The 57,402-nt window shown below is 69.3% G+C and carries 44 protein-coding genes and 2 pseudogenes (1 of these 46 only partly in view); 16 read left to right on the forward strand and 30 right to left on the reverse strand.

All coding sequences use genetic code 11. From position 1 onward, the window contains the following. The 18 genes and pseudogenes from LT948_RS24930 to LT948_RS25015 all read right to left on the reverse strand — a co-directional run. A pseudogene (locus tag LT948_RS24930) lies at positions 1-174 on the reverse strand (porin); the annotation flags it as partial. A 340-nt stretch (positions 175-514) separates the two neighbouring features. Further along, positions 515-796: a DUF971 domain-containing protein gene (locus LT948_RS24935; RefSeq protein WP_003139394.1), complete on the reverse strand. Its 282-nt coding sequence runs from the start codon at positions 794-796 to the stop codon at positions 515-517. Continuing rightward, a complete protein-coding gene (locus LT948_RS24940; protein WP_034028902.1) occupies positions 793-1,758 on the reverse strand; it encodes a HEAT repeat domain-containing protein in 966 nt (321 codons plus the stop codon). Before LT948_RS24940 ends, LT948_RS24935 begins: the two co-directional genes overlap by 4 nt. Further along, positions 1,755-1,946: pseudogene (locus tag LT948_RS24945) on the reverse strand (ABC transporter ATP-binding protein); the annotation flags it as partial. The pseudogene LT948_RS24945 and the gene LT948_RS24940, both read right to left, overlap by 4 nt. 149 nt (positions 1,947-2,095) lie before the next feature. Further along, on the reverse strand, positions 2,096-2,341 hold the full coding sequence (locus tag LT948_RS24950; protein WP_003089354.1) for a 4Fe-4S dicluster domain-containing protein: 246 nt from the start codon (positions 2,339-2,341) through the stop codon (positions 2,096-2,098). A gap of 85 nt (positions 2,342-2,426) precedes the next feature. Further along, complete coding sequence (locus LT948_RS24955; protein ID WP_003139390.1) at positions 2,427-4,151, reverse strand: fumarate reductase/succinate dehydrogenase flavoprotein subunit; 1,725 nt, start codon at positions 4,149-4,151, stop codon at positions 2,427-2,429. Further along, the gene (locus tag LT948_RS24960) at positions 4,148-4,897 is read right to left on the reverse strand and encodes a GntR family transcriptional regulator (protein WP_003089358.1); all 750 of its coding nucleotides are present in this window, start codon (positions 4,895-4,897) and stop codon (positions 4,148-4,150) included. The genes LT948_RS24955 and LT948_RS24960 overlap by 4 nt, the downstream gene beginning before the upstream one ends. 176 nt (positions 4,898-5,073) lie before the next feature. Next, on the reverse strand, positions 5,074-6,525 hold the full coding sequence (locus LT948_RS24965; protein ID WP_003089363.1) for a carbohydrate-binding protein: 1,452 nt from the start codon (positions 6,523-6,525) through the stop codon (positions 5,074-5,076). A 219-nt stretch (positions 6,526-6,744) separates the two neighbouring features. Continuing rightward, complete coding sequence (locus LT948_RS24970) at positions 6,745-7,287, reverse strand: YbaK/EbsC family protein (RefSeq protein WP_003089366.1); 543 nt, start codon at positions 7,285-7,287, stop codon at positions 6,745-6,747. A gap of 67 nt (positions 7,288-7,354) precedes the next feature. Next, positions 7,355-13,732: a non-ribosomal peptide synthetase gene (locus LT948_RS24975; protein WP_218816345.1), complete on the reverse strand. Its 6,378-nt coding sequence runs from the start codon at positions 13,730-13,732 to the stop codon at positions 7,355-7,357. 19 nt (positions 13,733-13,751) lie between these two features. Continuing rightward, a complete protein-coding gene (locus LT948_RS24980; RefSeq protein WP_023091780.1) occupies positions 13,752-14,771 on the reverse strand; it encodes a TauD/TfdA family dioxygenase in 1,020 nt (339 codons plus the stop codon). After that, positions 14,768-15,856: a TauD/TfdA family dioxygenase gene (locus LT948_RS24985; protein WP_003139384.1), complete on the reverse strand. Its 1,089-nt coding sequence runs from the start codon at positions 15,854-15,856 to the stop codon at positions 14,768-14,770. The genes LT948_RS24980 and LT948_RS24985 overlap by 4 nt, the downstream gene beginning before the upstream one ends. 28 nt (positions 15,857-15,884) lie before the next feature. After that, positions 15,885-19,634 (reverse strand): non-ribosomal peptide synthetase, encoded by a 3,750-nt coding sequence (locus LT948_RS24990; protein ID WP_073660117.1) that lies wholly within the window; start codon positions 19,632-19,634, stop codon positions 15,885-15,887. Positions 19,635-19,729: 95 nt separating this feature from the next. Then, positions 19,730-20,347 carry a LysE family translocator gene (locus tag LT948_RS24995; RefSeq protein ID WP_003089383.1) on the reverse strand — a complete coding sequence of 206 codons (618 nt, stop codon included), beginning with the start codon at positions 20,345-20,347 and terminating at the stop codon, positions 19,730-19,732. A 109-nt stretch (positions 20,348-20,456) separates the two neighbouring features. After that, positions 20,457-21,323: an ABC transporter permease gene (locus LT948_RS25000; protein ID WP_021264794.1), complete on the reverse strand. Its 867-nt coding sequence runs from the start codon at positions 21,321-21,323 to the stop codon at positions 20,457-20,459. Between the two features lie 16 nt (positions 21,324-21,339). Next, positions 21,340-22,188, reverse strand: coding sequence for an ABC transporter ATP-binding protein (locus tag LT948_RS25005; protein ID WP_019486423.1), 849 nt, complete (start codon positions 22,186-22,188; stop codon positions 21,340-21,342). A gap of 7 nt (positions 22,189-22,195) precedes the next feature. Then, complete coding sequence (locus LT948_RS25010) at positions 22,196-23,218, reverse strand: ABC transporter substrate-binding protein (protein WP_003089389.1); 1,023 nt, start codon at positions 23,216-23,218, stop codon at positions 22,196-22,198. Positions 23,219-23,258: 40 nt separating this feature from the next. Continuing rightward, the gene (locus LT948_RS25015; protein ID WP_003144063.1) at positions 23,259-24,146 is read right to left on the reverse strand and encodes a TauD/TfdA dioxygenase family protein; all 888 of its coding nucleotides are present in this window, start codon (positions 24,144-24,146) and stop codon (positions 23,259-23,261) included. A 289-nt stretch (positions 24,147-24,435) separates the two neighbouring features. Here LT948_RS25015 and LT948_RS25020 point away from each other — a divergent pair, with 289 nt between their 5' ends. Together LT948_RS25020 and LT948_RS25025 are read left to right on the forward strand one after the other, a co-directional pair. Further along, positions 24,436-24,594 carry a hypothetical protein gene (locus LT948_RS25020; RefSeq protein WP_003089396.1) on the forward strand — a complete coding sequence of 53 codons (159 nt, stop codon included), beginning with the start codon at positions 24,436-24,438 and terminating at the stop codon, positions 24,592-24,594. Between the two features lie 54 nt (positions 24,595-24,648). After that, on the forward strand, positions 24,649-25,230 hold the full coding sequence (locus LT948_RS25025; protein ID WP_003122724.1) for a helix-turn-helix domain-containing protein: 582 nt from the start codon (positions 24,649-24,651) through the stop codon (positions 25,228-25,230). A gap of 76 nt (positions 25,231-25,306) precedes the next feature. Here the strand turns inward: LT948_RS25025 and LT948_RS25030 are convergent, their stop codons facing one another. The 3 genes from LT948_RS25030 to LT948_RS25040 form a co-directional block, all read right to left on the reverse strand. Continuing rightward, positions 25,307-25,810: a hypothetical protein gene (locus LT948_RS25030; RefSeq protein ID WP_016254185.1), complete on the reverse strand. Its 504-nt coding sequence runs from the start codon at positions 25,808-25,810 to the stop codon at positions 25,307-25,309. 298 nt (positions 25,811-26,108) lie between these two features. Then, complete coding sequence (locus LT948_RS25035; protein WP_015502905.1) at positions 26,109-27,362, reverse strand: MFS transporter; 1,254 nt, start codon at positions 27,360-27,362, stop codon at positions 26,109-26,111. Continuing rightward, complete coding sequence (locus LT948_RS25040) at positions 27,362-28,537, reverse strand: serine hydrolase domain-containing protein (protein WP_033996244.1); 1,176 nt, start codon at positions 28,535-28,537, stop codon at positions 27,362-27,364. The genes LT948_RS25035 and LT948_RS25040 overlap by 1 nt, the downstream gene beginning before the upstream one ends. A gap of 117 nt (positions 28,538-28,654) precedes the next feature. Between LT948_RS25040 and LT948_RS25045 the strand changes: the two genes are divergently transcribed. From LT948_RS25045 to LT948_RS25055, 3 genes are all read left to right on the forward strand, one after another. After that, a complete protein-coding gene (locus LT948_RS25045) occupies positions 28,655-29,548 on the forward strand; it encodes a LysR family transcriptional regulator (RefSeq protein WP_003111387.1) in 894 nt (297 codons plus the stop codon). A 103-nt stretch (positions 29,549-29,651) separates the two neighbouring features. Continuing rightward, a complete protein-coding gene (locus LT948_RS25050; protein WP_003089406.1) occupies positions 29,652-30,950 on the forward strand; it encodes an NAD(P)/FAD-dependent oxidoreductase in 1,299 nt (432 codons plus the stop codon). A gap of 32 nt (positions 30,951-30,982) precedes the next feature. Next, entirely contained in the window at positions 30,983-31,348 is a 366-nt protein-coding gene (locus LT948_RS25055; protein WP_003089408.1) for a cupin domain-containing protein, read from the forward strand. Positions 31,349-33,272: 1,924 nt separating this feature from the next. On the opposite strand, the gene gntR is transcribed toward LT948_RS25055, so the two are convergent. Next, positions 33,273-34,304: a LacI family DNA-binding transcriptional regulator GntR gene (gene gntR / locus LT948_RS25060; RefSeq protein ID WP_003111384.1), complete on the reverse strand. Its 1,032-nt coding sequence runs from the start codon at positions 34,302-34,304 to the stop codon at positions 33,273-33,275. A 194-nt stretch (positions 34,305-34,498) separates the two neighbouring features. Between gntR and LT948_RS25065 the strand changes: the two genes are divergently transcribed. The 6 genes from LT948_RS25065 to LT948_RS25090 all read left to right on the forward strand — a co-directional run bounded on the left by LT948_RS25065 (position 34,499) and on the right by LT948_RS25090 (position 41,170). Next, the gene (locus LT948_RS25065; protein ID WP_015502904.1) at positions 34,499-35,020 is read left to right on the forward strand and encodes a gluconokinase, GntK/IdnK-type; all 522 of its coding nucleotides are present in this window, start codon (positions 34,499-34,501) and stop codon (positions 35,018-35,020) included. 96 nt (positions 35,021-35,116) lie between these two features. Beyond that, positions 35,117-36,469: a GntP family permease gene (locus LT948_RS25070; RefSeq protein WP_003107128.1), complete on the forward strand. Its 1,353-nt coding sequence runs from the start codon at positions 35,117-35,119 to the stop codon at positions 36,467-36,469. 25 nt (positions 36,470-36,494) lie between these two features. Then, positions 36,495-36,638 carry a hypothetical protein gene (locus LT948_RS25075; protein ID WP_003089416.1) on the forward strand — a complete coding sequence of 48 codons (144 nt, stop codon included), beginning with the start codon at positions 36,495-36,497 and terminating at the stop codon, positions 36,636-36,638. A 163-nt stretch (positions 36,639-36,801) separates the two neighbouring features. Next, positions 36,802-38,427 carry an NADP-dependent glyceraldehyde-3-phosphate dehydrogenase gene (locus tag LT948_RS25080; RefSeq protein WP_003089420.1) on the forward strand — a complete coding sequence of 542 codons (1,626 nt, stop codon included), beginning with the start codon at positions 36,802-36,804 and terminating at the stop codon, positions 38,425-38,427. A gap of 217 nt (positions 38,428-38,644) precedes the next feature. Further along, positions 38,645-39,904: an acyl-CoA dehydrogenase family protein gene (locus LT948_RS25085; protein WP_003117845.1), complete on the forward strand. Its 1,260-nt coding sequence runs from the start codon at positions 38,645-38,647 to the stop codon at positions 39,902-39,904. 30 nt (positions 39,905-39,934) lie between these two features. Continuing rightward, complete coding sequence (locus LT948_RS25090; protein ID WP_003111381.1) at positions 39,935-41,170, forward strand: SfnB family sulfur acquisition oxidoreductase; 1,236 nt, start codon at positions 39,935-39,937, stop codon at positions 41,168-41,170. 60 nt (positions 41,171-41,230) lie between these two features. On the opposite strand, the gene LT948_RS25095 is transcribed toward LT948_RS25090, so the two are convergent. The 6 genes from LT948_RS25095 to LT948_RS25120 form a co-directional block, all read right to left on the reverse strand. After that, the gene (locus tag LT948_RS25095) at positions 41,231-42,640 is read right to left on the reverse strand and encodes an LLM class flavin-dependent oxidoreductase (RefSeq protein WP_003107490.1); all 1,410 of its coding nucleotides are present in this window, start codon (positions 42,638-42,640) and stop codon (positions 41,231-41,233) included. An 850-nt stretch (positions 42,641-43,490) separates the two neighbouring features. Next, positions 43,491-44,255: an ABC transporter permease gene (locus LT948_RS25100; protein ID WP_003107734.1), complete on the reverse strand. Its 765-nt coding sequence runs from the start codon at positions 44,253-44,255 to the stop codon at positions 43,491-43,493. Next, the gene (locus tag LT948_RS25105; protein WP_003107732.1) at positions 44,252-45,451 is read right to left on the reverse strand and encodes an ABC transporter substrate-binding protein; all 1,200 of its coding nucleotides are present in this window, start codon (positions 45,449-45,451) and stop codon (positions 44,252-44,254) included. Before LT948_RS25105 ends, LT948_RS25100 begins: the two co-directional genes overlap by 4 nt. Next, entirely contained in the window at positions 45,417-46,253 is an 837-nt protein-coding gene (locus LT948_RS25110) for an ABC transporter ATP-binding protein (protein WP_003115101.1), read from the reverse strand. The genes LT948_RS25105 and LT948_RS25110 overlap by 35 nt, the downstream gene beginning before the upstream one ends. After that, complete coding sequence (locus LT948_RS25115; RefSeq protein WP_003117847.1) at positions 46,250-47,317, reverse strand: acyl-CoA dehydrogenase family protein; 1,068 nt, start codon at positions 47,315-47,317, stop codon at positions 46,250-46,252. The genes LT948_RS25110 and LT948_RS25115 overlap by 4 nt, the downstream gene beginning before the upstream one ends. A 49-nt stretch (positions 47,318-47,366) precedes the next feature. Continuing rightward, positions 47,367-47,927, reverse strand: coding sequence for a carboxymuconolactone decarboxylase family protein (locus LT948_RS25120; protein ID WP_003089433.1), 561 nt, complete (start codon positions 47,925-47,927; stop codon positions 47,367-47,369). A gap of 104 nt (positions 47,928-48,031) precedes the next feature. Between LT948_RS25120 and LT948_RS25125 the strand changes: the two genes are divergently transcribed. Further along, positions 48,032-48,937 carry an AraC family transcriptional regulator gene (locus LT948_RS25125; protein WP_003089436.1) on the forward strand — a complete coding sequence of 302 codons (906 nt, stop codon included), beginning with the start codon at positions 48,032-48,034 and terminating at the stop codon, positions 48,935-48,937. On the opposite strand, the gene LT948_RS25130 is transcribed toward LT948_RS25125, so the two are convergent. Together LT948_RS25130 and LT948_RS25135 are read right to left on the reverse strand one after the other, a co-directional pair. Next, positions 48,938-50,554 (reverse strand): alkaline phosphatase family protein, encoded by a 1,617-nt coding sequence (locus LT948_RS25130; protein ID WP_058150667.1) that lies wholly within the window; start codon positions 50,552-50,554, stop codon positions 48,938-48,940. 96 nt (positions 50,555-50,650) lie between these two features. Then, positions 50,651-51,562 carry a LysR family transcriptional regulator gene (locus tag LT948_RS25135; protein ID WP_003105356.1) on the reverse strand — a complete coding sequence of 304 codons (912 nt, stop codon included), beginning with the start codon at positions 51,560-51,562 and terminating at the stop codon, positions 50,651-50,653. A 149-nt stretch (positions 51,563-51,711) separates the two neighbouring features. Between LT948_RS25135 and LT948_RS25140 the strand changes: the two genes are divergently transcribed. The 4 genes from LT948_RS25140 to LT948_RS25155 all read left to right on the forward strand — a co-directional run. Further along, a complete protein-coding gene (locus LT948_RS25140) occupies positions 51,712-54,081 on the forward strand; it encodes a TonB-dependent receptor (protein ID WP_003117849.1) in 2,370 nt (789 codons plus the stop codon). A gap of 22 nt (positions 54,082-54,103) precedes the next feature. Beyond that, the gene (locus tag LT948_RS25145) at positions 54,104-55,444 is read left to right on the forward strand and encodes an aryl-sulfate sulfotransferase (protein WP_023091771.1); all 1,341 of its coding nucleotides are present in this window, start codon (positions 54,104-54,106) and stop codon (positions 55,442-55,444) included. 151 nt (positions 55,445-55,595) lie between these two features. Then, the gene (locus LT948_RS25150) at positions 55,596-56,501 is read left to right on the forward strand and encodes an AraC family transcriptional regulator (protein ID WP_023091770.1); all 906 of its coding nucleotides are present in this window, start codon (positions 55,596-55,598) and stop codon (positions 56,499-56,501) included. 157 nt (positions 56,502-56,658) lie between these two features. Next, positions 56,659-57,402, forward strand: the 5' portion of a protein-coding gene (locus LT948_RS25155) for an ABC transporter substrate-binding protein (RefSeq protein ID WP_003105362.1). The gene runs 567 nt beyond the window's last position; the window shows 744 of its 1,311 coding nt (coding positions 1-744); it begins with the start codon at positions 56,659-56,661; its stop codon lies off the right edge, out of view.

The following is a 57,402-nucleotide window of genomic DNA, read 5'->3' on the forward strand; positions in this document are numbered from 1 at the left end:
GAAGTCGTAGCCCTTCTCCAGCAGCTCGGTGCGCTTGCCGCCCCAGTCGCCGAGCATCCATTTCGAGTTCGGCGAGAACGCCTCGGCGGCGTGCGCCGCGTTGCACAGCAGGGAGGCGGACAGCAGGCTGCCCGCCACGGGGCGCAGGGCCGGACGGAGAAGATGGGATTTCACGCGAACGCTTCCTCGTTGCGAATGGTCGACTGGTCGCATGCAGCGACCGCTCTACTCCCTCGATACCCTTGCCAGGAACAAGGGTATATGAAGAGGGCTCATGATCTGAGCCAAGCAGAACAATGGTTAATTTGCGAATGATAAGGACTTTGCGGGCAAAGCTGAAACGTTTCAGGCTGGAAAACACTGTTACATAAACGACAACGAAGCCAAGCCCTGGCGCTCTCGCTCAGGACGACCGAGGCGCAGAGCGGCTACGGTGAAGATCGCGGAGCGCGGAAACAACCTGATACCCATGAGCGCGCTTCACGTTGTTTCCGATAGCGAAACAATCCTCCGCTCAGAGTTCGTCGCGCAGATAGGACCAGGGGTAGATACCGCGCTCGTGACCATCGTCGAACAGCAACTGCACGCCGTAGCCCTGCAGGCGGATATCGCGCAGGCGCACGCCCTGCTCCGCCGCGTCGATCCGTCCGCGCAGGCGCTGCGCCCGGCATTGCGCACAGGGACAGGCGGCGCGCAAGCGGGCATGGTCGATCCGGCTGACCGCGCCGTCCGCCCATTCGAGCATCAGCCAGCCGTCCCTGGCGGCATTGCGCAGGCGCAGCGGCGGCTGGGTCATGCCGGCACCCGCAGTTGCGCCAGGGCGATGCGCACCGCCTTGCGCACCTCGGGATCGCCGTCGCCTTCGGCGACCCGCAAGGCCTGGGCCGAGGCCGGGTCCGCCAGTTCGCCGAGGGCCAGGGCGGCCTCCTTGCGCAGGTTGCCGATGGGATGGCCGAGCAACGCTTCCAGCGCCTCCCGCGCCGGGCGGTGGCGCAAGCGCCCGAGCGCCCGCGCGGCGCGCAGGCGGACCTGCCAGTAGTCGTCCGCCAGTGCTTTCAGCAGCGGCTCGCCGGCCTCCTCCCGGCCCAGCTTGCCAAGGGTCGTCGCCGCCTCTTCGCGAACCTGCCATTGGGCGTCCGCCAGCGCCGCGCAGAGCGCCGGCAGCACCGCCGCCTCGCGGCTCAGGCCGAGGGCGCCGGTGGCCGCCCGGCGTACCTCTGGGTCGACATCGGCGCTAGCCAGCCTGGCCAGTTCGGCCAGGGCCGGCTGGTGGCGGAGCCAGCCGAGTACCGCCACCGCCTCGCGGCGCACCGCCGCCTGCGGATCGCCGAGGGCGGCCAGGGCCGGCGCGGCGCTCTCCTCCAGGCGCAGTTCGCGCAACGCACGCAATACGCTGGCGCGGACGAAGGCATCGGCATGCCCGAGCCACGGCAGCAGGCGCCGCCCGGCGGCCGGTTCCTTGAGTTCGCCAAGGCTCTGCGCGGCGGCCTCGGCCACCGCCGGCAGCGGATCGGCCAGGGCCGCACAGAGCGCATCGACCACCGCGTCTTCCTCCCAGGCCTCCAGCAGGCGCGCGGCCTCGCCGCGCACGCCGGGGTCGGGATCGCCGCGCAGGGCCGCAACCAGCAACGGCAGCGCCTCCGGCAGCTCCAGGTCGGCCAGTTCGATCAGCGCCAGGCGGCGCACACCGGGATCGGCGTCCTCCAGGCGCGGCGACAGTTCGAGGATTTCGGGCAGTGTGGCGTTTTCACAGGTCATATGGCGATCCGCAGTCGGTCCGGGGTAATGCCCGGCGGCAGGCCGAGCGGGGTCAGGCGCGGCCACTGGCGGCCGTCGTCGTGGTCGAGCAGTTCCAGGCAGTGGCGTTTCAGGCGCACGAAGTCGGCGCTGGTCACCAGCCGGCTGTCGCGAGGGCGCGGGAAATCCAGCGTCAGGCTGGCCAGGATTGCACGCAGTCGCATGGGGATTCCCCTCGAATCAGGGTCATGGGAATCGTCTCCGCCACCCGGACGGTGGTGGGAAACGAGGGGTGTTTCAGGGTGGCGTCCGGGAGTGGCCGGATGGCAGGTTGTGCCTCGCTTGCCGGAAGCGGGCGTCAGCGCAGCAGGTAGGGAATCTCCACCTTCACCGCGCCGGTCGGGCAGTCCTTTTCGCAAGGCATGCAGTACCAGCACTCGTCGTAGGCCATGTAGGCCTTGCGGGTCGTCGGATCGATGGCCAGCAGGTCCATCGGGCAGACCTCGACGCAGACGGTGCAGCCCTTGTCGGCGATGCAACGGTCTTCGTCGATGGTCACCGGGGCGCTGCTGCGGAAGAAGATGTCCTGGGGTCGGTAGGCCATGGCACGCGGTCCTCGTGGTTCGATCTGGCCCGCTTTCGTGGCGGCGGGCTCGGTGTCTAGCGGTACTACGCCGGGGCGCGGGGCCCTAGGCGGCGTCGTTCCTCAGCCGCAGGCGCTGGTAGGCCTGCTGTTCGCCCTCGTCGATGGCGAACAGGTAGGGTTCGACCGGTTTCCTGAAGCTGGCCATGCGCCCCTGTTCGTCCTTCTTCAGGTGCGCGTGGCAGAACCAGGCCTCGTCGTCGCGCCGCGGATAGTCCACCCGATGGTGGTACAGGCCCCAGCGGCTCTCGGTGCGGAACAGCGAGGCGCGCGCGGCCATCTCCGCGCAGTCGCGGATCGCGCTGACCTCCAGGGCGCGCATCAGCTCGTGGGGGTTGTCCGCCTTGATCCGCTCCAGGTCCTCGGCGATGGCCTGGATGCGTTGCAGGCCCAATTCCATCTTGCGGGTCACCTTGGGCGGTTGCAGGTAGTCGTTGACCAGCCGGCGCAGCTTGTACTCCACCTGCGCCGCCGGCAGGCCGTGCTCGCGCAGCAGCGGCGCCTCGATCCGCGCACGCTCGCGCTCGACCTGGGCGCGGTCAACCGCGCTGAAGGCGCGCCCGGCGACGTATTCGGCGGCGTTGCGCCCGGCGAACCAGCCATAGGTGAAGGCGCCGAGCATGTAGTTGTGCGGCACCGCGGCCATGTCGCCGGCGGCGTAGAGGCCCTTCACGCTGGTCTCGGCCTTCTCGTTGACCCACACGCCGGAGGCCGAGTGGCCGGAGCAGAAGCCGATCTCGGAAATGTGCATCTCGACCATCTGCTGGCGGTAGTCGGTGCCGCGCCCGGCGTGGAACTGCCCGCGACTGGGGCGTTCGTTGCCATGGAGGATGTCCTCGATGGTCTGGATGGTTTCCTCCGCCAGGTGGTCGAGCTTGAGGAACACCGGGCCGTTGCCGCCTTCGAGTTCCTGGTGGAACTCCCACATCATCTGCCCGCTCCAGTAGTCGCATTCGATGAAGCGTTCACCCCTGGCGTTGGCGGTATAGCCGCCCAGCGGGCCGGTGACGTAGGCACAGGCCGGGCCGTTGTAGTCCTTGATCAGCGGGTTGATCTGGAAGCATTCCAGGTTGGCCAGCTCGGCGCCGGCATGATAGGCCATGGCGTAGCCGTCGCCGGCGTTGGTCGGGTTCTCGTAGGTACCCATCAGGTAGCCCGAGGACGGCAGGCCCAGGCGGCCCGCCGCGCCGCAGCAAAGGATCACCGCCTTGGCGCGGATCACATGGAAGTCGCCGCTGCGGCAGTCGAAACCGAGTACGCCGTTCACCGCGCCCTCGGCATCGGTGAGCAGGCGGGTGCAGACCAGGCGGTTGGCGATGGGGATCCGCGCACGCTTGAGCTGGCGGTAGAGCACCTTCTTGATGTCGTGCCCTTCCGGCATCGGCAGCACATAGGCGCCCATGTGGTGGACCTTCTTCACCGCATAGTCGCCGGTCTCGTCCTTTTCAAACCTGACGCCCCAGCGATCCAGTTGCCGCAGGGTCTCGAAGCTGTGGCTGGCATAGGCGTAGACCGCCGCCTGGTTGACGATGCCGTCGTTGGCCACGGTGATTTCCCGGGTGTACTGCTCGGCCGTGGCGTGGCCGGGGACGATGGCGTTGTTCAGCCCGTCCATGCCCATGCTGATGGCGCCGCTGCGCTTGACGTTGGCCTTGTCCACCAGCAGCACGCGCAGTTCGCGGTCGTGTTCCTTGGCCTTGATCGCCGCCATCGGCCCGGCGGTGCCGCCGCCGATCACCACGATGTCGTATTCCTGCTCCAGGGTGTTCATGCCCGCTCTCCCTTCTGCCGATCGATGCGCAGGCGATACTGGAAAGCGTCGCCGCGGTAGTAGAGGTATTCGAAGTCCAGCGGCGCGCCGTCGGCGGCATGGGTCAGGCGCTCGATGCGCATGATCGGCGCGCCCTCCTCGACCGCCAGGGCGCGGGTCAGGTCGGCGTCGGCGAGCACCGCGTCGATGGCCAGGTCGGCATGGCCGAGGGGAATGCCGCAATCGTTCTCGAGGATCAGGAAGATGTCGCGGGTCACCAGGTCGGCCTTCTCCAGGCGCTCGCCGAGCGCCTGCGGCAGGTAGGTGACTTCCAGCGAAACCGGCTCGCGGTTGACCAGGCGCACCCGCTTGATCTCGCACACAGGGCTGCCCTCTTCCACCCGCAGGCGCTCGGCCACCTGCGCGCCGGCCGGCACGTAGCGCAGGCCGTGCAGGCGGTTGATGACCTCGTAGCCCATCTGCGTCATGGACTCGCCCAGGCCTTGCAGGGTGCTGACGTTCTGGAAGGCCTTCGGCCGAGCGACGAAGGTGCCCTTGCCGTGGATCTTGAAGATCAGCCCTTCCTTCTGCAGGTCGCCGAGCGCCTGGCGCACGGTGATGCGGCTGACGTCGAAGGCCTTGCCCAGCTCGTTCTCCGAAGGCATGCGGCTGAGCGGCGGGTAGACGCCGTCGAGGATGCGCCCGCGCAGCAGCTCCTTGAGCTGGCTGTACAGCGGCACGGGAGAAAGCGGGAGCAGTTTGCCCATGGTCGGATTCGCTCGTCGGAGTGGCTCGGACACTTGTTATAACAAGTTATGCTGTGATGGTAAACGCCATGAACGATCAAGCGGAAATACCGAAAACGCATATGGATAGGCCACCGCCCCGTGCGTGGTTCTCGCCGGCCAAAGGGCCGGCCCGCGGCGCGGACCGGCCCGCCCCCTCAGCGCAGCGGCCGCCAGAGGGTGAAGGCTACCGGCGGCGTCCAGCCGCTGTTGGAGGTGTGCGCCTGCAGGCAGAGATAGCGCAGCCCCTCGTAGGTCACCCCATCGTCGACCCGGTAGGCCTGGTTCTCCCGCCACTGCGGGAATTGCGGATCCACCGCCCCGCCGCTGGTGCTGACCTCCAGGCCTTCGCTGGGCAGCGACTGGTTGCCCTGGGTATCGGTGGCGGTGACGAAATAGCTGTAGCGGGTGTCCGCCGTCAGGCCGCTGTCGGTGGAACCCAGCGCGGCGCTCTGGCCAACCATGGCGCCGTCGCGATAGAGGCTGTAGTAATCGATCGGACGCTGCCCGCTGGAGGCGTTCCAGGCCAGCACCAGGCTGGTCTCGCCGCGCTCCAGCAGACGCAGGCCCTGCGGCGCCGCCGGGCGCTGGTCGCCGCCCTCGCCGTCATGGATCAGGCTGGCGTAGCGCTTGCGGAACTCCCAGTTGTAGCGCTCGCCGCGCTTGTTCAGGCCATCGTCCCAGTTCACCGACCAGGTCATCAGGCCCTTGATCGCATGACCGGCGGCTTCCAGGCGGCGAAACGCGTTGCTCACCGCGGCGGGATCGATCACGTAGCCGGTGGCCGCCGCATCGACGTTGCTCGGCAGGCCGATGGCCAGGCGCTGCGCCGGGATCCGCACGAAGTCGCGGCTGCCGGTGGCCAGGCTCTCGGTGAGGTAGTAGAGGAAGTCTTCTTTCATCGCGTCGTTGTTCTGCGCGATCCAGGCGCCCTTGCCGCCGTTCGCCTCCTGGACCCACAGGCCGTCGCCGCCCTGGTTGTAGTACTGCGGCGCGATGAAGTCGTAGACGCCTTCCAGGGCCTGCAGATAAGGCACGTACTTGCCGTTCTTGTGCAGATAGGGGAACTCCGGGGCCATGCTGACGATGAAGTGCTTGCCCTGCCCGGCGTAGTGCTCGCGCACCAGCTTGAGGGCCGCCGGCAGCACCCGCTGGTTGTCGGCCAGGTCGATGGCGCTCTGCTCGAGGTCGATGTCCAGGCCGTCGAAACCGTAGGTTTCCACCAGGCGGACGATCTCGGCGGCCAGCGCCTGCTCCTGCCCGGCGTGCAGCTCGATGTGCGCGTCGGCGCCCCCCAGCGAGATCAGCACCGCGCGGCCCTGGGCGTTGAGCACGCCGACCTGGCGGCGAAACTCCGCGTCGGACAGGTTGTATGGCTGGAAGGTCGGGATGCCGCGCCCTTTCATGAAGGCCACGGCGACCACGTTGTACTCGCTCGGCACGTCTTCCAGCGCGATGTTGGCGAACGAGCCCTGCTGGTAGCCGTCGGCGGCGCCGGCCGGCCAGTTGTGCCAGAAGCCCATGAGAATCTTCTTGCCGGCGATGCTCGGCATGGCCGCCGCGGCATCTTCGCGGGCCTGGTGCAACTGGGAAAAGTCGATCCTGATCATTTACCGCTCCTCGGATGAAGGTAGGAAATGCATCCGGAGGGGCTGTCCGACGAACCGCCGCCTTGGCCGCCGCGAACGCCTCGAAACACAGGCGCGAACGTCTACCGCAGGGCATTCCGGCGTTTGTCGCGATCAGGGCGGGGGCATGGTTGCAGAGACGGCGGAAGGCTTCACCTACCACAATTGGCAGAGTCGCGGCGGCGATGCTCCGCGCCGGGTTCAACCGGCTTCGCTGAGTTCGGCGACCACCACTCCGGGAAGGTCTTTCAGCAGTGCCGGGGACAGCAGCAGCTTGGTCTCGCGGACCCCTGCGCCCATCACCACCAACGGCCGTTCGAAGACCGCCGCGTCGACCAGCAGCGGCATGCCTTCGGGCAAGCCGAACGCGGTGATGCCGCCGAACTGCATGCCGGTCAGCTCGGTGGCGACCTCGCGGGCGGCGAAGGACAGCCGGCGGGCCCCGAGCAGCGCCTTGACCGCGCCGTTCACGTCGAGCCGCCGCGAGCCCAGGTTGACCACCGCGGCATAGCCTTCGGCGCCGTCGCGCTTGTAACGCAGGACCAGGGTATTGGCGCAGTCCTCCAGGCCAAAGCCGTAGCGTGCGCTGAACGCCGCGGTGTCGGAATGCTCGTCGGCGACGCGGAACACCACCAGCTCGGCGGAAGGCAGGCCGCGCGCGACCTGCTCCGGCAGATGGCGGTGGTAGTCGGCCGGGGCGACGGCGTCGAGCCGGTGGCGTTGGGTGTATTCGCGCAGAACCATGGGCAACCTCGAATGAAGACGGACGGCACCGGCCCCTGCCGCCAGGCGGGCGGCAGGGGCCGGCGGTTCAGGTTGCCAGGTTCGCCGGCACGCCGCCAGGCACATCGGGCGCCAGGCGCTGCCGCAGGATCGCGCAGACCTCCTCCGCCGCCGTCACCACCAGGCCGTGGCCGCCGGCCAGGGTCTCCAGCTCGTAGCGGCTGGCGTGCCGCCGCCAGCCGTCGATGGCCGCCCTGGAGACGCCCGGGTCCTGCTCGCCGAGGATCGCGGTGATCGGTATGGCCAACGGCTCGCGCGGCCGGTAGCGATAGTCGGCGGCCAGGCGCGAATCGGCGCGCAGGGTGGCCAGGCTGATCTCGCGCAGCTCCGGGTCGTCGAGCACTTCCAGCGGCAGCACGTCGTACTCGCGCAGGGTTCGCAGCAACTCGGCGTCGCCCATCGCATGGAAGCGCGGGTATTCCAAGTCCGGCCCCGGAGCGCGGCTGCTGATCACGAACAACTGCCTGGCGCGCAGGCCGTGCAGGCTTTCCAGGCGTGCCGCCAGTTCGTAGGCGAGCATGCCACCGAGGCTGGCGCCGACCAGGGCGAACGGACGGTCGAGCAATGGCAGGAGCGCGTCGTCGATGGCACAGAGCATGGCCTCTACATCGGTGACGAATGGCTCGTCCTGGCGTTCCTGGCGCCCCGGATACTGGATCGCCAGCAGCTCCACGTCCGCCGGCAGGCGCGCGTCCCAACCACGGAAAGTGCCGGCGTTGCCGCCCGCGGGCGGCAGCGCGATCAGGCGCAGGCGCGGCTGCGCGCTCCCGCTGCGCTGCAACCACAGGGCCCGGGCGCGCTCGGTGGCAGGCGGCAACGGCGGCGCGTCGGCGGCATGGCAGCGGCGCACCACTTCGCGGGCATCCGGATCGCCCTGCAACAGCCCCAGGCTCAGTTGCCTGCCGGTCAGCCGGCGCAATTCGGCGATCGCCTGCACGCCCAGCAGCGAATGCCCGCCGGCGCTGGCGAAGCCCTGGTCGGCCGCCAGCGGCCGGCCGAGCACGCGGGACAACACCTTGAGCACCCGCCGCAGCTCCACGCTGTCCTCGGCCTGGGCCGCCGCGGGCGGCTGCACCGGGTCTCCGAGCAGCGCCAGCAACGCCTCGCGGTAGGCGTCGGCCAATGCCTCGGCGCGCTCGGCGGGGAAACGTCCGGCGGCGTACTGGAAGCCCACCTCGAGGCGTTCGCCGGCCACCTCGAAGTCCACCGCCAGCGGCACGTCGACGTCCACCACCACCTGGTCGAGGATGCTGCCGTGCCTTACTCCCGCCGCCGGCGCGGCGTCGTCCTGGTGGAAATCGACGAAGTTGAACAGGCTGTCCAGGCGCAACTCGCGGTTGCGCCTGCGAATCGCCGCCAGCGGATGGCGCCGATGCTCCAGGCTCGCGCGCTCGTAGTCGAATGCGCGACGGGCACTGTCGAGCAGATCGACGGAAGCCGACAGCCGGCACGGCAGGGTATTCAGGAACAGGCCGAGCAGGCGGTCCGCGCCCGGCTCCTCGGGGCGCCCGTGGCTGACGAAGCCGGTGACCACTTCGTCGGCATCGCTGAAGCGGCACAACGCCCGGCCATGCGCCGCCAGCAGCAACGAACGCAAGGGCAAGCCGCTGCGTTCGGCCAGGGCGCGCAAGCGCGGCAGGCTGTCGGCCGGCACGTCCACGCGGACCGCCGCCATCCGCCGGGGCCCCTCCTCCGCCAGGCCGGGCAACGGCCGGTAACGGGCGCCGGCCAGGTAGTCGAGCCAGAACAGCGCCGAGCCGGTGTTGGCCTCGGCCTCGCGCTCCAGCGCCACGTAGTCGCGGAAACCTACCGCGGGCGCTTCCGCTTCCCGCGCGACGACACCGGCGAGGAGGTCGGCGTAGACCGCCAGCAGCTCGTCCACCAGGCTTTGCAGGCTCCAGCCGTCCAGCACGCTATGGTGTTCGGCGACGCCCAGGGCGAAGCGCCGCTCGTCCAGCGCCAGCGCGGCGAGGCGCACCAGCGGAGGGCGGCTCCAGTCGAACGGGGTGGCCTGCTCTTCCTCGATCCAGGCACGCAGGCGCAGGCGCCGGGCTTCCTCATCGAGGCCACGCAGGTCGTGCACCGGCACTTCGGCGGCGACCGCCGTGGCCGGGTGGACCCATTGCAAGGGCGCCTGGCCGCCGTGCAGGTCGAAGCCGGTACGCAGGATCGCGTGGCGGCCGATCAGGATCGCCCAGGCGCGCGCCAGCAACTCGCCGTCCAGGCGTCCATGCACCTCGTGCAGGACGACGTTGTGCAACAGCCGTGGATCGCCGCTGGCCTCGCTTTGCAGGAGCATGCCCTGTTGCAGGCTGGTCATCGGATAGGCGTCGTCGAGCCCCTCCGGCAGGCGCTTGCGTTCCGCCGCCGACAACAGGGCGAACGGCTCCAGCGTCTGCGGCGCCGAGGTCCCGAGCGCATCCGCCGGGCTCGCCGGAGCGGCCAGCAGGCGCGCCAGTTCGCGGATGCTCTGGTGGTTGAACACGTCGCGCAGGGTAAAGGCAAGCCCGGCCTGGCGCGCCATGACCTGCATCTGGATCAGGCGGATGGAGTCGCCGCCGACCTGGAAGAAGTTGTCGCTGACGCCGATCGCCGGGCGTTTCAGCACGCTCTTCCAGATATCCAGGAGGGCCGCCTCGGTGGCATTGGCCGGCGCTTCCAGGGGCTGCGCGGCCGCCTCGGCGGCCAGCGCCGCCAACAGCGCGCGACGGTCGAGCTTGCCTTCGGCGGTCAGCGGCAGGCGTTCGACCCGGGCGATCCGGCTCGGCAGCATGTAGGCCGGCAGGCGCGCCTCGAGGAAGCCACGCAGGGCCTGCTCGCTCAGCTCGCCGCCAAGGGCCGCGGCGGGGCGCGGCGCGAGCGCACGCCAGTCGATGCGCTCGGCCAGCGACTCGGCATAGCCCGGGCGCACCGCGTAGCAGTTGTAACGGTCGGTACCCTCCAGCAGCGCGTCCTGATGGATGCTCACCTCGAAGCCATGGCGGCGCAACAGGTCGCTCAAGGCATCGGCGCGGCCGGCGGTGGCACCGTCGCGCTTGTCATGGACCTCCAGGATGATCTGCCGGACCTTGGCCAGCGCCGCATCGTCGAGACCGAGCAGCACATCCATTTCCGCGCGCTGCACGTCGATCTTCAGCAGGTCGATACGCTCCAGGCCCAGTTCGCCGATCACCTGGTCGAGGCGGCGCAGGCGGCAGCGGTGGGCTTCGGCGCGCAGGCGGTCGTCGAGGATTTCGTCGATGTTGTCCAGCAGCAGGTTGGCCCCGCCCTCCTCGCCCTGGTTGCTCAGGTAGCGTCGGATGACGTCGCGTTCGCCGCTGGCGTCGGCGTACTCGGCGATCCCGGAGAAGGTCGAGTAGCCCGGATAGTAGGTGAAGGTTTCCTCGCGCTCGGCGTCGGACAGGCCGATGCCGAATACCTCGACCTGCGGTGCGTAGCGTCCGAGGTTGGCCTCCAGGCGCCGGCGGATCGGTGCCAGCGGCTCGAAGGCGACCACTCGCGCGCGCGGCGCGCGGCTGGCGATGTACAGCGAGAACAGGCCGATGTTGGCACCGACGTCGAGTACCACCGCGTCCGGCGGCAGGACGATGCCGTCGCGGCTGTAGACCTCGTCGACGAAGATTTCCTGGTAGACGTACTCGGTTTCGTTGAGGTTCAGTCCGGCGACCCGGTGCCCGCTGGGCAGGTCGACTTCCAGCCAGGACTCGTCCGCGGTCTCCCCGGCGGCGGTGACGAAGGCGACGATCCGGCGATCCGCGCCCGGCTCGGCCGCATCGGCCTCGTCGGTGAGTACCGCCGCCTCGCCCACTGCCGGGTGTTCCAGCAACGCGCTGCGGATCTCGCCCAGTTCGATGCGGTAGCCGTTGATCTTCACCTGTTCGTCGATCCGCCCGAGGAACTCCAGGCAACCGTCGGCGCGCCAGCGCACCAGGTCGCCGCTGCGGTACAGGCGGCCGCTGCCCGGCCAGCCCTCCTCGAGGAAGCGCCCGGCCGCCTCGCCGGCGTCGCCGGCATAGCCGCGCGCCACCCCGGCGCCGCCGATCCACAGTTCGCCGCTGGCGCCACGGGTCTTGCGACGACCGAGGCCATCGACCACATGCAGATCGACGTTGGCCAGGGCGCGGCCGATGGTCGGCCGCGCATGCTCGGCGACCCGCGCCAGGCTGGCGTTCACCGTGGCTTCGGTAGGACCGTAGAGATTGAACACCTGGCAGCGGCGCCAGCCGGCGGCGACCTCCCAGGACGCTTCGTCGAAGCGCTCGCCCCCTACCAGGATGCGCCCGGGCAGCGCCGTGTGGGCATCGTCGAGGCCGGCCTGGAGCAGCAGGCGGAACAGCGACGGGGTGCAGTCGAGCACGTCGATGCGCCGTTCTTCGAGGAACCCCAGCATCCGCTGCGGATCGCTGCGCACCTCCTGCGGCACCAGGGCCAGGCAATGGCCGGAGAGCAACTGGAGAATCTGCTTGATCGAGGAGTCGAAGGAGAACGGCGCGTTGACCGTCACCCGCAGGCCCTCGCCCACCACGTTCGCGTATACCGTGCGCGCCAGGGCCTGGGACAGGTTGAGCGCGCTGGCGTGCTCGACCACCACGCCTTTGGGCTGGCCGCTGGTGCCCGAGGTGAAGATCATGTAGGCCGCATCGCGCCCGCCCGGCGCCGGCAGGCTCATGCCGCTGCCGGCAAGCGGCAGCGTCGACAGGTCCAGGCAGGCCCCGGCGAAGGCCTCGCGGGCGCGCCCGGCGCACTCGGCATCGGCAAGGGCGAAGACGATCCCGCCCGCTTCGCGCATCCGCTCCACCCGCGCCGCCGGAAACTCCGGATTGACCGGGGTGTACACCGCCGCCGCGCGCATCACCCCGAGCAGGGCGACGATCGCCTCGCGGTTGCGCCCGGTCATCACCGCCACCGCCTGGCCGGGCCGCACGCCGGCAGCCAGCAGCGCTTCGGCGACCGCTTCGCTGCGCGCGCACAGCGTGGCGAAATCCAGGCTGCCGTGGGCATCCAGCAACGCCGGCGCCTGCGGCTGCAGGGCGGCGCGCAGATCGAACGCGGCCACCAGGGATTCCACCGGCGCGGGCTCCACGCGCTCGCCCTGCCAGGCCTGGTAGCGCTCGCGCTCGGCCGCGCCGATCAACGGCAGCCCGGCCAGTGGCAGTTGCCTGTCGGCGGCGATGCTTTCCAGGCATTCGACCCAGGCGTCGAGCAAGCGCCCGGCCAGCGTTCCGTCATGGTCGCGGCGGACCCGCAGGCTGGCCAGCCGGCCTTCGCCGTGGGGCAGCACCTGCAACTCGAGGAACCCGCCCAGCGGCGGCTGCCGGCAATCCAGCTCGGCCACCCCGGCGCCATCCAGTTCGCCCGCCAGCCAGGCGAAGCCCAACTCGGCGAGCGGCCAGTCGGGGGCAAAGGGATCGCGCAGGGCCGCTGCCTCCTCCTGGGCGAGAATCGCCGCCTGGAGGGCGTCGAGCCGCTCGCCGACGCTGCCCGCGCGGACATTCTCCAGGCACAGCGGCACGACCCCGGCGAACGGTCCGGCCAGCTCGGCGAACTCGTTGAACAGGCGCCCCGAGACCAGTCGCGCCATTTCCAGCGGCAGTCCCTCGTCGCCCTGGAACTGCCCGGCGACCTGGGTCCAGGCCAGCAGGGCGGCCGCCTCCGGCAAGCCGTTGGCGGCCAGGCGTTCGAGCAGCGCGCGCGGCAGCAGGCGCCGCGCCGTCCACTCGCCTTCGCCCAGGTCGTCCGCCAGCGCCAGCGGATTCTCCGCCGCAGCGGCCGCCTGCTCGCGCCAGTAGCCGCTGGCGCTTTCGCCGTCTTCGCCGGCCAGCGCCTCGTTGGCCCATTCGGAGAAATGCTGGAACAGCAGCGCCTCGGCCCCCTCGTCCGCGCTCGCCGGGCCGGCCTGCCCCAGGCCGCGGCGCAGCAGCGCCGCCAGGCTGGCCGCATCGACGACGAACGCCGGCGCCGCCAGCAACAGCCCCTGGAGCGTCTCTCCGGCGGCGTCCAGCAGCAGGCCGAGCGCCAGCACCGGCTGGCCTTCCCCGCCCAGGGGGGCAGCGGCGAGACGTGCGCTTTCGCGCGCGAAGCGCCCGGCCCAGTCGCCGTCTCCCGGCAGGCGCTCGACCAGCAGATCGGCCGCGCGTCCATCCAGTACCTGCACCGGCAGGCTCATGCCCGGCATCGTCCGGTAAGCCACGCGCAGTTGCGCCTCGCCGTCCAGCGCCCGGCGCAGCCGCTCCAGCGTCGCCGCGGGATCGGCCGGGGCGTGCAGGCGCACGCCGACAACGGTATTTTCCGGCCGCTCGGCATGACGGCGCCAGGCGCGGGTCTGCAAGGGGGACAGCGGGAATCCTTCGAGCGCTTCGCTCGCGGCCGGTTGCACAGCGGATTGCAGGTCTTCTGACGCACTCATGGCTATCCCTCGCACGGGTTCAGGGTTGGTGGACATGCAGGTCGGTCATCGCCACCAGCACCTTGCGCTCGCCGGTGTACGGCTCGCGGCCGTGGACGCTGATGAAGTTGTCGAGCATCAGGACATCGCCGCGCTCCCAGGCAAACGCGCGGGTTTCCTCGCGGTAGGCGGCGCGGATGGTGTCCAGCACCTCCGCCTCGATCGGGCTGCCGTCGCCGTAGTAGGCGTTGCGCGGCAGGCCCTGTTCGCCGACCTCGTCGAGCAAGGCCCGGGCCAGGGCCGGCGGCATGTTGGAGACATGGAACATGTGCGCGTGGTTGAACCACAGCGTCTCGCCGCTGAGCGGGTGGCGCACCATCGCCTGGCGTACCTGGCGGGTATTCAGGCGCTGGTCGTCGAGCCAGGTCCATTGGGTACCGGTCTGCCGGCAGTAGGCCTCGACCTCGGCGCGACTGTCGGTCTGGAAGCCTTCCTGCCAGGTCAGGTCGATCTCCGGCCCGTAGTTGCGCACGTAGCACACCCCATGGCGGAGGAAGCGCTGCCTGATCGCCTCGGGTATCCGGGCGCTGACCCGGCGCTCGTCGGCCAGGGGCGTGCGGCCCTGGGTGGCGGGCGGCGTCTGGCAGTAGAAGTGGATGTAGCTCGGCCAGTTGTGCGAGTAGGACATTTCGTGGTGCGGCGGAATCCAGCCATCCGGCGAGAACTCGGTGGAAGTGAACACCCGGTGCGCCACTTCCTGGCGCGCCGCCGCGCGCTCCAGGTAGTCGAGCATGTTCGGCGAAAAGCCTTGCACGGCCTGGGAGAAGCCCTCCGCGCCGTCCACCGCGAAGCCACGGAACAGGATGCCGCCATGCCGCAGCAGGCTGTCGCGTAGCCCTGCGCCGGCGGCGGCGATCCATTGCCGCAGGTCCATGCCCGGCTGGCGCGCGCGGACGATGCGCAGGTAGTCGTTGGCCGGGTCGAGCAGGCTCTCCTCCACCAGGTCGCCGGCCGAGAGCTGCCGGGGGCGCAGGCGCGGCGCGCTGAACGAGGCGCTCATGCGGCACCTCCGAGCGCCAGGCGCGAAGGTGTCGGCGGGACGTCGGCGGAGGCCAGGCTGGAATACGGCGTGGACATGATGGTGAGGATCCGGCGCGGCCCGCGGAACGGCTCGCGGCCGTGCTGGGCGAGCATGTTGTCGAGGATCAGCACGTCGCCCACGCGCCAGTCGAAGCGCCGCGTCTCGCGGTCTATGGCGCTGCGGATGGTCGCCAGGGTCTGCGCCTCGATCGGGCTGCCATCGCCGTAGTAGGTCTGGTACGGCAGGTCTTCCTCGGCGACGCTGCGCAACAGCGCATCGCGCAGGCCCGGCTCGAGACTGCTGGCATGGAAGAACATGCCGTGGTTGAACCACAGGCGCTCGCCGGTATGCGGGTGGCGCTGGAAGGCCGCGCGCCTCTGCCAGGTGCGCAGGTGCTCGTCGCCGATCCAGGCATGGGCGATCCGGTGCTCAGCGCAGAACGCCTCGACCTCGGCGCGGCTGTCGGTCTGGAACGCTTCGCGCCAGGACAGGCCGAGGCCGGCGCGGTAGTTGCGCACGTAGAGGATGCCCAGGCGCTCGAAACGCTCCAGCAATTCGTCCGGCAGGTGGCGGAGCACCAACCGGTTGGCCGCCACCGGGGTGGCGCCGCCTTCGAGCGGCGCCACCTGGCAATGGAACATGATGTACAGCGGCCAGTCGGCGGTATAGGACTGCTCGTTATGCAGGAAGATCGGCTGGTCCAGCGGATGCTCGGTGGAGGTGTAGACCTCGCCGCTGACCTGGCTGCGCGGCGAGGAACGCTCCTTGTAGTCGAGCAGTTGCGGAGCGAAGGCGGCGGCGGCTGCGCGGAAGCGCTCTGCCGAGTCGACCTCGAAGCCTCTCAGCAACAGGCCGCCAGCCAGATTCAGGTCGTCGTGCAGGGACTGGCCCTGCTCGCGAATCCAGTCGGCCAGGGACAGGCCGGGAGCCTGTGCCTCGATCAGCAGCGGCAGGCCGTCGCGCTCCGCCGCCGGGCGCCGCACCAGCGCCTCGCTGCTGCGCGGGGTGAGATTGCGCGGCCGGGCGAAGCCGCGACCGGTGAGACTGGGAGCTGTTCGTTCCATCGCTGTTCTCCGTGGGGGACTCGAGTCGTCAGGAAGCGTTGCAGCCCTCCGGCGACATGCGTTTCGAGGTAGGTTCGCCGGCGTTCGCCAGCAGGCGCCGCTCCCAGGCCTGGTGCAGGCGCTCGATGCGGTGCAGGTCGAAGATCGCGCTGGCCCCGGTCCAGACCGCCAGCCAGCCCTGCGGCTGGTCTTCCAGCCAGAGCGTCAGGTCCAGGCGCGCGCCGGGCACCGGGATGAAGTCGGCTTCGACGCGCACCCCGGCATCCACCGCCGGGGCCGCCCGACCGTTGTGCGCGCCGCAGGCGATGCGGATCGGCAGGCCGCTGGCGCCGCGCTGGCGCAGGGCCTGGGTCACGCATTCGAGGGGCACGTCCTGGTGTTCGAGCAGTTCCAGCAGGTCATGGCCGACCTGGCGCAGGCGCCACTCCGCGGACTGCCCCGGACGCAGGCCGACCGCCAGCGGCAGGAGGTTGACGAAGCAGCCGACCAGCCCCTGCATTTCCAGGCGCGAACGCCCGGCCAGGGCCACGCCGACGAGCAGGTCGTCGACGCCCAGTTCGGCGCCGAGCACTTCGGCGAAGGCTTGCAGCGCAGCGCTGAACGGGCTTACCGAGGCGCGTTCGGCCAGCGTCCGGCAGGCGGCATGGGCGGCGGCGGAAACTGGCAGGGCAAGGCGCTGGCCGGCGCGCCCGCCGCGCTCCTCCCGGCGCGCCGCCGCGGCGCCGGGAGCCTTCGCCAGCGGCAACAGACGCTCCGCCCAGCGCTCGGCGACGCGCTCCAGGCGGCCCGAGGCCAACGCCGCGCGCTCGCGGGCGGCGACCTGTTCCGGCGTGCTGGCGAGCGCGGCCAGGCGGCCGCCATCGAGCAGCGTCTTCAGCTCCGCGGCGAAGACCGCCAGCGACACATCGTCGAAGGCGTAGTGATGGACGCTGAGCAGGAGGTCGGCGCGCGCGCTGTCGCGGGTGACGACCAGCAGCAGGCGCGCCGGCGCCTCATGGGCGAGGTCGAAGACTCGCGCGCCCTCACGGCGCACGCCATCCTCCAGCAGCCGCTCGGCGTGGGCGGCGTCGCTCGCCAGCAGGCGTTGCAGCGGCACCGCATGCGCCGCCAGCGCATGCGGCTGCGGCCCGTCGACGCCCGTTTCGACACGCCGGCGCAGCGCCACATGCCGCTCCAGCAACTGGCGCAAGGCCTGTTCGATGGCGTCGGCCGTGGCGCCGACTATGCGCAGGTGGGCCAGCAGGTTGTAGGAGGTGTCCTCCGGCGCCAGTTGCTGGGCCACCCACAGGCGCCGTTCGGCGAGGCTCAGCCCGGCGGCGCCGGCGCTCGGCTCCGGCTCGTCGCCCTCGGGCGCGGCCTGGCGCAGCAGTTCCAGCAGGGCCTCGGGGGTCGCCGGGCCGCCGGCGAACGCCTGCAACGGTACGCGGCGGGACAGTCGCTGGCGCAGCGTCGCGAGCAGGTGCACCGCCCGCAGGGAATCGCCGCCGGCGGCGTAGAAACCCTGCCCGGCGCGCGGCGGCGCGCCAAGCTGCGCCTGCCAGGCCTGGTGCAGCGCCTGTTCCAGCGGATCGCCGGGCAGCGCCTGCGGCTCGGCGTCGGTCGCCTGGGGACGCGGCAGGGCCTTGCGGTCGATCTTGCCGTTGAGCGTCTTGGGCAGCTCCGCCAGGACCACGAACGCCGACGGCAACATGTAGTGCGGCAGGCTTTGCCCAAGGTGCTCGTTCAGCGCCTGGAGCTGCGGGGCGAACGGCGCCGCCAGGTAGCCGACCAGCCGACGCAGGCCGGCGCTGTCCTCGGTGAGCATGGCGCAGGCTTCGCTCACCCCGGGAAAACTCGCCAGGCACGAGGCGATCTCGCCCAGCTCGATGCGGAAGCCGTTGAACTTGACCTGGTCGTCGAGCCGGCCGAGGTGTTCCAGCACGCCGTCCTCGCGCATGCGTACGCGGTCGCCGGTGCGATAGCGGCGCTCGCCGCTGCCCGGATCGACGCGGAAACGCTCGGCGGTCTGCTCCGGCTTGCCGAAATAGCCACGCGCCAGGCCGATGCCGCCGAGGTACAGCTCCCCGGCCACGCCCAGCGGCAGCGGCGCCTCGAAGCCGTCGAGCACCTCCACCGTGGTGCCGGGCAGCGGTCGGCCGATGGGCGGCTCGTCGAGCGCTTCGGCGTGCAGGTCCAGTTCGTGCACCGTCGAATAGGTGGTGTCCTCGGTCGGCCCGTAGAGATTGACCAGGCGCCGTACCTGGGGTTGGCCACGAATCTGTCGCACCAGGTGGCCGCGCAGCGGTTCGCCGGCCAGGTTCAGCGTGCGCACCCCACCCGGCAGGTCGCCGAGGGCGAGCAGCGCGGCGCACACCGAGGGCACGGTATTGAGCAGACTGATCTCGTCGCGGCGCGGGTAGTCCGGCAGGCTGAACAGGTTCTCCACCAGGTGCAGCGTACCGCCTTCGGCCAGGGTGCCGAACAGCTCGTAGACCGACAGGTCGAAACACACCGAGGTCGCCGCCAGTACCCCGCTCCATTCTTCGGCGGCATAGTGCTGGCCGGCCCAGCGCAGGAAGGCATGGGCACTGCCGTGCTCGATGGCGACGCCCTTGGGGCGTCCGGTGGATCCGGAGGTATAGATGATGTAGGCGAGGTGCTCGGCGCCGACCTCGCTCGCGGGCAGCGCCAGGTCGTTCGCCTGGTCGCCGCCCTCCTCCAGCGCCAGGCATGGCCGGCCCAGCGCGGCGACCCGCTCGCGGGTGCTCGCGTCGACCAGCACCAGCAGGCAGTCGGCGTCGTCGAGCATGTAGGCCACCCGTTCCTCCGGGTAGGCCGGGTCCAGCGGGACGTAGCAACCGCCGGCGCGGAGCACGCCGAGCAGGCCGACCAGCAGGCCGCTGTCGCGCCGCAGGCAGACCCCGACCCGCTGCTCCGGAGCCACCCCGGCGGCGCGCAGGCGCGCGGCGAGCGCGGCGCTTTCGCGCTCCAGCTCGGCATAGCTGAGGCTGCGGTCGGCGGCGTGCACGGCGATGCGCTGCGGCGTGCGCCGCGCCTGGGCCTCGAACAGATGGTGGAGTACGCCGCGCGGCGGCGCGGCCTGGGGCTCGCTGCGCAGGGCCTGCAAACGGCGCTCCTCGTCGGCGTCCAGCCAGGGCAGCCGGCCGACGCAGGCCTGGGCGTCGACCAGGCCGCGCGCCAGGCGCGCGAGATGGCCGGCGATGCGCCGCAATCCGTCGTACTGGGGATCGCGCAGAGCCAGCCCGACGCTGCCGTCCGCCGCCAGCACCAGGGCCAGCCAGCCGGGGCTGCTCGCCGTCGGCCGCGCCGCCAGCACCTGGACCGCGCAGCGCCCGGCCAGGGCGGCGCGCTCCTGGCCCTCGGCGGAGAGCTGCCGCCGGGCATCGTCGAGTTCTTCCGCCAGCCGCGCGCTACGTTCGGCGGACGACTCCAGCGCCCGGTAGGCGGAACGCAGCAGCGCGGGCGCCTGCCGCCCGCGCACCGTGATCGGCTCGGGAAAACCCAGGGTGATCTCTTCGTTGCCGTAGCGTCCCAGCAGTACCAGGAACGCCGCCAGCCAGTGCGCCGCCGGGAACGCTTGCGCGGCCGCCTCCGGCTCGACCCACTGCCAGGCGCAATGCGGGTCGCGCAAGGCGATCCGCCCCGGCAGTTCCAACCCCAGCGGGGCGCCTTGCAGGTAGCGTCGCTCCTGCGCAACCTCCGGGCGCGCTGCGCGTCCCGCGGTCAGCGCCTTGCCCGACGAAAAGCTGCGTAACGGTAAGCCATGTCGCTCCTGCATCGCTCTCCCCCTTCCGAGGCTGGGCACCGAGCGAAAAACTCTTCACGAAATGGCGACGAGTTACGAGCTAATACAACTGATAGGGTGGTGACAGGTCAGGCCGAATGATTTTCCGCCAGGATCGGGTACAGCGACGCGACCAACAGCAGCGCCATCCCTACGTTGAACACCCGCAGCCAGCGCGGATCGCGCAGCACGTTGCGCAGCATGCTGCCGAAACCGGCCCAGATTCCGATGGTCGGCGCGTTGATCAGGGCGAAGACCGTCGAGATCACCACCACGTTGGTGAAGTAGCCCTGCAACGGGGTGTAGGTGCTGATGGCGCCGACCGCCATCACCCAGGCCTTCGGGTTGACCCACTGGAACGCCGCCGCGCCCCAGTAGCTCAACGGCTTGCCACGTCCCTCCGGGTCGTTGCCGGCCGGGCCGGAGGTGGCGATCTTCCAGGCCAGGTACAGCAGGTAGGCCGCGCCGACGTAGCGCAGGATGGTGTACAGCACCGGGTAGGCCTCGAACACCGTGCCCAGGCCGAAGCCCACCGCCATCACCATGATGAAGAAGCCGCAACTGATCCCGAGGATGTGCGGGATGGAGCGGACGAAACCGAAGTTGACCCCCGAGGCCAGCAGCATGGTGTTGTTCGGACCGGGCGTGACGGAGGTGACGAAGGCGAACAGGGAGAACGCCAGCAGCAGATCCACGGAGAGCGACATTCGTTCCATCCTTTGAAGTGGGTGCGGGCAAGACGTTACTCCGCTTTGCCGCCGCGCCAGCGCAACAGTTGCCGAGAAAGTTGCCGTAACACTCCACCCGTCCGCCGCCCTAGCGTTGCACTCCCCAGCGCTTCACCGTGAGGCGCTCGATGCTGCCGAACACCAGGTTCTCCACCAGCAGGCCGATCAGCACCACCACCGCCAGGCCGGCGAATACCTTGTCGGTGTACAGCTCGTTGCGGTTCTGGAAAATGTACCAGCCGAGCCCGCCCTTGCCGCTGCTCGCGCCGAACACCAGTTCCGCGGCGATCAGCGTGCGCCAGGCGAAGGCCCAGCCGATCTTCAGCCCGGCGAGGATCGACGGCAGCGCCGCCGGCACCAGGATCAGCAGGACGAAGCGCAGGCCGCGCAGGCCGTAGTTGCGCCCGGCCATGCGCAGGGTCTCCGAGACACCGAGGAAACCGGCATAGGTGTTCAGCGCCAGCGCCCAGAGCACCGAATGCACCAGCACGAAGATCAGGCTGTTCTGGCCCAGGCCGAACCAGAGCAGCGCCAGCGGCAGCAGCGCGATCGCCGGCAGCGGGTTGAACATCGCCGTGAGGGTCCCGAGCAGGTCGCGGCCCAACTGCGTGGAGACCGCCAGGCTGGTCAGAACGAAGGCCAGGACGATCCCCAGCAGGTAGCCCTTGAACAGCACCAGCAGGGAGATCCCCGCCTTGGCCGGCAGTTCGCCGCTGGCCAGGCCCTCGCCGAGGGCCCTGGCCGTCTGCAGGAAGCCTGGCAGCAGCAGGTCGTTGCCCTGGACCCGCGCCGCCAGCTCCCAGGCCAGCGCCAGCAGCGCCAGGATCAGCCCCTTGCGCAGCCAGCCCTGTTGCCAGAGACGCTGGCCCAGGGGCAGGCGCTGCTCCAGGGGGACCTCCAGCAGGGGTTCGAGCTGGATTTCGTATTCTTCGCGGACGCGCGTGACTCGACTCATCGATCGGCTCCTTTGCTCAGTGGGCCAGACGGATGTCGGCGAAGTCGAGGGTCGCGGCCACCGTCGGTTCGCCGCCCTCGTCGAACAGCAAGCGGTGGATGCGTCGCGCCGCCGCTTGCAGCGCTTCGCCACCCAGGCTGTGCAGCCCGAACGGGTGGCCATGCACTTCGGCCCGGACCCGCCCCGGGTGCGGCGAGAGCAGCAGGATGCGGTTGCCCACCACCAACGCCTCCTCGATGGAATGGGTGACGAACAGCAGGGTGAAACGCACCTCTTCCCACAGGCGCAGCAGTTCTTCCTGCATCTTTCGCCGGGTCAGCGCGTCCAGCGCGGCGAACGGCTCGTCCATCAGCAGGATCTTCGGCTGCATCGCCAGCGCCCGGGCGATCGCCACCCGCGCCTTCATGCCCCCGGACAGCGTGTGCGGGTAGGCTTCGGCGAAGCCCGCCAGGCCGACCTTCTCGAGGCATTCGTCGGCGCGTCGCTCGGCCTCGTCGCGCGCCACCTGGCCGGACACCCGCAAGGGAAACAGCACGTTCTGCCGTACGGTCTTCCATGGCGGCAACTGGTCGAACTCCTGGAACACCACGATACGGTCGGGTCCGGGCGCCCTGACCGCCTGTCCCTGAAGGCGGATCTCGCCCTCGCTGGGCGGGATGAAGCCGGCCACCGCCTTGAGCAGGGTCGACTTGCCGCAGCCGGACGGGCCGAGCAGGACGAAGCGATCGGCCGGGTCGACTTCGAAGCTGACCCGCTGGGTGGCCCGCACCACGCGCGAGCGGGTGCGGTATTCGAGGCTGACTCCGTCCACCGCCAGCAGGGCGTCGGCGGGGAGCGTGGAAGGTTGGCGGGAGGCAGCGTTCATCGGCGTCTCAACTCCCCTGCAACGGCGCGCCGTCCTGGAAGAAATAGTCCTGCCAGGAGGCCGGCTTGTTGCGGATCGCACCGACCCGGTAGAGGAACTCCGCCAGCGGATAGGTGTTCTTCGGCGTGACGCTGAACTCCACCTGCGGATTGGCGATGATCTTCAGCAGCGCGGCGCGATCGATCTTCGCCCCGGTCACCCGGATATAGGTGTCGGCGGCCGCCGCCTTGTCGTTCTGGGCGAAGGCCGCCGCTTCCTTCAGCGCCTCGACGAAGGCCCGGTAGGTCTTCGGGTTGTCCTGGCGGAACTTCTCCGTGGCGAACAGCACGGTCGGCGAATTCGGCCCCAACAGCTCGTAGCTGTCGAGCACCACGTGGACCTTCGGGTTGGCCAGCGCCTGGTCCTGGAACGGCGGGTTGGAGAAATGCCCGGTCAGCTCGGTGCCGCCGGCCACCAGCGCGGCGGTGGCGTCCGGGTGCGGCAGCGCCACGGTGTACTTGTCGAGGCGGTCGAACTGCTTGTCGCCCCACTGCTTCGCCGCGGCGTACTGGAGGAAGCGCGACTGCACCGAAACCCCCACCGCCGGCACGGCGATGCGATCCCCGGCGCCGAAGTCGGCGATGCTCCTGACCCGCGGGTCGTTGCTCAGCAGGTAGTAGGGGAAGTTGCCCAGCGAGGCCACCGCCTTGACGTTCTGGCGCCCGCGGGTACGGTCCCAGATGGTCAGCAGCGGACCGACGCCGGCACCGGCGATATCGATCGCCCCGGACAGCAGCGCATCGTTGACCGCCGCGCCGCCGGACAGTTGGGTCCAGTCGACCTTGATTTGCAGGCCCTCGGCCTGGCCGTGCTTTTCGATCAGGCGCTGGTCGCGGACCACGTTGAGCAGCAGGTAGACGATGCCGAACTGCTCGGCGATGCGGATCTCGCCCTCGGCCTGCGCCGGCCGGCTGGCCAGCAGCGTGGTGGCGAGGCTCAGGCCCAGGCCGAGCGCGGCGACCAGGCGGGTGAAACGGGGAATGCGGTTCATGGAAACGCTCCTGGCGAAAAGGGGGAAGCGCGCGCCGTCGTCAGAACGGCGCGTCGCCCTGGATGGTGGTGCGGTAGAGCTTGCGCCGCAGGTGGGCCGGGCAACCGCCGGCGAGATGGATCAGCGAGCGGTTGTCCCAGAACACCAGGTCATGCGCCTGCCAGCGATGCCGGTAGATGTGCTCGGGGCGCACGCTGTGCGCATACAGCTCGGCGAGCAGTTGGGCGCTCTCGTCGGCCGGCAGGCCGACGATGCGGGTGGTGAAACCTTCGCTGACGAACAGCGCCTTGCGCCCGCTTTCCGGGTGGGTGCGCACGATCGGATGGACCACTTCGCGCACCTCGGCGAGCTGGGCGGCGCTCAGGGTCGGCCGCCAGTTGCCCTCGAAGCGCGGTTCGCTGTAGCGGGCGGTATAGGAATGCGCCGCCGTGCGTCCCTCGATCGCCTTGCGCAGGGCCTCCGGCAAGCTGTCCCAGGCCTTGTGCATGTCGGCGAACAGAGTATCGCCGCCCTCCTCCGGCAGCTCCTGGGCATGCAGCATCGAGCCGAGGCTCGGCAGCTCCTTATAGGAAAGGTCGGAGTGCCAGAACTTGCCGGCATCGCCGAGACCGACGGGCTGGCCGTTCTCGACGATGTTGGAAACGATGAGGATCTCCGGATGCCCTGGGAGCAGGAACTGCTTCAGCACATGGATCTGCAACTCACCGAAGCGCCGGCTGAAGGCGATCTGCTGCGCCGGGGTGATGCGCTGCTCGCGGAACACCAGCACATGGTGGTCCAGGTGCGCCCGGTGGATACGGCGGAAGTCCTCGGCGGCCAGGGGCAACCCGAGGTCGAGGCCGAGCACCTCGGCGCCGAACGCGGCATCGAGGGCACGGATCTGCAAGGGAACGTCGGCGCGCGCTGGCGCCGGAAGGGAAACGGACATCGCTGACTCCCACGCAAGCCCGGACACGCCGGGCACGAAATACCGCGCAAGGCGGCATGGATTCGGTGCGGCGCGCCGATTGGTCGGCAGGTACGCGAGAGCCTTTAATTTATTGGAATAAGAAAATTAATTTAAATACCTTTAAAGAATATAAATATGCTGCTCGGTACGGTTCGGCGTTCCTTGTAAGCACAAAAGAGAATTAATAAATAAAAACTTAGTATTTATGGCTCTAAGCGGCGAAGGGATAGTCTGGCTGCCATCGAACCCGCCGCCCGAGGAATGCCTCATGGACCGCACCGACAACGTCATCGATTTCGCCCGCTACCGCTCGCGCCGCCAGGCACGCCGCCTGGGCGAAATGATGTGGGCGGTGTACGCCTGGCGGGCCGGCTACGCCGTGCCGCAACCGCCAGCCAGGCACGACGAACGCAGCCGCCGGGCCTGACCGATGAACCTGCCCGCCAGCGATGGCGTTGCCCACCTGGAACTGGCCGCCGGCGTGCATACCGAGCCCGATGATCTGATTGGCCAGCGCGTCGCCCACAACCTGCTGCGCCTGCGCGGCAAGCGCAATCTCTCGCTGGACGCCCTGGCGCGGATTTCCGGTGTCAGCCGGGCGATGCTGGCGCAGATCGAGTCCGGGCGCAGCGTGCCGTCGATCAAGGTGCTGTGCAAGATCGCCCAGGGCCTCAAGGTGTCGGTGGCAGCCTTCCTCGACGATCGCGCCTTCGCCGGCGTCGCCGTGCTGCCTGCGCAACAGAGCAAGCGCCTGGTCAGCGCCGACGGCGCCTTCACCAGCCGCGCTCTGTTCCCCTTCGATGTGGCGCGCCAGGTGGAGTTCTACGAACTGCGCCTGCGCGGCCTCGGCCAGGAAGACGCCGAGGCCCATGCCCCCGGCACCCAGGAGAACCTGGTGGTGGCGCAAGGGGTACTGGAAGTACGGGTCAACGAAGAGCGCTTCCTGCTCGCCACCGGCGACTCGATCCTGTTCTACGCCGACCAGCCGCACAGCTACCGCAACCCCGCCGATAGCGAAGCCCTGGCATACCTGGTGATGACCTACCCGGAGCGCCTGGACTGACCCCCGGCCTTGCTGCCATGGACGAAGAAAGGCCCGCCCGGTCATCCCGGGCGGGCCTTTTCCATCCGGCGACGGATCAGCAGGTGCAGCACATCATCGGCATGCCGTTGCAACTCATCATCATCGGCATGCCGCACTCCATCATCTTCGCCATCAGCATGCAGCAATTCTTGAACATCTCCATGTCCATGCCCTGCATCGGCATCATCCTGCAATGCATGGCGTCGCCCTGCATGGAGCACTCCATCATGCACTTCATCGGAGCCATGCCCATCATCGGCATGCCCATCCCCATGCCCATCGTCGGCATCATCGCCATGCAGGCCTGGGACATGCCCATCATCGCCAGGTTGCCGCACTGCATCATCATGGGCATGCCGCAGTTCATCATCATCGCCATCATCTCGGCGCTGTTGCGGAACTGGCCCATGTCCATGCCCATCGCCGGCATCATCTTGCACAGCATGCCGTCGTCCATCGTTTCGCACTGCATGCTCGCCATCATCATCGGCATGCCCATCATGGGCATCATCGGCATGGCGGCATTCATGTTCATCGGCATCTGCATGGCATTCATCATGGCGGTAACTCCTGTAGGCGAAGCGGGGGTAAGTGCGACTGGGGCCGATTCTAGGCAGCGCCGGCGCACCGGCAAGATGCCGGTGCAACAGCCGCGCCGGGCGCTGCATGGCGGCTACCGGCGAGGCAGCGAAGGCGTTCGGCGCAATGACAGCGGATTCCGCTGCATGACGGAGGAGCGCATCGTCGCGGCAGGTATTTCGACGCGATGGATATTCGAATCGGGCCTATCCAAATAACCCAAGTGAATAAACGTTCTAAGACCCGTCGCGTTTTTTGCCTTGCCCGGCGCCGCCCCTCTATTCCGCCGCTTTCCGGCGTTCGGACGATGCCCTGGGAAAACCGCGCGGGCCGACGCGGAACGCGTGCGCGGCATTGCCCCAGGCCAGCGCCGCGGCCAGCCCGATCAGCGGCAGCAGGGTCCAGGGCAGCATCTCGCTGCCCCAGCGCTGCAACACCATGCCGCCCAACGCTCCGCCGCCGGCGATGGCAAGGTTCCAGGCCACCACGATCATCGACTGGGCCAGGTCGGCGCCCTCCCCGGCGGCGTCCGCCGAAGCGGTCTGCAGCAGCGTCGCCGCGCCACCGAACGTCAGCCCCCAGAGGGCCAGGCCGGCGAACGCCAGCCAGCTCCAGCGAGCGCCCAGGCACAGCGCCAGCGCCGCCACGGCGAACAGCGCCAGGCTGGCCAGAACCATCCGCCGCAGGTGCCGGTCGACCAGCGCGCCGACCAGCCAGATTCCCACCACCGCGGCGCTGCCGAATACCAGCAGGGCCAGGTCCACCGAGGCGCCCAGGCCGACCTTGGCGAGGAACGGCGCGATATAGGTGTAGAGGATGTTGTGCGCCAGCACCCAGGCGACGATCACCAGCAATACCGGACGCACGCCCGGCGTGCGCAGCACCCCGAGCAGGCGCAGGCGCCGCCCGGCCGGCTGGCCAGGGAAGTCCGGCACGCTGTGCAGCACCCAGCCGACCAGCAACAGCGCGATCAGCGACAACAGGCCGAAGGCCCAGCGCCAGCCGAGCAGGCCGCCCAGCCAGGTGCCCAGCGGAACGCCGAGCGACAACGCCAGCGGCGCACCGAGCATGGCCACCGCCAGCGCCCGCCCTTGCTGCTCCGGCGGCACCAGGCGCCGCGCGTAGCCGGCCAGCAGGCCCCAGGCGAGGCCGGCGGCGACGCCGCTGCCGAAGCGCGCCAGCAGGGTCAGGCGGTAATCCGAGGAAACGGCGGTGAAGCTGTTGCAGACGAAGAAGATCAGCAGCGCCAGCAGCAGCACCCGGCGCCGCCGCCAGCCCTGGGTCAGGCTCGCCGCCGGCAGCGCGGCCAGTAGCGAACCCAGGGCATAGACGCTGACCAGTTGCCCGGCCAGCGCCTCGCTGACCGCCAGCCCCGCGCCGATTTGCGGCAGCAGGCCGGCCGGCAGGGTTTCGCTGAGAATGGCGACGAAGCCGGACATCGCCATCGCCAGCAACGCGCTCAGCGGCAGCCGCGGCGCCACGGCCGACGCAGCGGCCCCGGCGTTCTCCGGAAATGCTTCGCGGCGTCCCATCAGCGCACCTCCGCGGCACGGTAGACGGCGTCGCGCAGGTCGTTGACGAAGCGTCCCGACATGCCCTCGAACAGGGTGTTGGTGAGCGCCACCACCGACAGTTCGCGGGCCCGGTCGACGAACCAGGAATGCCCGTAGGCGCCGCCCCAGCGCCAGGTGCCGGGAGACTCCGGCGACTGCGCGATGGCCGGGTCGCGCAGCACGGAGAAGCCCAGGCCGAAGCCGAAACCGGGATTGGCCGGCAGTTCCAGGCCGGGTACCTGGTCGCGGCCCATCTCCTCCACCAGGCCAGGCGTCAGCAACGGCGCGCCGCCCTGGCGAAGGATTTCCAAAAGGCGCAGCACGTCGCCGGCGCTGCCGATCATCCCCGCCCCGCCGGACGCATAGGCAGACGGTTCGAAGGCCCGACTCGGCTCGAAGCGAATGCCGACGCTGTCCTCGAACGGCGCCACGGTCTCCCGCTCGGCCATCCGCCGCGGGCGTGGCCGGTCGCTGACGTAGACCGCCGCCAGGCGTTGCGCGTCGGCGCAGAGGAAGCCGCTGTCGCGCATGCCGGCCGGAATCCCGACCCGCTGCCGCAGCGCTTCCGCCAGCGGCCGCCCGTCGACCCGCGCCACCAGCGCGCCGAGCACGTCGGTGGCCAGCGAATAGCCCCAGGCGCGGCCGGGCTCGTAGAGCAAGGGCACGGAGGCCAGGCGACGGAGATTCTCGGCCAGGTCGAAACCCGGCAGGTCCATGCCGTCGGAAATCCCGGCGCGGGCATAGGGGCCGTCTGCGTCGGCTTCGAGGAAGCGATAACCGAGGCCGGCGCTGTGACTCAGCAACTGCCGCGGCGTGATGCGCGCCTCGCGGCCGTCGGCCAGGCGCGGACGGAACGCCGGCAACCAGTCGGCGATCGGCTCGTCGAGGGCCAGCCGGCCCTCGTCCACCAGGCTCAGGGCGGCGACGCTGACGATCGGCTTGCTCACCGAGGCCAGGCGGAACAGGCTGTCCTCGCCCATTGTCCGGCCGGCCTCGCGGTCGGCCAGGCCGGCAGCCCGTCGATAGAGCCACTGCCCCCGGTGCGCCACCAGTACCACCGCTCCCACCAGGCGCTGGTCGGCGAATGCCGCCTCGATCGCCTGATCGACATGTTCCGCCAGGCTGCGCCCTGGCCCTCGTTCGAAACCTGACATGCGAGACTCTCCGCGGACGATGAAGGATGCGGACAGGCTAAGAGCGCTGCAAAAGCGGAAAAAGACGGATAGAGTTCCGCTCTATCCGGACCTTCATGTCCGTAATCGGAGCCTTGCATGGACAGCCTCAGCGGTTTCACCGTCTTCGTCCGCGTCGCCGAGACCCGCAGCATCGTCGGCGCCGCTCGGACCCTCGGCGTCAGCGCCTCGGCGGTGGGCAAGCGGGTCGCCCGCCTGGAAGAGAAGCTCGGCGTGCGCCTGTTCCACCGCAGCACCCGCAGCATCACCCTGACCGCCGAAGGCAGCCTGTTCCTCGAGCGCAGCCGGCGCATCCTGGCCGAGATCGAAGCCACCGAGCTGGAGCTGTCGCAAAGCCGCGAGACCCCGCGCGGGCGCCTGCGGGTCAGCCTGCCGCTGGTCAGCGGGCTGGTCCTGCCGGCGCTCGCCGATTTCATGCAGGCCTATCCGGACATCGAGCTAGACCTCGACTTCAGCGATCGCGTGGTGGATGTCGTCGACGAAGGCTTCGACGTGGTCCTGCGCACCGGCCAGCCGGTGGATTCGCGGCTGTCCATGCGCGAACTGGGCGAGTTCCAGTTGAAGCTGGTCGGCTCGCCGACCTACTTCGCCCGCCACGGCACGCCACGCTGCCCGGAAGACCTGCTGCGGCACACCTGCCTGCACTACCGCTTCTCCAACACCGGCCGCCTCGAGGAATGGCCGCTGCGCCGCGCGGACGGCGAAGCCCCGCCGCAGATTCCGGTGTCGATGGTCTGCAACAACATCGAGACCCGCGTCTGCTTCGCCCTGCGCGACCAGGGCATCGCCTGCCTGCCGGACTTCTCGATCCGCGAGGCGCTGCGCGAAGGACGCCTGGTCAGCGTCCTCGACGCCTTCTGCGAGCGCCGCGCGCGGTTCTTCCTGCTCTGGCCGTCCGGCCGCCAGGTCTCGCCCAAGCTGCGCGCCTTCATCGACTTCGTCGCGCCACGGGTGATCGCCACGCTGGGCTGAAGCGCGCCTGGCAGGGCCGGTCAAGCCGGCGGCAGACAGGAACAAGACCGCGGCGGCCACGGAGCGTCTAATAGGTACATCCACCCCTTGCCAGGCCGCATCCATGATCAACATCGAGACGCCGACCTACTACACGGCGACCAAGAAGTACGAGCTGTCCTTCCCCTCCCTGGAAACCGACCTGGACGCCGACGTGGTGGTGATCGGCGGCGGCTTCTCCGGCATCAACACCGCGCTGGAACTGGCCGAGCACGGCATCACCGACATCGTCGTGCTGGAGGCCCGCCACCTCGGCTTCGGCGGTACCGGGCGCAACGGCGGGCAGATCATGGCCGGCATCGGCCACGACCTGGAGAAGATCCGCAAGGACGTCGGCGAGGACGGCCTGCGGGCGATCTTCGAGATCAGCGACCTCGGCGCCGACATCATCAAGGGCCGTATCGAGAAGTACGCCATCGACGCCGACTTCTGCCACGGCTACGGCTACATGGGCTTCAACGCGCGCCAGGCGAAGACCCTGCAGGCCTGGGAAAAGGAGTTCCGGTCGCTCGGCTCGCCCCATGAGATCCGTTACCTGCACGGTGCCGAGGTGCGCCAGATCATCGGCTCGGACGCCTACGGCAGCGCCCTGCTGCACATGGGCGGCGGCCATGTGCACTCGCTCAACCTGCTGCTCGGCGAAGCCAAGGCGCTGGCCGGCCTCGGCGCACGGATATTCGAATACAGCCCGGCGCTGGAGGTGCAATACGGCGAGCGCATCCGCGTGCGCACGGCCAAGGGCTCGGTCACCGCGAACAAGCTGCTCTGGGCCTGCGACAGCTTCCTCAACCGGCTCGAGCCCGAGCTGCACCGCACCACCATCAATACCTACGCGTTCCAGATGATGACCGAGCCGCTGCCGGACGAACTGATCCAGCGGATCAGCCCGATCCGCGGCGCCTACAGCGACATCCGCCCGGTCATCGACTACTACCGGGTGACCAACGAGAACCGCCTGCTGTTCGGCGCCGCCACGCCCTTCGTCGAACGCATACCCGGCGACCTCAAGGCCTGGAACCGCAAGCTGATGCTGAAGATCTTCCCCTACCTGGAGCACGTCCGCATCGACCTCGCCTGGGGTGGGCCGATGGCTTGCAGCGCCAACCTGTTCCCGCAGATCGGCAGCCTCTCGGGGCGGCCCAACGCGTTCTTCGTCCAGGGTTATTCCGGGTTCGGCGTGACCCCCAGCCACATCGTCTGCAAGGTCCTCGCCGAAGGCATGAGCGAAGGCTCGGCGCGCTACGACCTGCTCAGCTCGGTACGCCGCATCCCGATCCACGGCAAGGACCACTTCCGCCCGCTGCTGCTCAGCGCGGGCAAGACCTGGCACCAGCTCTCCGGCTACTGGAACGGCCGGCGCTGAAACCTACCGATCACTCTACAAGGAGCATTCCCATGGCCATTACCGTTATCCGCCACGGCATCACCCTCGACGAACTGGACGCCTGGGGCAGCGTCGCCGACCTCGGCTCGGAGATCCTCGAAGGCGAGGTGAAAGCCTTCGGCAAGATGACCGCCGGAGCCCCCACCGACCCGGTCAGCGCCGCCTACTTCGGCACCACCGCCGGCAAGTTCCGCATGACCTATCCGTTCAGCGAACAGGCCACGGTGGTCAGCGGCGAGGTCCGCCTCACCGACGAGTCCACCGGCCAGAGCACGCTCTACAAGGCCGGCGACAGCTGGTTCGTCAGCAAGGGCACCCCGGTGCTCTGGGAGGTTGCCGACGGCGGCTTCGTCAAGCATTACTACGCGGTGGCTTGAGACACCGGCGTAACGGCGAGCCATTACGCCCGGAGGCGCTGCCAGCCCTCGACACGCCCCCGTAGGGCGAATAACCGCTCGCGGTTATCCGCCGTGAAATCCGGCGTAACGGCGGATAGCGCCTGCGGCGCTATTCGCCCTACCGGCAAGCCGTTACGCCCGGCGACGCTGCCCAACCCTCGACATGTCCCCGTAGGGCGAATAACCGCTCGCGGTTATCCGCCGGGAAACCCGGCGTAACGGCGGCTAGCGCCTGCGGCGCTATTCGCCCTACCGGCACGCCGTTACGCCCGGCGTCGCTGCCCAACCCTCGACAGGTCCCCGTCGGGCGAATAACCGCTCGCGGGTAGCCGCCGTGTAACCCGGCGTAACGGCGGCTAGCGCCTGCGGCGCTATTCGCCCTACCGGCACGCCGTTACGCCCGGCGTCGCTGCCCAACCCTCGACAGGTCCCCGTCGGGCGAATAACCGCTCGCGGGTAGCCGCCGTGTAACCCGGCGTAACGGCGGATAGCGCCTGCGGCGCTATTCGCCCTACCGGCAAGCCGTTACGCCCGGCGACGCTGCCCAACCCTCGACATGTCCCCGTAGGGCGAATAACCGCTCGCGGTTATCCGCCGTGCAATCCGGCGTAACGGCGGATAGCGCCTGCGGCGCTATTCGCCCTACCGGCACGCCGTTACGCCCGGCGACGCTGCCCATCCCTCGACATGTCCCCGTAGGGCGAATACCCGCTCGCGGTTATCCGCCGTGACATCCGGCGTAACGGCGGATAGCGCCTGCGGCGCTATTCGCCCTACCGGCACGCCGTTACGCCCGGCGACGCTGCCCATCCCTCGACATGTCCCCGTAGGGCGAATAACCGCTCGCGGTTATCCGCCGTGAAACCCCGCGTAACGGCGCATAGCGCCTACGGCGCTATTCGCCCTACTCGGCAAGCCGTTCCGCCCGGAGGCGCTGCCAGCCCTCGACACGCCCCCGTAGGGCGAATAACCGCTCGCGGTTATCCGCCGTGAAACCCGGCGTAACGGCGGATAGCGCCCGCGGCGCTATTCGCCCTACTCGGCAAGCCGTTCCGCCCGGCGACGCTGCCCAGCCCTCGACATGTCCCCGTAGGGCGAATAACCGCTCGCGGTTATCCGCCGTGAAATCCGGCGTAACGGCGGATAGCGCCTGCGGCGCTATTCGCCCTACCGGCAAGCCGTTACGCCCGGCGACGCTGCCCAACCCTCGACATGTCCCCGTAGGGCGAATAACCGCTCGCGGTTATCCGCCGTGAAATCCGGCGTAACGGCGGATAGCGCCTGCGGCGCTATTCGCCCTACCGGCAAGCCGTTACGCCCGGCGACGCTGCCCAACCCTCGACATGTCCCCGTAGGGCGAATAACCGCTCGCGGTTATCCGCCGTGAAATCCGGCGTAACGGCGGATAGCGCCTGCGGCGCTATTCGCCCTACCGGCAAGCCGTTACGCCCGGCGACGCTGCCCAACCCTCGACATGTCCCCGTAGGGCGAATAACCGCTCGCGGTTATCCGCCGTGAAATCCGGCGTAACGGCGGATAGCGCCTGCGGCGCTATTCGCCCTACCGGCAAGCCGTTACGCCCGGCGACGCTGCCCAACCCTCGACATGTCCCCGTAGGGCGAATAACCGCTCGCGGTTATCCGCCGTGAAACCCCGCGTAACGGCGCATAGCGCCCGCGGCGCTATTCGCCCTACTCGGCAAGCCGTTCCGCCCGGAGGCGCTGCCAGCCCTCGACACGCCCCCGTAGGGCGAATAACCGCTCGCGGTTATCCGCCGTGAAACCCGGCGTAACGGCGGATAGCGCCTGCGGCGCTATTCGCCCTACTCGGCAAGCCGTTACGCCCGGCGGCGCTGCCCAACCCTCGACATGTCCCTGAACGGCCGCACCGTCGGGCCGCGGGTTCAGGTGCTCTCCCGCGCCATCAGCTCGAACCCCATGTCCAGCGCGCTATCGCGCACCTCCTTGCCGGCGATCAGCGCCAGCAACTGCTCCGCCGCGCGCCGGCCGATGGCTTCGCGCGGGGTGCGGATGCTGCTCAGGCGCGGGACCGTGCAGTCCGAACCCGGCAGGTCGTTGAAACCGAGCACGGCGATCTGCTCCGGCACCTTGACCCCACGGCGCAGGGCCTCCAACAGCGCGCCCTGGGCCAGGTCGTCGTTGCAGAAGAACACCCCGTCGACCTGCGGCTGGCTGGCCAGCAACTGCACGAAGAGTTCGCCGCCGAGGGCCACCGAGGACGGCCGCGGCGTAAGGATTTCCAGCCCCGGGTCGTAGCAGCCGGCTTTTTGCAAGGCGCGGCGGAACCCCTCGCCGCGCAGCAGGGTGCGCTGGTCGAGCTGGGCGCCGATGTAGGCCAGGCGCCTGCGGCCGCGTGCCAGCAGGTGCTCGGCAGCGGCCTCGCCGGCGCGCAACTGGGAGAAGCCGACGCAATTGAGCCCGGCGCCGGAGTCCAGGTCCATCATGTACACGCAGGGAATGCCACTGGCCTCGATCATCCGCCGGGCGCTCTCGGTGCGCTCGAAGCCGGTCAGCAGCAGGCCGCGCGGCTGGTAGGCCAGGTAGTTGCGGATCAGGTCCTCTTCCTCGTTGCGCGAGTAGTGGAAGTTGCCGATCAGCACCTCCAGGCCCTGCGGCCGCAGTACCGCGTGGATCGCCTCGAGGGTCTCGATGAACAGCAGGTTGGCCAGCGACGGCACCAGCACCGCCACGCTGTGGCTTTGCGCCGAGGCCAGCGCGCGCGCCGCGGGGTTGGCCACGTAGCCGAGTTCGCGGGCGGCGTCGCGGACCTTCTGCGCCAGTTCTTCGGCGACGCTGGCGACGCCGCGCAACGCGCGCGACGCGGTGATCGGGCTGACCCCGGCGCGGCGCGCGACTTCGTTGAGGGTGGGACGTCCGGTGGTTCGCGTGTTCTTGTCGTTCTTGGTGATGCTCATCGTGGCCTGCTTGCCAAACAAAATTCCAGGCACTAAGGTAGCGCTGTCTCGCGACCTGGGCAATCGCCTGAGGCGGCCTGTCCGCCACTGCCCGCGCGGGATTCGACAGACCACAACGACAAGAAGGCGGAGCCAGGCTCGCGCGATTTTTTCCAGGTCGCAAAGACAGCGCTGTCTCACGCTTGAGGTGTTCCATGCATCCACCCCTCCAAGCCCTGGTCATCATGGGTGTCGCCGGTTGCGGCAAGTCCAGCGTCAGCCAGGCCCTCTGCCAGCGCAGCGGCGCCCACGGCATCGAAGGCGACAGCTTCCATCCCGCCGCCAACATCCGCAAGATGAGCGCCGGCATCCCCCTCACCGACGACGACCGCGCCGGCTGGCTGGACACCCTCGCCGAGCAGCTGCGCCAGGCGGTGGCCACCGGCAAGCTGCCGGTACTGACCTGTTCCGCCCTCAAGCGCGCCTACCGCGACCGGTTGCGCCGCGCGGTGCCCGGCCTCGGCATCGTCTACCTGGAACTGACCCCGGCGGTCGCCGCCGAGCGCGTCGCCCAGCGCCCCGGCCACTTCATGCCGGCGACCCTGATCGACAGCCAGTTCGCCGCCCTCGAGCCGCCGCTCGACGAACCCCTGACCCTGCGCCTGGACGCCACCCTGCCGGTGGAATGCCTGGCGCAGGCCACCCACGCCTGGTGGCTGGAGCACGCCGCCGCCTGAAGTCTTTCGCTTGTCCGACAAAGATAGCGCTACCCCGAAAAGGCGCTTCAATGAAACAGCAACTCCGGTAGAACAACGACAAAAGGAGAGCCCTCCATGTTCGGCATGTCACACGATGCCTACCTGCTCCTCGACGCCCTGGTGACCATCATCGGCCTGATCGTGCTGATCACCCGCTTCAAGGTGCATCCCTTCATCGCCCTGATCATCGCCGCCGGCTTCCTCGGCCTGACCTCGGGGATGCCGGTGGAGAAGATCGTCAAATCCTTCCAGGACGGCTTCGGCGGCGTGCTCGGCTTCGTCGGCGTGATCCTCGCCCTGGGCACCATGCTCGGCAAGCTGATGGCCGATTCCGGCGGCGCCGACCAGATCGCCCGCACCCTGATCCGCGCCTTCGGCAAGGAGCGGGTGCACTGGTCGATGATGCTCGCCGCGTTCCTGGTGGGCATCCCGCTGTTCTTCGAGATCGGCTTCATCCTGCTGATCCCGCTGGTGTTCATCGTCGCCCGGCGCAGCGGCGTGTCCCTGATCAAGATCGGCATCCCGTTGCTCGCCGGCCTTTCCGCGGTGCACGGTCTGGTGCCGCCGCACCCCGGCCCGCTGCTGGCGATCGGCGTGTTCGGCGCCGACATCGGCAAGACCATCCTCTACGGCCTGATCGTCGCCCTGCCCACCGCCGCCATCGCCGGCCCACTGTTCGGCGCGCTGGTCTCGCGCTACATCCCCGGCACGCCATCGGCGGAACTGGTGGAGCAGATCGCCCACGAGCCCGAGACCCAGGACCTGCCCAGCTTCGGCGTGACCCTGGCGACCGTGCTGCTGCCGGTGTTCCTGATGCTGCTGAAGACCTTCGCCGACGTCGCCTTCCCCGATGGCCACGCGTTCCGCGCCTGGATGGACATGATCGGCCATCCGATCAGCGCCCTGCTCCTGGCCCTGCTGGTGGCGCTCTATACCTTCGGCTACGCCCGTGGCTTCGACTCGAAGAAGATCCTCAGGCTGCTCGACCAGAGCCTGGCACCGACCGCCGCCATCGTGATGATCATCGGCGCCGGCGGCGGCTTCAAGCAGATGCTGGTGGCCAGCGGGGTCGGCGACGTCATCGGCCATCTCGCGGTGAACGCGCAGATCTCGCCGATCCTGCTGGCCTGGCTGGTGGCCGCGGTGATCCGCATCGCCACCGGCTCGGCCACCGTCGCCACCATCACCGGGGCCGGCATCGTGGTGCCGGTGATCGACCTGATTCCCGGCGTCAACCGCGAGTTGCTGGTACTCGCCACCGGCGCCGGCTCGCTGATCCTCTCCCATGTCAACGACGCCGGGTTCTGGCTGGTCAAGCAGTACTTCAACATGAGCGTCAGCGAGACCTTCAAGACCTGGACCGCGATGGAGACCATCCTCTCCGTGGTCGGCCTGGTCTTCATCCTGTTGCTGTCGCTGGTGCTCTGAGCACCAGCCCGACCGGAGTCCAGCCATGACCGAACCGATGCAACGCCCCGACCACGAAGCCTCGCGCTGGCCGCGCGACTTCGATATCCGCCAGCGCTATGCCGAGCAGCAGGAACTGCTTGAGCCACCGCCGGCGCGGCCCCGCGAAGAGCCTACCGCCGACGCCTGAAGCCAGCCGGCGTCATGCCTTTGCTCCCGCCCCCCACGAAGCGGGAGCAAAGGCTGACTTCCGGCAAGGGCGCGACGGTTTTCCTGCTGAAACGATTTACCTTCGCCCCGGACCGCGCTACAACAGTCCCACGCCTTTCATCCACGTCATTCGAGGACCCGCCATGACCGCCCCGCTCCACCTCGATTCGCTGTTTCCCAGCCTCGACGCCATTCCCGAGCAGTACCGCCCCGACGCCCCCATCGAGCAGCGCGACTACCTGGTCGACGGCCAACTGCGACATTGGGACGGCCCGCTGGCGCCGGTACGCAGCCCGGTATTCCTCGCCGAGGCCGACGGCGAGCGCCAGGTGATCCTCGGCAGCACCCCGCTGCTCGACGCCGACGCGGCGCTCGCCGCGCTCGACGCCGCGGTGCGGGCCTACGACCACGGCCAGGGCCTGTGGCCGAACCTGCGGGTGGCCGAGCGCATCCAGCACGTCGAACGCTTCCTGGCGCGGATGCGCGAGCAACGCGAGGCGGTGGTCAAGCTGCTGATGTGGGAAATCGGCAAGAACCTCAAGGACTCCGAGAAAGAGTTCGACCGCACCTGCGACTACATCGTCGATACCATCGAAGCGCTGAAGGAACTCGACCGCCGCTCCAGCCGTTTCGAACTGGAACAGGGCACCCTCGGCCAGATCCGCCGGGTGCCGCTGGGCGTGGCGCTGTGCATGGGGCCGTACAACTACCCGCTGAACGAAACCTTCACCACCCTGATCCCGGCGCTGATCATGGGCAATACGGTGGTGTTCAAGCCGGCCAAGTTCGGCGTGCTGCTGATCCGCCCGCTGCTGGAAGCCTTCCGCGACAGCTTCCCGCCGGGAGTGATCAACGTCATCTACGGACGCGGCCGGGAAACCGTGTCGGCGCTGATGGCCAGCGGCAAGGTCGACGTGTTCGCCTTCATCGGCACCCATTCCGGCGCCAGCGACCTGAAGAAGCTGCACCCCCGCCCGCACCGCCTGCGCGCCGCCCTCGGCCTGGACGCGAAGAACCCGGGCATCGTCCTGCCGCAGGTCGACCTGGACAACGCGGTGAACGAGGCGGTCACCGGCGCGCTGTCCTTCAACGGCCAGCGCTGCACCGCGCTGAAGATCCTGTTCGTCCACGAAAGCGTGCTGCAACCGTTCCTCGACAAGTTCAGCGCGCGCCTGGCCAGCCTCAAGCCGGGCATGCCGTGGGAACCGGGAGTGGCGCTGACACCGCTGCCGGAGCCGGGCAAGGTCGACTACCTCGAAGGCCTGCTGAACGACGCCCTGGCCAAGGGCGCACGAGTGGTCAATGCGGGCGGCGGCGAGCATCGACAGAGCTTCTTCTACCCCGCCCTGCTGAGTCCGGTGAGCCCGGACATGCGCCTCTACCACGAGGAGCAGTTCGGTCCGCTGGTGCCGGTGGTGCCCTATCGCGAGCTGGACGAGGTGATCGACTACGTCCTGCGCTCCGACTACGGCCAGCAGTTGAGCCTGTTCGGCAACGACCCGGCGCAGATCGGCCGGCTGGTCGACGCCTTCGCCAACCAGGTCGGCCGGATCAACGTCAACGCCCAGTGCCAGCGCGGCCCGGACAGCTACCCGTTCAACGGCCGGAAGAATTCGGCGGAAGGCACCCTGTCGGTCCATGACGCGCTGCGGGTGTTCTCCATCCGCACCCTGGTGGCGACCCGCGACACCGAGGCGAACAAGACCCTGGTCAGCGAGATCATCCGCAACCGCGCGTCGAACTTCCTCACCACCGACTACATCTTCTGAAGCGCCTGTCCCTCTCCCGCCGGGAGAGGGACCTGCCGCCACCTCCCCCACTGTCCGCCAGGCAGCAGCCGCGCAACAGGCTGCCGCCCCGGCAACACCTCCTGCTCGCGCGAACCCGCGCAACCAGTGGCCTGCGCGGGTCGGCACAGGCTGTGCAACAGCCCGGACTCCAGGGTAGCCGTCGACCGGACGGCCCCGCTGCCTACCAGGAGTCCGCATGAACGCCCGCGTCCATCCCGAAGCCACCGCCGCCAGTCTCTCCGAAGGCGCCGACTACGAACTGCTCGCCCAGCGTTTCCGACCGATCTTCGCGCGCATCGCCGAAGGCGCCGTCGAGCGCGAACGGCAACGCGAACTGCCCCACGAGGCGATCGCCTGGCTCAAGCAGGCCGGCTTCGGCGCCGTGCGCGTGCCGCGCGAGCACGGCGGCGCCGGCGCCTCGCTGCCGCAGTTGGTTCAGTTGCTGATCGAACTGGCCGAGGCCGACTCCAACATCACCCAGGCCCTGCGCGGCCACTTCGCCTTCGTCGAGGACCGTCTCAATGCCGAGCCCGGCCCTGGCCGCGACCGTTGGCTGCGGCGCTTCGTCGAGGGCGACCTGGTCGGCTGCGCCTGGACCGAGGTCGGTTCGGTACGGCTGGGCGAAGTGCTCACCCGCGTCTCGCGCAAGGACGACGGTCGCTGGGTGGTGAACGGCAGCAAGTACTACAGCACCGGCAGCCTCTTCTCCGACTGGATCGATCTGTATGCCCAGCGCGACGACACCGGCGCCGACGTGATCGCGGCGATCCGCACCGACCAGCCCGGCGTGCGCCAGAGCGACGACTGGGACGGCTTCGGCCAGCGCACCACCGGCAGCGGCACGTCGCTGTTCGAGGACGCCGAGGTGGAGGAAGAGAACCTCATCGACTTCGCCAGCCGCTTCAAGTACCAGACCGCGTTCTACCAGTTGGTCCTGCTCGCGGTGCTGGCCGGCACCGGCCGCGCCGCCTTGCGCGACGTCGCCGCCGAGGTGCGCGGGCGGACCCGTATCTACAGCCACGGCAATGCCCCGCGAGTCAGCCAGGATCCCCAGGTGCAGCAGGTGGTCGGGCGCATCGCCGCGCGCGTCTACGCCGCCGAGGCGGCCACCCTGCGCGCCGCCGAAGCGGCCCAGCGCGCCTACCTGGCGCGCTTCGTAGGCGACCCGCAGGCGGAGAAGGAGGCCAATATCGCCGCCGAGATCGAATCGGCCAAGGCCCAGGCGATCGTCGCCGAACTGGTGTTGCAGGCCACCAGCGAGCTGTTCGACGCCAGCGGCGCTTCCGCCGTCGGCCGCGGCAAGCAGCTCGACCGCCACTGGCGCAATGCGCGCACCGCCGCCTCGCACAATCCCCTGATCTACAAGCAACGGATCGTCGGCGACTGGGAGATCAACGGCAGCGAGCCGCCCTACGTCTGGCAGATCGGCAGCGGTCCGGCCACGGCGTCCCGCTGAACCTCGCCCATCCCATCGCAAGGAGTTGCCATGAGCGCACTGGAAAAGAACGCCGCCGATCCCTATCGGCAACCGCTGCCACGGACCCCGGCCCGGCGCATCACCGACGACGCCGAGGCGATCCGCGTCGCCCGCGAACTGGCCGGGCTGTTCGCCGAGGAAGCCTCGCTGCGCGACCGCCAGCGCCGGCTGCCGGTGGCCGAACTGGAAGCCTTCTCGCAGAGCGGCCTATGGGGCATCAGCGTACCGCGCGCCTACGGCGGCGCCGAGGTCGGCTACCGGACCCTGGCCGAAGTACTGAAGACCATCGCCGCGGTAGACCCGTCCCTGGCGCAGTTGCCGCAGAACCACCTGGCGGTGCTCGACCATTTGCGCCTGGACGGCAGCGAGGAGCAGAAACGCTTCTTCTACGGCCTGGTGCTAGACGGCGTGCGCTTCGGCAACGCCTTCTCCGAACGCCACAGCCGTACCGTCGCCGAATTCCAGACACGAGTGCTGGCGGATGGCGACGGGTTCCGCATCGACGGCCGCAAGTTCTATTCGAGCGGCGCCCTGCTCGCCCACTGGGTACCGGCCGTCGGCCTCGACGCCGAGCAGCGCGCGCACCTGGCGTTCATCCCGCGCGACGCGCCGGGGCTGACGGTGATCGACGACTGGTCCGGCTTCGGCCAGCGCACCACCGCCAGCGGCACCGTCATCCTGGACAACGTGCGGGTGCCGGCCGAGCACGTCATCCCGGTGCACCGCGCCTTCGACCGCCCCACCGCCGCCGGCGCCGTATCGCAGTTCATCCAGGCCGCCATCGACGCCGGCATCGCCCGTGGCATCCTCGCCGAGACCGTGCAGCAGGTGCGCCGCCACGCGCGGCCATGGATAGACGCCAACCAGCAGCATGCCTGGGAAGACCCCTACACCATCCAGCAGGTCGGCGACCTGCGCATCCGCGTGCGCGCCGCGGAAGCCGTGCTCGACCTGGCGGCCGACGCCATCGAAGCGGCGCTCGCCGCCCCCGACGAGGAGAGCGTGGCCGCCGCCTCGATCGCCGTGGCCGAGGCCAAGGTGCTCACCACCGAAGCCGCCCTGCTCGCCGCCAACCGGCTGTTCGAACTGGCCGGCACGCGCTCGACCCTGGAGGAACTCAATCTCGACCGTCACTGGCGCAACGCCCGCACCCACACCCTGCATGACCCGGTGCGCTGGAAATACCATGCCATCGGCAACTACCAGTTGAATGGGGTGAAGCCACCGCGGCACGCCTGGCTCTAGGGGCCGTCCCGGGCCTTGGGGGCGGATAGCGCCACCGGCGTCATCCGCCGTCCGCCCAGGTCAGGCCGGCAGCGCGTTGCGCCCGGCCTCCTTCTCCCAGAGCGCCCGCAGGTCGCGATAGCCGGCCGCCGGATGGGAATCCGGCAGCCGCGGGCCGTCGCCGAACAACTTCTCGCGCAGGGTTCCCGGCGCGTATTCGGTCTTGTACACCCCGCGCTTCTGCAACTCCGGCACCAGCAATTCGACCACGTCGCTGAAGGTTTCGTGGGCCAGCGCATAGGCCAAGTTGAAGCCATCCACGTCGGTGTCCTCCACCCACTCCTGCAACAGGTCGGCGACGGTCGCCGGGCTGCCGACGAACAGCGGGCCGAAGCCGCCGATACCGACCCAGTCGGCCAGCTCGCGGACCGTCCAGGTGCGCGTCGGATCGGCGCTGGAAAACGCTTCCACCGCCGATTGGATCGCATTGGTGTGGATGTGCCGCAGCACCTGATCCGGCCGATACTGGCCGAAGTCGATCCCGGTCCAGCCGGAGATCAGCGCCAGGGCCCCTTCGTAGCTGACGAAGGCGCGGTATTCGTCGAACTTGGCCCTGGCCTTGGCGTCGGTTTCGCCCAGCACCACCGTCTGCAGGTTGAACACCAGTACCTTGCGCGGATCGCGGCCGGCCTCGGCGACGCGCTGGCGGATGTCGGCGACCGCCTGCTTGAGCACGGTCTTCGATGGCGCGGCGACGAACACGCACTCGGCGTGCTCGGCGGCGAAGCGCTTGCCACGACTCGACGCGCCGGCCTGGTAGAGCACCGGCGTGCGCTGCGGCGACGGTTCGCAGAGATGGATGCCGGGTACCTGGAAGTGCTCGCCGACATGGCGGATCTCGTGAATCTTGCCCGGGTCGCTGAAGATCCTTCGGCGACGGTCGCGGAGCACCGCGCCGTCCTCCCAACTGCCTTCGAAGAGCTTGTAGAGCACCTGGAGGTATTCGTCGGCATAGTCGTAGCGGCGGTCGTGGTCGAGCTGGGCCTGCTGGCCGAGGTTGCGCGCGCCGCTTTCCAGGTAGGAGGTCACTACGTTCCAGCCGATCCGGCCCTTGGTCAGGTGGTCCAGGGTCGAGAGTCGGCGGGCGAAGGGATAGGGATGCTCGAAGGACAGCGAGGCGGTCAGGCCGAAGCCCAGGTGGCGAGTCACCGCGGCCATCGGCGTGATCAGCGCCAGCGGGTCGTTCACCGGTACCTGGGCGGCCTGGCGGATCGCCGCGTCGCCATTGCCGTCGAGCACATCGTAGATGCCCAGCACGTCGGCGATGAACAGTCCGTCGAAACGGCCGCGTTCGAGCAACCGCGCCAGGTCGGTCCAGTACTCCAGGTCCTTGTACTGCGAGGAGCGGTCGCGCGGATGCGCCCAGAGGCCGGGCGACTGGTGGCCGACACAGTTCATTTCGAAGGCGTTGAGACGGATTTCGCGCGGCATGGGGACTCCTTGGCTTGCCTGTGCATCCGGCACCCCGTGCACAGCCCGTGCCGGGCCGCGGGGCCGCGCCGGACAAGGCCTGGGTGGCAAGCCCCTGTCACTGTGCGGGCGCAACTGCTGGGCAAGTGTTGGTGGATCAACACATTCGCCCGCCCCACCCGAGCCCCGAGCCCCGAACCCCGTAGGGCGAATAGCGCCCCGGCGCTATCCGCCAGCGCACCGGAACCCCGTCCGGCGGAGAGCCGCGAGCGGCTATTCGCCCTACCCGAGCGCCCCATTGACCCGTAGGGCGAATAGCGCCCCGGCGCTATCCGCCAGCGCACCGGAACCCCGTCCGGCGGATAGCCGCGAGCGGCTATTCGCCCTACCCGAGCGCCCCATTGACCCGTAGGGCGAATAGCGCCCCGGCGCTATCCGCCAGCGCACCGGACCCCCGTCCGGCGGATAGCCGCGCGCGGCTATTCGCCCTACCCGAGCGCCCCAGGGCCCCGTAGGGCGAATAGCGCCCCGGCGCTATCCGCCCGCTCACCGGAACCCCGTCCGGCGGAGAGCCGCGAGCGGCTATTCGCCCGACCCGAGCGCCCCATTGACCCGTAGGGCGAATAGCGCCCCGGCGCTATCCGCCAGCGCACCGGTACCCCGTCCGGCGGATAGCCGCAAGCGGCTATTCGCCCTACCCGAGCGCCCCATTACCCCGTAGGGCGAATAGCGCCCCGGCGCTATCCGCCAGCGCACCGGAACCCCGTCCGGCGGATAGCCGCGAGCGGCTATTCGCCCTACCCGAGCGCCCCATTGACCCGTAGGGCGAATAGCGCCCCGGCGCTATCCGCCAGCGCACCGGTACCTCGTCCTACCCGAGCGCCCCGTGCGCCCAGCGCCGGTAGAGTCCGCGCGCCGCCGCGTCGAGCAGGTAGCCGAGCAGGCCGATCAGCAGCACCATCGCCATCAGCTCGGAGTACGCCAGGCGGTCGCGGGTGTCGAGGATGTAGTAGCCGAGCCCGGCGCTGACGCCGAGCATCTCGCAAGGCACCAGGACGATCCAGAGGATGCCGATGGCCAGGCGCACGCCGGTCAGCACATGGCCGAGGATGCCCGGCAGGATCACCCGGCGCAGGGTTTCCCAGGGCGTGGCGGCGAGGCTACGGCTCAGTTGCAGCCAGCGCGGGTCGAGCTGGCGCACGCCGGCGGCGGTATTCAGCAGGATCGGCCAGAGCGCGGCGAAGGCCAGCAGGAAATAGATCGGCTGGTCGCCCACGCCCATCAGCATCACCGCGATGGGCATCCACGACAGCGGCGAGATCATCCGCAGGAACTGGAACGCCGGAGTGGTCGCCGCTTCCAGGTTGCGCGAGGCGCCCACCAGCAGCCCCAGCGGCACTCCCACCAGCAGCGCCAGGAACAAGCCCAGCAGGACCCGTTTCAGGCTCACCAGCACGTGCTCGTAGAGTTCGCGGCGTTCCAGCAGTTCACCCAGGCTGAGCAACGTCGCCTGCGGCGAGAAGCGTGCCGAAAGGCCGTCGGCGGCGCCGAACAGGGCCACGCCGAGCCACCACAGGGCGAACAGCGTCAACAGCCCGGCGACGCCTAGCGCGCCCTGGCGCAGCGTCTGCCTCACGGGCTGATCTCCTCGCTGCGCTGGAAGCCCTCGGCGAGGCCGAACGCCTGCAGCCCGCCGACCTCTGCCAGGGCCTGGCGGACGAAGCGGTCGTCCACCAGGTCACTGGCCACCTGGCGCGGATCGAGGCTGGCGAGGAAGGCATTATTGCCTTCGATCAGGGTGTCCTTCAGCCGCCGCACCAGTTCCTCGGTATAGCTCGGATAGGGATAGGGCTGGAAGTCGATGCGCCGCTCCTGCCAGTCGGCGTGGCGGATCGCGCCGCTGGCGAGATAGGCCTGCTGCTCCTCGGCGCCCGGCGCCAGCACCCGGCCGAGGACCTCCGGTGCGTGCGGCGTGTAGCGGTTGGCTCCGGCCTTGGACAGCAACTGTGCGGCCTCGGCGCGGTGCTCGCGAGTCCATAGCTGGGCCTTGACGATGGCGTTGACCACCTTTTGCGACCACTGCGGCCGCCGCTCCAGGTCGTGTTCGTGCATGAACACCACGCAGCAGGCGTGGTTGCGCCAGACATCGCCGGTGAAGCGCTGTACCCGGCCGACCTTGAGGTTCTCCGCCAGGGCGTTGAACGGCTCGGCGACGATGTAGCCGTGGATGCGCTTGCTGGCCAGCGCCGGTGGCATGTCCGAAGGCGGCAGCACCACCAGGTTGACCTCGTCGGCGGCCAGCGCCGCGCCCACCGCACGGCTCACCGCGCGCAGGCCGTTGTCGCGCAGCAGTTGCTGCAACACCACGTTGTGGATCGAGTACCAGAACGGGATCGCCACGCTCTTGCCGCCGAGCTGGCGCACGTCGGCGATCTCCGGAGCCACCGTGAGCCCCGAGCCGCCGACGTGGTTCCAGGCCACCACCTTGGCCGGCACCTTGCTGCCGTAGCGGGCCCAGACGGTCATCGGCGACAGCAGGTGGATGACGTTGACCTGGCCGGAGATGAACGCCTCGATCACCTGCGCCCAGCTACGCAACAGCACCGGCCGTTCGGCCTGGATGCCCTCGGCCTCGAACAGGCCGTTGGCATGGGCCACCAGCAAGGGCGTGGCGTCGGTGATCGGCAGGTAGCCGATGCGCACCGGCGCGTCGGGTTCGGCGGCGGCACGCGCCTGCAGGCTGCTCAGCAGCGGCAACGCGCCGGCAGCGCTGAGCAGCGCGGCGAGCTTGAGGATGTCACGTCGGGAATGGGTCGGGTCGTCCAGGCACATGGGAGGCCTCCGGCTGAGCGATGGGATGGGCATGGGTGCGGCTCGCCCGCCGTAGGGTTTTCAGGATCTCGATGCGCAACGCGCCCAGTTCCTCGACCAGCTCCGCGCGTGGCTGCGGCAGGTCGATGCGCCACTCGCCGAGGGTCCGCGCCGGGCTGTCACCCAGTAGCAGGATGCGTTCGGAGAGCAGCAGGGCCTCGTCGATATCGTGGGTGATCAGGACCACGGCGGTGCCGCGCTCGTGGATCGCCCGCAGCAGCAGCTGCTGCATGTCGGCGCGGGTCACTTCGTCCAGCGCGCCGAAAGGTTCGTCGAGCAGCAGCACTTTCGGCTGCCGCGCCAGGCAGCGGGCCAGCGCGGTGCGCTGGGCCATGCCGCCGGAGAGTTGCGCCGGGTAGCGGGCACGGGCGTGCTCCAGGCCGACCGCGGCGATCGCCTGGTCGACGCGGGCCTGGCGGGTGGCCGCGTCGAGGTGCGGCTGGCGGGCGAAATCGAGGCCGAAGGCGACGTTCTTCTCCAGGTTCAGCCAGGGCAGCAGGCTGGGGTCCTGGAACGCCACCGCGACGCCCGGATGCGGTCCGCGCAGGGGCTCGCCGAGTACCCGCACGCTGCCGGCGGCCGGCTCCTGCAGGCCGGCCAGCACGCGCAGCAGGCTGGACTTGCCGACGCCGCTGGGACCGAGGATCGAGACCACCTCGCCGGCGCCCAGGCGCAATTCGAAATCGCCGAGCACCGCCTGCCAGCCGGCACCGCGCGGATAGCCGAGGGCGATCCCGCGAGCGTCGAGGAGCGCCTCGCTCATGCCTTGGCCTCGGCCTGGCGTTGCAGTTCGGCGCGCAGTTGCACCAGGCTCGGCGTAACGATCGGGACGAACGCCGACTCGCGCCAGCGGCGGGCGAAACCGGCGCCGTGCTCGCTCAGGTAGGCCTTGCCGCCGCTGGCCTGCAACTCCAGTTGCACGGCATTGGCGGCGGCTTCGGCGAGCCCGATGCGGATGCGGAACAGGCGTGCCGGCTGGCTGGCGAACTCGCCGCTGGCCAGTCCGGCGTGCAGCGCCGCCACGTGTCCGTCGAGGGTTTCGCGCTGTGCCGCCAGCTCGCCATCCAGGAGCGAACGGCTGCCGCCCAGGTGCCGCTGCACTTCGTCCAGTGCGCGGCGCGCCAGGCCGATGGCCATGCCGCATTGCAGGCCGAGGAAGGCCGGGCGCACCCGTGGCAGGAACTGCCGGGCGTCGTCGTGCAACAGCCAGTCGCGCCCGACCGCCACCGCGCGCAGATCGAGGGCGGCGGTGTTGCTGCATTGCAGGCCGAGCAGGCGCAGGTCCGCCGAGCGCTGCAAGCCGGCGAGGCCTTCGGGAATCGCCAGGACGAAGGGCTTGCCGCCCTCCCCGTGTTCGATCGCCGCCGCCACCACGAAATCGCCGCTGCGCAGGTTGGTCACCCACGGCAGGCGACCGTCCAGGCGCCAGCCGGCCTCCTCCGCGTGCGCCACCACCTGCAGCGCCTCGATCCCGGAAAGGAACTTCATCGCGTTGGACAGCCCAGTGGCGCCGGCCAGGCGGCCGGCCAGCAGGTCGCCGAGCAGGCGTTGGCGCAGTTCCTGGTTGGGACTCTGCAACAGGTACTCGATGAAGGCGCGCTGGCCCCAGAAGACGAACGCCGCGGTCAGCGAGCGCGCCGCCACTGCGGCCACCCGCTCCACCGCGTCGGCGAGCGTGCCGCCGGCGCCGCCGAGGCGTTCCTCCACCGCCACGCCGAGCACGCCGGCGGCGGCCAGGCGCGGCAGCAGCGCGGCGGGATCGGCGTCGCCGCGGTCGAGGGCGTCGGCCTGGCGGTCGAGCCAGTCGCTCAGGGTCGGGTCAAGCATGGTCGTCACTCCTTGCGCCGGCGCGGCATGCCGCCCGGCAAGCGCAGGCTCAGGCCTGCGGGTTGGTCCAGCGATATTGCTCCAGCTCGGCATTGAGCGGCGTGCGGGCGAACACGTTGGCGAAGTTGCAGAGCGTCGCCAGGCTCACCCCGAGGATCACTTCCAGGGCCTGGGCCTGGTCGAAACCGGCGGCGCGGAAGGCTTCGAACTGTTCGTCGGTGACCGCCCCGCGACTGGCGATCACCGCGCGGGTGAAGTCGGCCAGGGCTTCGTAGCGGGCATCGGGCAGTTCGCCGCGGGCGCGCAGGGCCTCGATCACCGGCTCCGGCAGGCGCGCCTTGTTGCGCGCCACCGCGGTGTGCCCGGCAACGCAGAAGTCGCAGCCATGGGTGGTGGCCGCCACCAGTTGCACCACTTCCCGCTCGGGCAGGCCGAGGCTGGCCTTGGCGTTCAGCCCGGACACGGTGAGGTAGGTTTCCAGGGCGGCCGGCGCATTGGCCAGCACGCCGAGCAGATTCGGGATATAACCCGAGTTGTTCAGCGCGGTCTGGAGGAACGGACGCGCCGCCTCGGGGGCGTTTTCCAGGGTGAGCACGGGAACGCGTGACATGCTTTCGACTCCGGTGGTTGAGGTGTCGAAGAAGTCTCTTGGTAATAAGAAATCCATTCAATATTCTAAAGTCGCTATCACTTGCTCTTGAGTCTTTCCCTTAGATGAATTCGTCCAACCCCCTTGTCGATTGGTTATTAGACAGCCTCGAAGTCGACACCAGCCTGTTCCATGTCGGTCGCTACTGCGGCGGCTGGCATGCCTCCACCCACGGTCTGGCGCGTGCCAGCTTCCACCTGGTGGTGCAGGGACACTGCTGGGCGCACGTCGCCGGAAGCGCCCGGGGCTGGCGACTGGACAGCGGCGACGCGCTGTTCTTCCTGCGCGACGTCGAGTTCCGCCTGTCCAGCGAGGCCACCGCCGAGGCAGCGCGCTGCCAGCCGCGTGGCGAAATGCAGGCGCTGGAGTGGAACGCGGCGGACGGTGCCGGCCTGGTCTGCGGGTTCTTCCACTTCCATTCGGGATTGTCCGGGCTGATCGTCGACGCCCTGCCCGACTGGCTGATCCTGCGCGCCGGCGATCCGGCGCTGGACGCGGCGCGACGCCTGTTCGCCCTGATCGTCGACGAGTGCCGCCGCCAGCCGGCGCCGTCGCCGGTTCTGCTGGAGCGCCTCAGCCACCTGCTGTTCCTCTACGTGTTGCGCCAGCAGGTGCTCGACAACCCGACCCTCGGCGGCCTGGTGGCACTGGCACGCCAGCCGCAGTTCGCCGGCCTGCTGGAAGCGCTGATCGAGGCACCCGAACAGCCCTGGAGCCTGGAACAGATGGCCGAACGCACCGGACTCTCGCGCTCGGCCTTCTTCAAGCGCTTCAACGAACTCAGCGGTCAGTCGCCGGGGCAGGTCCTGCTGGCCCTGCGCATGCACCGCGCCTGCGCCCTGCTGCGCGCCGACGCCAGCGTCGCCGAGGTCGCGGCGGCGGTCGGCTACCAGTCCACCGCCGCCTTCACCCGTGCCTTCCACAAGGCCACCGGACAGCAGCCGGGGGCCTATCGCAAGGCCAGCCGCTGATCACCAGAGACCGATCGGTACCAGGCGCCCGCCTTCCGGCTCGCCGTAGCGGAACGCCTGGCCGCGCAGGTCGATCTCCGCGTTGCTGATGGTAGTCCGCCGCTTCAGCCCGCGCAGCCAGTCGAACAGCATCCCGGCATGGGCCTCGCGCACCGCCGCATGCGCCGGGTCGGCGCCGAGGTCGCGCAATTCGCCGGGGTCGCTGGCAAGGTCGAACAGTTGGGCGCGGAAGCCGTCGTAGGCGATGTACTTCCAGCGCTCGCTGCGCACCATGTACATGCGGCAGGCATCGATGGGTCGGCCCAGGCGCTCCCGCGCCGGCGCCTGGAAGGCGTAGTCGTACTCGGCGATGGCGTAGCGGCGCCAGTCCGCCGGCGGCGCGCCATGGACGAAGGGCAGCAGCGAACGGCCCTCGATGCGATGGCTGGCGGGCTCGACGGCGAAGGCTTCGAGGATGCTCGGCAGTACGTCGATGGACTGCACCAGCGCCTCCTCCACCCGGCCGCGGGTGGCGTCCGCCTCGGGGCGCGGATCGCGGATCAGCAACGGCACGCCCACCGCCGACTCGAGGAGGAACTCCTTCTCGCCCAGGCCGTGGTCGCCGAGGAAATCGCCATGGTCACTGGTGAAGACGATCAGGGTATCGTCCCAGCGCCCGCTGGCGCGCATGTGCTGGAAGAGCCGGCCGAGCTGGTCGTCGACCTGGCGGATCAGCCCCATGTAGGTAGGTATCACCTGCCGGCGCACGTCTTCGCGGGAGAAATTGAGGCTCTCGCGATGTTCGCGGAAGGCGCGGTACACCGGGTGGTCGCTTTCTTCGCCGGGCGCCGCGCGTAGCGCCGGGAGCACCTGGTCGGCGCGGTACAGCGCGTGGTACGGCGCCGGCGCGATGTAGGGCCAGTGCGGCTTGATGTAGGACAGGTGCAGGCACCAGGGACGCTCGCCCTGCTCGTCGATGAAATCCATGGCGCGACGGGTGGTATAGGCGGTCTCGCTGTGCGCCTCCGGCAAGCGTGTCGGCAATCCGGCATGGCGCATCCGCCAGCCGCTGAGGATTTCCCCGTCGGCGCCGGCGGCGGCGTTGGCCCAGTCGTGCCAGGGGTTGTCGCCGGTGAAGCCGAGGCGCCGCAGGTAGTGGGTGTAGGGCGCGCTTTCGCGCTTGTCGGCGAAGGCCGGGTCATCCGGGTAGACCCCGTCATTGCGGTCGTAGGGCTCGAAGCCGGCTTCGGCGAGGGCCGCGCCGCGCGCGCTAGCCGGATCGATGCCGAGCCGCCGCATGCCTTCCAGGTTGGCCGTGGCATGGGTCTTGCCGACCAGCGCGGTGCGGACTCCCGCGGCGCGCAGGTAGTCGCCCAGGGTCAGCTCCTCCAGCGGCAGCGGCACCGCGTTCCAGGCCACCTGGTGGCTGCTGACGTAGCGCCCGGTGTACGAGGACATCCGCGACGGCCCGCAGATGGTGCCCTGGGTATAGGCACGGGCGAAGCGCACGCCCGCCGCGGCCAGGCGGTCGATGTTCGGCGTGTGCAGATAGGGATGGCCGTAGCAGGACAGGTAATCGCGACGCAGTTGGTCGCACATGATGTAGAGGACGTTGCGGATCGGCTTGGGCTGGCTCATGACGGCTCGCGAAAAGGAAACGACGCTTCATTTCGCGGTCCGCCGCGTCCGGCGGCAAGCGCATTCGGAACATAGTTGGCATGCGTGCGACGCAATTCAGGTGGCGTCGTCGACCCGCTTCAGTTCGTCGATCATCGCCTCCGCCAGCGGCGACAGGCTGTAGCCGGCGCGGCTGACGATGCCGTAGCGGGTATGCAGTTCGTCGAGGTCGTCGGGCAGCTCGCGCACCCGCAGCGGACGCAGGCCTCCCTGTCCCGGCGGCGCCAGGTCGCCGAGGCCGCTGCTGATGCCGATGGCATCCGAGGCGAGAACCACGCCGAGCAGGCTATGGCCGTTCTCGCACTCGATGGCCGGGCGGAAGTCGGGACGCCCGCTGAGGTCCACCAGCACCTTGCGGATGTTCGGCGGGCTGATGTTGGTCGCCAGCGGGAAGCTCAGCAGCTCCTCGGCGGAAACGCTCTCGCGCGCGGCCAGTGGATGCCCCTCGCGGCAGCAGAAATGCCAGCGCCGGGGACGCAGGCGCGAGGTCCGGTATTGCGGGTCGGCCTCGAAATGCCGGGTGTCGGCGACGAAGAACTCGAACTCCTCGGCCTGCAGGCGGCGGTTCAGCGCCTGCCAGTGTTCGACCTGGAAACTCACCCGCGCCTTCGGATAACGCACGTTGAAGCGCCCCACCGCACGCGGCACCAGCCAGGTGGCGGGAGCCGGCCCGGCGCCGAAGCGCAGTTCGCCGGCCTCCAGGCCGTTGAACAGGGCGATCTCGTTGGCCAGGTTGTGCGCGCCGCTGACCAGCCGGCGCGCATGTTCGAGGACGATCAGGCCCTGCTTGGTCGGACGCAGGTCCTTGGCCGCGCGGTCCACCAGGCGGCAGCCAGCGCTGTGTTCGAGCGCCTGGATGCTGCGGCTGAAGGCCGATTGCGAAAGGTTAACCGCCAGCGCCGCGGCGACGAAGCTGCGGTGCTCGTGAAGGGCGATGAAGTGGCGGAGCTGGCGGAGATCGATATGCATTTTCTACATGGAAAATATCGGGCGAATGCAATTGCCGGGGACGGCGTGGGCTTTTTATAAAGGCAATCTCTTATTCCGTAAAAGCAATATAAAACATAAATAAATAACCATACGGAATTAGCAGTCACCCCTTCATCCAGGACCCACACATGAATCGCCGACCCGCGTACCGCTCCATCCCGTCGTCCCGCAGCGCACCGTTCCGCCGTCGCCTGCTGCCCCTGTCGATCTGCCTGGCCTGCGCCGGAGGGGCGCAACTGGCCGGCGCCGACGACACCCCCGCGGGCACCGAAGAGGCGCGCCAGGCGCAGCCGGCCACCACCCTGCAGACCGTCACGGTGACCTCGCGGCGACGGGTGGAAAACTCCCAGGATGTGCCCACCGCGATGAGCGTGCTCGGCGGCGAAACCCTGGAGAGCCAGCGCATCTACCGGGTGCAGGACCTGCAGCAACTGGTGCCGAGCACCAACGTCGCCTACGTCCACGCGCGCCAGTCCAGCGTGTCGATCCGCGGCCTCGGCAACAACCCGGCCAGCGACGGCCTGGAAGGCAGCGTCGGGCTGTACCTCGACAACGTCTACCTCGGCCGCCCCGGCATGGCCTCGTTCGACCTTCTCGACATCGAGCAGCTGGAGGTCTTGCGCGGCCCGCAGGGCACCCTGTTCGGCAAGAACACCACGGCCGGGGTGATCAACATCGGCACCCGTGCGCCGAGCTTCACTCCGGAGCGCAGCGTTGAGATATCCGGCGGCGAGGACGGCTACTTCCAGGCCAGGGGCACGATTTCCGGACCGCTCGGCGAGACCCTCGCCGGGCGCCTGTCGGCCTACCGCACCCGCGACGACGGCTACGTGAAGAACCTCCACGACGGCAACACCCTCAACGGCGGCGCACGCCAGGGTTTCCGCGGGCAGTTGCTGTTCAAGCCGAACGACGACTTCAGCCTGCGCTGGATCGGCGACTACAACGAGGAAGACTCCGACAATGGTGTCCTTACCCTGTTCAGCAGCGGCCCCACGGTGAACGGCGTGAACCGCTACGAACAGCGCGCCGCCGCGGCCGGCGCGACGCTGGTGGATGGCCATCGGCGCAAGGTCAACTTCGACTCGGACCAGCAGGTCACGGTGTTCCAGGGCGGAACCTCGGTGGAAGCCAACTGGAAGCTGGCCAACGACTTCACCCTCACTTCCATCAGCGCCTACCGCTGGTGGGATTTCACGCCGCGCAACGACGACGGCCTGGACGTACCGGCGGCCTATAACGCCGGAGTCTCGGTGCGCGACAAGCAGTGGTCGCAGGAAATCCGCCTGGCTTCGCCCAGCGGCGGCTTCTTCGACTACGTGCTCGGCGCCTACTACTTCGGCCAGGACCTCGACAACAAGTCCTTCACCGACTACGGGCCCAGGGCAGACATCTGGAACGGAACCCCCGCCGGCGCCCTGAGCGACGTCAGCACCCGCGGTCGCGGGCACATCGACACCGACAGCTACGCGCTGTTCGCCCAGGGCACCTGGCACCTAACCGAGCGCCTGGACCTAACCGCCGGCGTGCGCGGCACCTACGAGGAAAAGTCCGCCTGGGTCGAACGCTACGCTCCGCTCGGCGGCGCCGCGGTGAGCGGCGCGGCGGCGGCCGCGCGCAACGGCAGGGTCGGCGCCTACGACAGCGGCGACATCGGCCTGCACAGCGTCAGTCCGTCCGCTCTGCTCAGCCTCAGCTACCGCTTCAGCGACCAGGTTCTGGGCTACGCCTCGCTGTCCCACGGCGAGAAATCCGGCGGCGTCAACCTGACCGTGGCCAGCGCTCCCAGCGCCGGTGCCGACTCGCTGCTGATTGGCACCGAGCGCGCCAACGATGCCGAGCTGGGGTTGAAGACCACCCTCCTCGACAACCGCCTGATCCTCAACGGCAACCTGTTCTGGACCGTGGTCCACGGCTACCAGGCCAATGCCTACGACGAGGCCAACCGCACCCAGTACCTGACCAATGCCGGCGATGTGCGCTCGCGCGGCCTGGAGTTCGAAGCGACGGCCCTGCCGATCCGCGGCCTGACCCTGAATTTCAATGCGTCCTACAACGACGTTCGCTACCTGTCCTACAAGAACGCCCCGTGCGCCCCCGAGGTGGCCTTCCAGACCGGCGCCCCGGCGTCCTGCGACCTCAGCGGGCACCAGGTGGTCGGTGCCTCGAAGTACATCGCCAACCTCAATGGCGAGTATCGCTGGAAGCTCGACGATGGCCTGGAGCCCTACCTCACCGCCAGCTACGCGTTCCGCTCCAGGGCGGTGGGCACCATCGACGATTCCGCATACGGACAGATCCCCAGCTACGCCCTGGTCAACGCCTCCGCCGGCCTGCGCGGCGACTACGGGGACGGCCAGTGGGACCTGTCCCTGTGGCTGAAGAACGCTTTCGACAAGACCTACTTCACCAGCCTCTGGAATTCCGCCAACGGCGGCTACGCCGGCGTGCTCGGCACGCCGCGCACCCTGGGCGTGACCGCCCGCTACGACTTCTGAACCGATCGCCGAGGAACCCGCCATGCCCAGATTCCCGATGCTCCTGCTCAGCGCCGCGCTGCTCGCCGCCGGCGCCCATGCCGCGCCCAGCGTCTACCCCACCGGAGTGACCCGCTACGACCCGCAGAAGGCCTTCAACCAGTACGTGATCTTCAGCGGCGCAGACCGTAAGACCCACCTGATCGACATGAACGGCAACGAGGTGAAGCGCTGGGACTACCCCGGCTTCCCCGCCGCCGTGATCGACCCGGCCCTGAACGGCGGCAAGCGCGGCCATGTGCTGCTGCAACTGGCCGACCTGGCCGCTCCGGACAAGCTGGCCTCGCCCGGCAACGGCCTGGCCAACCAGGCCCTCGGCGAGCTGGACTGGGATGGCAAGGAGGTCTGGCGCTGGGGTGACCAGGCGCCGGGCGGCGCCGCCCATCAGCACCACGACCAGCGCCGGCTGGCCAACGGCAACACCCTGCTGCTGGCGAACAAGGTCCACGCGGTGAAGGGCTTCGCCGTGCCCCGGGTAATCGATGACGTGATCTACGAGGTCACGCCGCAGGGCAAGCTGGCCTGGAGCTGGACCGCTTCGGAGCATCTCGACGAATTCGGATTCACCGCCGACCAGTTGAAGCGGGTGCGGGCCAGCGAGAACCCCGACTACCTGCACATCAACAACCTCGCCCCGCTCGGCGAGAACCGCTGGCACGCTGCCGGCGACCAGCGCTTCGCCCCGGACAACCTGCTGCTCGACTCACGCAACGCCAACTTCATAGCGATCGTCGACAAGGCCAGCGGCAAGGTGGTCTGGCGCCTCGGCCCGAACCTTCCGCCGATCGACCCGAAGAGCGCCCGTAAGCTGCCGCGCCCGGTGGACCAGATCAGTGGCCAGCACGACGCCCACCTCATTCCCGAGGGCCTGCCGGGCGCCGGCAACCTGCTGGTGTTCGACAACCAGGGTGACGCCGGTTACCCCTCGGTACCGCGCGGGCTGGTCTCCGGTTCGCGGGTACTGGAAATCGACCCGCTGAAGAAGCAGATCGTCTGGCAATACACTGCCGAGGACTCGCAGCAGCCCGGCTGGGCCTTCTACAGCGCCTTCATCAGCAGCGCGCGGCGCCTGCCCAACGGCAATACGCTGATCGACGAAGGGCAGAACGGACGCTTCTTCCAGGTAACGCCCGGCGGCGAGATCGTCTGGGAGTACGTCAGCCCCTACTTCGGCAAGGCGCCGCGCGGCGACGCCCGGAGCAACTGGGTCTACCGCGCGCTGCCGGTGGCCTACGACTGGGTGCCCGAAGGTACGCCGCGCGAGGAGAAGGCGGTGAACCTGGCGGTTCCCGGCGCCACGCCGCAGGTCACGGCGCGGCGTTGAAGCGGATGGCGGCGGATAGAGCCACGGCCCGCTACCCGCCCCTGCGGCCACCCGGCGCCACGCAGGGGAGCGAGGCTCGCGGGTGGTCCCCTGCACAGCCCCGCCGCTTCGGGCTAGGATGTGCCTTCGTTCCCCCGGTCGGCCCGCGCCCATGCCCAGAGCCAGCAAAGTCACCGATCCGTCCTACGAGCTGATGGACGATCACGAAGGCCATTCGCTGATCTACCGCCAGCACGGCTTCCCCAGCCCGCTGGTGCGCTGGCACTTCCACAAGGAATACGAGCTGCACCTGATCGTCGCCAGCTCCGGCAAGGTATTCATCGGCGACTACATCGGCAACTTCGCCCCCGACACCCTGTTCCTCACCGGTCCCAACCTGCCGCACAACTGGATCAGCCAGGTTGAGCCCGACGAGGTGGTGGCCCGGCGCGACATGCTGGTGAACTTCACCGACGAGGTGCTGGAGGACGGCAGCGGCGTATTCTCCGAGCTGAACCGCCTGGCCCCGCTGCTGGCGCGGGCGCGCTACGGCATCGAGTTCCGCGACCCGGCGCTGATCAGCGAAAGCCGGCGACTGTTGCAACGCATCGCCGACAGCGGCGGCATGACCCGCCTGGGATACTTTTTTATCCTCATGGAACAGCTCGCCGAATGCGAGGACTACCAGTTGCTCTCTACCGTCACTTCCTCGCAACTGGCCGACGAGCACAACGTCGAACGGATCAACCGGGCGGTGGACTACATCTTCCAGCACTACGCCCAGGACCTCACCCAGGAGCAGGTCGCCGCCCACCTGGGCATGACCCCCACCTACTTCTCGCGCTTCTTCAAGCAGGCCGCCGGGCGCGGCTTCGTCGAGTTCGTCAACCGCCTGCGCATCAGCAAGTCCTGCGAGCTGCTGGCCCGCAGCGAGCTGCCGGTGACCGAGGTGTGCTTCGAGTCGGGCTTCAGCAACCTGTCCAATTTCAACCGGCGCTTCCAGCAGCTCAAGGGCATGACGCCCACCGGCTACCGGCGCCTGGTGACCCAGCGGCTGACCGAGCAGAACCTGCTCTGAGCCTCCAGCGCCCCACCCCGGCGGTGCAAAAAAGTATCGGTCGAAGTGCAGTCGAGGCTTTGTCGGTTGCGTGACGCGCCTGTGTAATCGGCAGCGAGCGACACAAAAACAATAATGTCTTCCGCGCCGCCCGCCGGCCCGGAAGAGGAGTTCACCGATGAACGACTCGATCAAGGCCTGCCTGGCCGCCGCCTGCCTTGCCCTGCCCCTGCTGGCCCAGGGCGCCGAGACCCTGACCATCGCCACGGTCAACAACAACGACATGATCCGCATGCAACGCCTGTCCAAGGTGTTCGAGGAAAGCCACCCGGACATCGCGCTGAAATGGGTGGTGCTCGAAGAGAACGTCCTGCGCCAGCGCCTGACCACCGACATCGCCACCCAGGGCGGACAGTTCGACCTGCTCACCATCGGCATGTACGAAGCCGCGCTGTGGGGCGCCAAGGGCTGGCTGGAGCCGATGAGCGGGCTGCCCGCCGACTACGCCCTGGACGACCTGTTGCCCTCGGTGCGCGACGGTCTCTCCGTCAAGGGCACGCTGTACGCCCTGCCGTTCTACGCCGAAGCCTCGATCACCTACTACCGCAAGGACCTGTTCCAGCAGGCCGGGCTGCGGATGCCCGAGCAACCGACCTGGACCCAGCTCGGCGAATTCGCCGCCAGGCTCAACCGCCCGGACCAGGGCCAGTACGGCATCTGCCTGCGCGGCAAGGCCGGCTGGGGCGAGAACATGGCGTTGATCGGCACCCTGGCCAACGCCTTCGGCGCACGCTGGTTCGACGAGCGATGGCAGCCCGAATTCAGCGGCGGCGAATGGAAGAAGGCTCTCGACTTCTATGTCTCCACCCTCAAGCGGTACGGCCCGCCCGGCGCTTCCAGCAACGGATTCAACGAGAACCTG

The sequence above is a fragment of the Pseudomonas sp. CP-1 genome (genome assembly GCF_021213715.1).
Lineage (GTDB): Bacteria > Pseudomonadota > Gammaproteobacteria > Pseudomonadales > Pseudomonadaceae > Pseudomonas > Pseudomonas aeruginosa.

What these genes read in the sequence shown, in the direction of transcription:
- LT948_RS24935 (WP_003139394.1), bottom strand. Translation starts at nt 796, where the DNA reads ATGACCCAGCCGCCGCTGCGCCTGCGCAATGCCGCCAGGGACGGCTGG.
- LT948_RS24940 (WP_034028902.1), bottom strand. Translation starts at nt 1,758, where the DNA reads ATGACCTGTGAAAACGCCACACTGCCCGAAATCCTCGAACTGTCGCCG.
- LT948_RS24950 (WP_003089354.1), bottom strand. Translation starts at nt 2,341, where the DNA reads ATGGCCTACCGACCCCAGGACATCTTCTTCCGCAGCAGCGCCCCGGTG.
- LT948_RS24955 (WP_003139390.1), bottom strand. Translation starts at nt 4,151, where the DNA reads ATGAACACCCTGGAGCAGGAATACGACATCGTGGTGATCGGCGGCGGC.
- LT948_RS24960 (WP_003089358.1), bottom strand. Translation starts at nt 4,897, where the DNA reads ATGGGCAAACTGCTCCCGCTTTCTCCCGTGCCGCTGTACAGCCAGCTC.
- LT948_RS24965 (WP_003089363.1), bottom strand. Translation starts at nt 6,525, where the DNA reads ATGATCAGGATCGACTTTTCCCAGTTGCACCAGGCCCGCGAAGATGCC.
- LT948_RS24970 (WP_003089366.1), bottom strand. Translation starts at nt 7,287, where the DNA reads ATGGTTCTGCGCGAATACACCCAACGCCACCGGCTCGACGCCGTCGCC.
- LT948_RS24975 (WP_218816345.1), bottom strand. Translation starts at nt 13,732, where the DNA reads ATGAGTGCGTCAGAAGACCTGCAATCCGCTGTGCAACCGGCCGCGAGC.
- LT948_RS24980 (WP_023091780.1), bottom strand. Translation starts at nt 14,771, where the DNA reads ATGAGCGCCTCGTTCAGCGCGCCGCGCCTGCGCCCCCGGCAGCTCTCG.
- LT948_RS24985 (WP_003139384.1), bottom strand. Translation starts at nt 15,856, where the DNA reads ATGGAACGAACAGCTCCCAGTCTCACCGGTCGCGGCTTCGCCCGGCCG.
- LT948_RS24990 (WP_073660117.1), bottom strand. Translation starts at nt 19,634, where the DNA reads ATGCAGGAGCGACATGGCTTACCGTTACGCAGCTTTTCGTCGGGCAAG.
- LT948_RS24995 (WP_003089383.1), bottom strand. Translation starts at nt 20,347, where the DNA reads ATGTCGCTCTCCGTGGATCTGCTGCTGGCGTTCTCCCTGTTCGCCTTC.
- LT948_RS25000 (WP_021264794.1), bottom strand. Translation starts at nt 21,323, where the DNA reads ATGAGTCGAGTCACGCGCGTCCGCGAAGAATACGAAATCCAGCTCGAA.
- LT948_RS25005 (WP_019486423.1), bottom strand. Translation starts at nt 22,188, where the DNA reads ATGAACGCTGCCTCCCGCCAACCTTCCACGCTCCCCGCCGACGCCCTG.
- LT948_RS25010 (WP_003089389.1), bottom strand. Translation starts at nt 23,218, where the DNA reads ATGAACCGCATTCCCCGTTTCACCCGCCTGGTCGCCGCGCTCGGCCTG.
- LT948_RS25015 (WP_003144063.1), bottom strand. Translation starts at nt 24,146, where the DNA reads ATGTCCGTTTCCCTTCCGGCGCCAGCGCGCGCCGACGTTCCCTTGCAG.
- LT948_RS25020 (WP_003089396.1), top strand. Translation starts at nt 24,436, where the DNA reads ATGGACCGCACCGACAACGTCATCGATTTCGCCCGCTACCGCTCGCGC.
- LT948_RS25030 (WP_016254185.1), bottom strand. Translation starts at nt 25,810, where the DNA reads ATGATGAATGCCATGCAGATGCCGATGAACATGAATGCCGCCATGCCG.
- LT948_RS25035 (WP_015502905.1), bottom strand. Translation starts at nt 27,362, where the DNA reads ATGGGACGCCGCGAAGCATTTCCGGAGAACGCCGGGGCCGCTGCGTCG.
- LT948_RS25040 (WP_033996244.1), bottom strand. Translation starts at nt 28,537, where the DNA reads ATGTCAGGTTTCGAACGAGGGCCAGGGCGCAGCCTGGCGGAACATGTC.
- LT948_RS25045 (WP_003111387.1), top strand. Translation starts at nt 28,655, where the DNA reads ATGGACAGCCTCAGCGGTTTCACCGTCTTCGTCCGCGTCGCCGAGACC.
- LT948_RS25050 (WP_003089406.1), top strand. Translation starts at nt 29,652, where the DNA reads ATGATCAACATCGAGACGCCGACCTACTACACGGCGACCAAGAAGTAC.
- LT948_RS25055 (WP_003089408.1), top strand. Translation starts at nt 30,983, where the DNA reads ATGGCCATTACCGTTATCCGCCACGGCATCACCCTCGACGAACTGGAC.
- gntR (WP_003111384.1), bottom strand. Translation starts at nt 34,304, where the DNA reads ATGAGCATCACCAAGAACGACAAGAACACGCGAACCACCGGACGTCCC.
- LT948_RS25065 (WP_015502904.1), top strand. Translation starts at nt 34,499, where the DNA reads ATGCATCCACCCCTCCAAGCCCTGGTCATCATGGGTGTCGCCGGTTGC.
- LT948_RS25070 (WP_003107128.1), top strand. Translation starts at nt 35,117, where the DNA reads ATGTTCGGCATGTCACACGATGCCTACCTGCTCCTCGACGCCCTGGTG.
- LT948_RS25075 (WP_003089416.1), top strand. Translation starts at nt 36,495, where the DNA reads ATGACCGAACCGATGCAACGCCCCGACCACGAAGCCTCGCGCTGGCCG.
- LT948_RS25080 (WP_003089420.1), top strand. Translation starts at nt 36,802, where the DNA reads ATGACCGCCCCGCTCCACCTCGATTCGCTGTTTCCCAGCCTCGACGCC.
- LT948_RS25085 (WP_003117845.1), top strand. Translation starts at nt 38,645, where the DNA reads ATGAACGCCCGCGTCCATCCCGAAGCCACCGCCGCCAGTCTCTCCGAA.
- LT948_RS25090 (WP_003111381.1), top strand. Translation starts at nt 39,935, where the DNA reads ATGAGCGCACTGGAAAAGAACGCCGCCGATCCCTATCGGCAACCGCTG.
- LT948_RS25095 (WP_003107490.1), bottom strand. Translation starts at nt 42,640, where the DNA reads ATGCCGCGCGAAATCCGTCTCAACGCCTTCGAAATGAACTGTGTCGGC.
- LT948_RS25105 (WP_003107732.1), bottom strand. Translation starts at nt 45,451, where the DNA reads ATGTGCCTGGACGACCCGACCCATTCCCGACGTGACATCCTCAAGCTC.
- LT948_RS25110 (WP_003115101.1), bottom strand. Translation starts at nt 46,253, where the DNA reads ATGAGCGAGGCGCTCCTCGACGCTCGCGGGATCGCCCTCGGCTATCCG.
- LT948_RS25115 (WP_003117847.1), bottom strand. Translation starts at nt 47,317, where the DNA reads ATGCTTGACCCGACCCTGAGCGACTGGCTCGACCGCCAGGCCGACGCC.
- LT948_RS25120 (WP_003089433.1), bottom strand. Translation starts at nt 47,927, where the DNA reads ATGTCACGCGTTCCCGTGCTCACCCTGGAAAACGCCCCCGAGGCGGCG.
- LT948_RS25125 (WP_003089436.1), top strand. Translation starts at nt 48,032, where the DNA reads ATGAATTCGTCCAACCCCCTTGTCGATTGGTTATTAGACAGCCTCGAA.
- LT948_RS25130 (WP_058150667.1), bottom strand. Translation starts at nt 50,554, where the DNA reads ATGAGCCAGCCCAAGCCGATCCGCAACGTCCTCTACATCATGTGCGAC.
- LT948_RS25135 (WP_003105356.1), bottom strand. Translation starts at nt 51,562, where the DNA reads ATGCATATCGATCTCCGCCAGCTCCGCCACTTCATCGCCCTTCACGAG.
- LT948_RS25140 (WP_003117849.1), top strand. Translation starts at nt 51,712, where the DNA reads ATGAATCGCCGACCCGCGTACCGCTCCATCCCGTCGTCCCGCAGCGCA.
- LT948_RS25145 (WP_023091771.1), top strand. Translation starts at nt 54,104, where the DNA reads ATGCCCAGATTCCCGATGCTCCTGCTCAGCGCCGCGCTGCTCGCCGCC.
- LT948_RS25150 (WP_023091770.1), top strand. Translation starts at nt 55,596, where the DNA reads ATGCCCAGAGCCAGCAAAGTCACCGATCCGTCCTACGAGCTGATGGAC.